The sequence below is a fragment of the Actinomadura oligospora ATCC 43269 genome, from assembly GCF_000518265.1.
In the GTDB taxonomy this organism is placed as follows: domain Bacteria; phylum Actinomycetota; class Actinomycetes; order Streptosporangiales; family Streptosporangiaceae; genus Spirillospora; species Spirillospora oligospora.
This window is the reverse complement of sequence record NZ_KI912410.1, coordinates 629,927-683,027: the sequence shown is the minus strand read 5'-3', so window position 1 is coordinate 683,027 and position 53,101 is coordinate 629,927. Positions and strand designations below refer to the sequence as shown.

At 72.2% G+C, this 53,101-nt stretch carries 67 protein-coding genes and 1 tRNA gene (2 of these 68 cut by a window edge); 28 read left to right on the top strand and 40 right to left on the bottom strand.

Annotated features, from left to right (window positions below):
• Together P696_RS0134850 and P696_RS0134845 are read left to right on the top strand one after the other, a co-directional pair.
• A protein-coding gene (locus P696_RS0134850; protein ID WP_026415953.1) for a serine hydroxymethyltransferase crosses the window boundary here: on the top strand, positions 1–1,199 show its 3' portion. The gene continues 79 nt to the left of window position 1, outside the view; 1,199 of the gene's 1,278 nt are visible here — the last part of the coding sequence; its start codon lies beyond the left edge, outside the window; it ends in the stop codon at positions 1,197–1,199.
• A gap of 76 nt (positions 1,200–1,275) precedes the next feature.
• Positions 1,276–2,649: an L-serine ammonia-lyase gene (locus tag P696_RS0134845; RefSeq protein WP_026415952.1), complete on the top strand. Its 1,374-nt coding sequence runs from the start codon at positions 1,276–1,278 to the stop codon at positions 2,647–2,649.
• A gap of 83 nt (positions 2,650–2,732) precedes the next feature.
• Here the strand turns inward: P696_RS0134845 and P696_RS50100 are convergent, their stop codons facing one another.
• The 14 genes from P696_RS50100 to P696_RS0134775 form a co-directional block, all read right to left on the bottom strand.
• Positions 2,733–3,182 (bottom strand): winged helix-turn-helix transcriptional regulator, encoded by a 450-nt coding sequence (locus P696_RS50100; RefSeq protein WP_157430094.1) that lies wholly within the window; start codon positions 3,180–3,182, stop codon positions 2,733–2,735.
• A 20-nt stretch (positions 3,183–3,202) separates the two neighbouring features.
• Positions 3,203–4,363, bottom strand: coding sequence for a thiolase family protein (locus tag P696_RS0134835; protein WP_026415951.1), 1,161 nt, complete (start codon positions 4,361–4,363; stop codon positions 3,203–3,205).
• A 441-nt stretch (positions 4,364–4,804) separates the two neighbouring features.
• Positions 4,805–5,611, bottom strand: a complete 807-nt coding sequence (locus tag P696_RS0134830) for a maleylpyruvate isomerase family mycothiol-dependent enzyme (RefSeq protein ID WP_064744238.1) — start codon at positions 5,609–5,611, stop codon at positions 4,805–4,807.
• Positions 5,612–5,717: 106 nt separating this feature from the next.
• Positions 5,718–6,296 (bottom strand): hypothetical protein, encoded by a 579-nt coding sequence (locus P696_RS0134825; RefSeq protein WP_026415949.1) that lies wholly within the window; start codon positions 6,294–6,296, stop codon positions 5,718–5,720.
• Between the two features lie 3 nt (positions 6,297–6,299).
• Positions 6,300–6,935 carry a DUF6286 domain-containing protein gene (locus tag P696_RS0134820; RefSeq protein WP_026415948.1) on the bottom strand — a complete coding sequence of 212 codons (636 nt, stop codon included), beginning with the start codon at positions 6,933–6,935 and terminating at the stop codon, positions 6,300–6,302.
• The gene (locus P696_RS50095; RefSeq protein ID WP_034488350.1) at positions 6,932–7,336 is read right to left on the bottom strand and encodes an Asp23/Gls24 family envelope stress response protein; all 405 of its coding nucleotides are present in this window, start codon (positions 7,334–7,336) and stop codon (positions 6,932–6,934) included. The genes P696_RS0134820 and P696_RS50095 overlap by 4 nt, the downstream gene beginning before the upstream one ends.
• Complete coding sequence (locus P696_RS50090) at positions 7,333–7,539, bottom strand: hypothetical protein (RefSeq protein WP_034488347.1); 207 nt, start codon at positions 7,537–7,539, stop codon at positions 7,333–7,335. Before P696_RS50090 ends, P696_RS50095 begins: the two co-directional genes overlap by 4 nt.
• A gap of 128 nt (positions 7,540–7,667) precedes the next feature.
• Entirely contained in the window at positions 7,668–7,928 is a 261-nt protein-coding gene (locus P696_RS0134805) for a hypothetical protein (RefSeq protein WP_157430093.1), read from the bottom strand.
• Positions 7,925–8,497, bottom strand: coding sequence for a hypothetical protein (locus P696_RS57645; RefSeq protein WP_051468513.1), 573 nt, complete (start codon positions 8,495–8,497; stop codon positions 7,925–7,927). The genes P696_RS0134805 and P696_RS57645 overlap by 4 nt, the downstream gene beginning before the upstream one ends.
• Positions 8,494–9,078 carry an Asp23/Gls24 family envelope stress response protein gene (locus P696_RS0134795; RefSeq protein WP_245627930.1) on the bottom strand — a complete coding sequence of 195 codons (585 nt, stop codon included), beginning with the start codon at positions 9,076–9,078 and terminating at the stop codon, positions 8,494–8,496. Before P696_RS0134795 ends, P696_RS57645 begins: the two co-directional genes overlap by 4 nt.
• A 201-nt stretch (positions 9,079–9,279) precedes the next feature.
• Complete coding sequence (locus P696_RS53265; protein WP_051468512.1) at positions 9,280–9,930, bottom strand: hypothetical protein; 651 nt, start codon at positions 9,928–9,930, stop codon at positions 9,280–9,282.
• A gap of 141 nt (positions 9,931–10,071) precedes the next feature.
• Positions 10,072–10,683, bottom strand: coding sequence for a DUF6286 domain-containing protein (locus P696_RS0134785; RefSeq protein ID WP_051468511.1), 612 nt, complete (start codon positions 10,681–10,683; stop codon positions 10,072–10,074).
• A gap of 339 nt (positions 10,684–11,022) precedes the next feature.
• Positions 11,023–11,886, bottom strand: a complete 864-nt coding sequence (purU, locus tag P696_RS0134780; RefSeq protein ID WP_026415944.1) for a formyltetrahydrofolate deformylase — start codon at positions 11,884–11,886, stop codon at positions 11,023–11,025.
• A gap of 97 nt (positions 11,887–11,983) precedes the next feature.
• Positions 11,984–12,208, bottom strand: a complete 225-nt coding sequence (locus P696_RS0134775; protein WP_026415943.1) for a hypothetical protein — start codon at positions 12,206–12,208, stop codon at positions 11,984–11,986.
• Positions 12,209–12,291: 83 nt separating this feature from the next.
• On the opposite strand from P696_RS0134775, the gene P696_RS0134770 reads away from it, so the two are divergent.
• Together P696_RS0134770 and P696_RS0134765 are read left to right on the top strand one after the other, a co-directional pair.
• The gene (locus P696_RS0134770) at positions 12,292–12,471 is read left to right on the top strand and encodes a hypothetical protein (protein WP_026415942.1); all 180 of its coding nucleotides are present in this window, start codon (positions 12,292–12,294) and stop codon (positions 12,469–12,471) included.
• 490 nt (positions 12,472–12,961) lie between these two features.
• On the top strand, positions 12,962–13,429 hold the full coding sequence (locus P696_RS0134765; protein ID WP_026415941.1) for an NUDIX hydrolase: 468 nt from the start codon (positions 12,962–12,964) through the stop codon (positions 13,427–13,429).
• Between the two features lie 285 nt (positions 13,430–13,714).
• Here P696_RS0134765 and P696_RS0134760 read toward each other — a convergent pair whose 3' ends face one another.
• Positions 13,715–14,605: an aldo/keto reductase gene (locus tag P696_RS0134760; protein WP_051468510.1), complete on the bottom strand. Its 891-nt coding sequence runs from the start codon at positions 14,603–14,605 to the stop codon at positions 13,715–13,717.
• An 88-nt stretch (positions 14,606–14,693) separates the two neighbouring features.
• On the opposite strand from P696_RS0134760, the gene P696_RS0134755 reads away from it, so the two are divergent.
• Positions 14,694–15,596: a LysR family transcriptional regulator gene (locus P696_RS0134755; protein WP_026415939.1), complete on the top strand. Its 903-nt coding sequence runs from the start codon at positions 14,694–14,696 to the stop codon at positions 15,594–15,596.
• Between the two features lie 282 nt (positions 15,597–15,878).
• Here the strand turns inward: P696_RS0134755 and P696_RS0134750 are convergent, their stop codons facing one another.
• Positions 15,879–16,475, bottom strand: coding sequence for a TetR/AcrR family transcriptional regulator (locus P696_RS0134750; protein ID WP_034488341.1), 597 nt, complete (start codon positions 16,473–16,475; stop codon positions 15,879–15,881).
• 101 nt (positions 16,476–16,576) lie between these two features.
• On the opposite strand from P696_RS0134750, the gene P696_RS0134745 reads away from it, so the two are divergent.
• Together P696_RS0134745 and P696_RS0134740 are read left to right on the top strand one after the other, a co-directional pair.
• Positions 16,577–17,224 (top strand): FMN-dependent NADH-azoreductase, encoded by a 648-nt coding sequence (locus P696_RS0134745; protein ID WP_026415937.1) that lies wholly within the window; start codon positions 16,577–16,579, stop codon positions 17,222–17,224.
• A gap of 174 nt (positions 17,225–17,398) precedes the next feature.
• Complete coding sequence (locus tag P696_RS0134740; RefSeq protein ID WP_026415936.1) at positions 17,399–17,719, top strand: DMT family transporter; 321 nt, start codon at positions 17,399–17,401, stop codon at positions 17,717–17,719.
• Positions 17,720–17,756: 37 nt separating this feature from the next.
• On the opposite strand, the gene P696_RS0134735 is transcribed toward P696_RS0134740, so the two are convergent.
• Positions 17,757–18,539, bottom strand: coding sequence for an oxidoreductase (locus P696_RS0134735; protein WP_026415935.1), 783 nt, complete (start codon positions 18,537–18,539; stop codon positions 17,757–17,759).
• A 79-nt stretch (positions 18,540–18,618) separates the two neighbouring features.
• The gene (locus P696_RS0134730) at positions 18,619–19,194 is read right to left on the bottom strand and encodes a TetR/AcrR family transcriptional regulator (RefSeq protein ID WP_026415934.1); all 576 of its coding nucleotides are present in this window, start codon (positions 19,192–19,194) and stop codon (positions 18,619–18,621) included.
• A gap of 75 nt (positions 19,195–19,269) precedes the next feature.
• On the opposite strand from P696_RS0134730, the gene P696_RS50075 reads away from it, so the two are divergent.
• Entirely contained in the window at positions 19,270–20,220 is a 951-nt protein-coding gene (locus P696_RS50075; RefSeq protein ID WP_245627929.1) for an MsnO8 family LLM class oxidoreductase, read from the top strand.
• On the opposite strand, the gene P696_RS50070 is transcribed toward P696_RS50075, so the two are convergent.
• A complete protein-coding gene (locus P696_RS50070) occupies positions 20,215–21,399 on the bottom strand; it encodes an MFS transporter (RefSeq protein ID WP_051468509.1) in 1,185 nt (394 codons plus the stop codon). The two genes, P696_RS50075 and P696_RS50070, sit on opposite strands and share 6 nt — an antisense overlap.
• A gap of 107 nt (positions 21,400–21,506) precedes the next feature.
• Between P696_RS50070 and P696_RS0134715 the strand changes: the two genes are divergently transcribed.
• Positions 21,507–21,986: an Lrp/AsnC family transcriptional regulator gene (locus P696_RS0134715; RefSeq protein ID WP_026415933.1), complete on the top strand. Its 480-nt coding sequence runs from the start codon at positions 21,507–21,509 to the stop codon at positions 21,984–21,986.
• Here P696_RS0134715 and P696_RS0134710 read toward each other — a convergent pair.
• A complete protein-coding gene (locus P696_RS0134710; protein WP_026415932.1) occupies positions 21,958–22,560 on the bottom strand; it encodes a TetR/AcrR family transcriptional regulator in 603 nt (200 codons plus the stop codon). The genes P696_RS0134715 and P696_RS0134710 overlap by 29 nt on opposite strands.
• Before the next feature lie 48 nt (positions 22,561–22,608).
• Here P696_RS0134710 and P696_RS58510 point away from each other — a divergent pair, with 48 nt between their 5' ends.
• The 4 genes from P696_RS58510 (at position 22,609) to P696_RS0134695 (ending at position 25,662) form a co-directional block, all read left to right on the top strand.
• The gene (locus P696_RS58510) at positions 22,609–23,517 is read left to right on the top strand and encodes a GNAT family N-acetyltransferase (RefSeq protein WP_026415931.1); all 909 of its coding nucleotides are present in this window, start codon (positions 22,609–22,611) and stop codon (positions 23,515–23,517) included.
• Between the two features lie 131 nt (positions 23,518–23,648).
• On the top strand, positions 23,649–24,677 hold the full coding sequence (locus P696_RS56535; protein WP_026415930.1) for a hypothetical protein: 1,029 nt from the start codon (positions 23,649–23,651) through the stop codon (positions 24,675–24,677).
• Between the two features lie 75 nt (positions 24,678–24,752).
• Positions 24,753–25,061: a hypothetical protein gene (locus tag P696_RS57130; protein ID WP_170026641.1), complete on the top strand. Its 309-nt coding sequence runs from the start codon at positions 24,753–24,755 to the stop codon at positions 25,059–25,061.
• On the top strand, positions 25,036–25,662 hold the full coding sequence (locus P696_RS0134695) for a TetR/AcrR family transcriptional regulator (RefSeq protein ID WP_026415929.1): 627 nt from the start codon (positions 25,036–25,038) through the stop codon (positions 25,660–25,662). The genes P696_RS57130 and P696_RS0134695 overlap by 26 nt, the downstream gene beginning before the upstream one ends.
• Positions 25,663–25,810: 148 nt before the next feature.
• Here the strand turns inward: P696_RS0134695 and P696_RS0134690 are convergent, their stop codons facing one another.
• Positions 25,811–26,386 carry a TetR/AcrR family transcriptional regulator gene (locus tag P696_RS0134690; protein ID WP_026415928.1) on the bottom strand — a complete coding sequence of 192 codons (576 nt, stop codon included), beginning with the start codon at positions 26,384–26,386 and terminating at the stop codon, positions 25,811–25,813.
• A 99-nt stretch (positions 26,387–26,485) separates the two neighbouring features.
• Between P696_RS0134690 and P696_RS0134685 the strand changes: the two genes are divergently transcribed.
• Both P696_RS0134685 and P696_RS0134680 read left to right on the top strand, forming a co-directional pair.
• Positions 26,486–27,376 carry an NmrA/HSCARG family protein gene (locus P696_RS0134685; RefSeq protein ID WP_211245919.1) on the top strand — a complete coding sequence of 297 codons (891 nt, stop codon included), beginning with the start codon at positions 26,486–26,488 and terminating at the stop codon, positions 27,374–27,376.
• A 319-nt stretch (positions 27,377–27,695) separates the two neighbouring features.
• Entirely contained in the window at positions 27,696–28,283 is a 588-nt protein-coding gene (locus tag P696_RS0134680; RefSeq protein ID WP_026415926.1) for an HD domain-containing protein, read from the top strand.
• Between the two features lie 59 nt (positions 28,284–28,342).
• Here P696_RS0134680 and P696_RS0134675 read toward each other — a convergent pair whose 3' ends face one another.
• Positions 28,343–28,798: a hypothetical protein gene (locus tag P696_RS0134675; RefSeq protein WP_026415925.1), complete on the bottom strand. Its 456-nt coding sequence runs from the start codon at positions 28,796–28,798 to the stop codon at positions 28,343–28,345.
• A gap of 152 nt (positions 28,799–28,950) precedes the next feature.
• On the bottom strand, positions 28,951–29,226 hold the full coding sequence (locus P696_RS58505; protein ID WP_245627928.1) for a hypothetical protein: 276 nt from the start codon (positions 29,224–29,226) through the stop codon (positions 28,951–28,953).
• A gap of 84 nt (positions 29,227–29,310) precedes the next feature.
• Between P696_RS58505 and P696_RS50060 the strand changes: the two genes are divergently transcribed.
• From P696_RS50060 to P696_RS50055, 5 genes are all read left to right on the top strand, one after another.
• A complete protein-coding gene (locus P696_RS50060) occupies positions 29,311–30,282 on the top strand; it encodes an ABC transporter ATP-binding protein (RefSeq protein WP_051468507.1) in 972 nt (323 codons plus the stop codon).
• A gap of 66 nt (positions 30,283–30,348) precedes the next feature.
• The gene (locus P696_RS0134665) at positions 30,349–31,317 is read left to right on the top strand and encodes a CE1 family esterase (RefSeq protein ID WP_026415924.1); all 969 of its coding nucleotides are present in this window, start codon (positions 30,349–30,351) and stop codon (positions 31,315–31,317) included.
• Between the two features lie 68 nt (positions 31,318–31,385).
• Complete coding sequence (locus tag P696_RS0134660; protein WP_026415923.1) at positions 31,386–32,570, top strand: amino acid deaminase/aldolase; 1,185 nt, start codon at positions 31,386–31,388, stop codon at positions 32,568–32,570.
• 91 nt (positions 32,571–32,661) lie between these two features.
• Complete coding sequence (locus P696_RS0134655) at positions 32,662–33,336, top strand: SIMPL domain-containing protein (protein WP_051468506.1); 675 nt, start codon at positions 32,662–32,664, stop codon at positions 33,334–33,336.
• Positions 33,333–34,481: a carbohydrate kinase family protein gene (locus tag P696_RS50055; protein ID WP_084338630.1), complete on the top strand. Its 1,149-nt coding sequence runs from the start codon at positions 33,333–33,335 to the stop codon at positions 34,479–34,481. The genes P696_RS0134655 and P696_RS50055 overlap by 4 nt, the downstream gene beginning before the upstream one ends.
• A 67-nt stretch (positions 34,482–34,548) precedes the next feature.
• Here P696_RS50055 and P696_RS0134645 read toward each other — a convergent pair whose 3' ends face one another.
• Complete coding sequence (locus tag P696_RS0134645) at positions 34,549–34,857, bottom strand: DUF3618 domain-containing protein (protein WP_026415921.1); 309 nt, start codon at positions 34,855–34,857, stop codon at positions 34,549–34,551.
• A gap of 129 nt (positions 34,858–34,986) precedes the next feature.
• Here P696_RS0134645 and bcp point away from each other — a divergent pair, with 129 nt between their 5' ends.
• From bcp to P696_RS0134615, 6 genes are all read left to right on the top strand, one after another.
• Positions 34,987–35,454: a thioredoxin-dependent thiol peroxidase gene (gene bcp, locus P696_RS0134640; protein ID WP_026415920.1), complete on the top strand. Its 468-nt coding sequence runs from the start codon at positions 34,987–34,989 to the stop codon at positions 35,452–35,454.
• Positions 35,455–35,587: 133 nt separating this feature from the next.
• Positions 35,588–35,673, top strand: a tRNA-Leu gene (locus tag P696_RS0134635).
• 174 nt (positions 35,674–35,847) lie between these two features.
• Complete coding sequence (locus tag P696_RS0134630; RefSeq protein WP_026415919.1) at positions 35,848–36,813, top strand: sensor histidine kinase; 966 nt, start codon at positions 35,848–35,850, stop codon at positions 36,811–36,813.
• Positions 36,814–36,893: 80 nt separating this feature from the next.
• Positions 36,894–37,790 carry an MEDS domain-containing protein gene (locus P696_RS53260; protein WP_051468505.1) on the top strand — a complete coding sequence of 299 codons (897 nt, stop codon included), beginning with the start codon at positions 36,894–36,896 and terminating at the stop codon, positions 37,788–37,790.
• Positions 37,787–38,746 (top strand): anti-sigma factor RsbA family regulatory protein, encoded by a 960-nt coding sequence (locus P696_RS0134620; protein WP_034488335.1) that lies wholly within the window; start codon positions 37,787–37,789, stop codon positions 38,744–38,746. Before P696_RS53260 ends, P696_RS0134620 begins: the two co-directional genes overlap by 4 nt.
• Before the next feature lie 197 nt (positions 38,747–38,943).
• Positions 38,944–39,804 (top strand): MEDS domain-containing protein, encoded by an 861-nt coding sequence (locus tag P696_RS0134615; RefSeq protein WP_026415916.1) that lies wholly within the window; start codon positions 38,944–38,946, stop codon positions 39,802–39,804.
• A gap of 21 nt (positions 39,805–39,825) precedes the next feature.
• Here P696_RS0134615 and P696_RS0134610 read toward each other — a convergent pair whose 3' ends face one another.
• From P696_RS0134610 to clpS, 16 genes are all read right to left on the bottom strand, one after another.
• Positions 39,826–40,410: a hypothetical protein gene (locus P696_RS0134610; RefSeq protein WP_026415915.1), complete on the bottom strand. Its 585-nt coding sequence runs from the start codon at positions 40,408–40,410 to the stop codon at positions 39,826–39,828.
• Complete coding sequence (locus P696_RS0134605; RefSeq protein WP_026415914.1) at positions 40,403–40,924, bottom strand: SigE family RNA polymerase sigma factor; 522 nt, start codon at positions 40,922–40,924, stop codon at positions 40,403–40,405. Before P696_RS0134605 ends, P696_RS0134610 begins: the two co-directional genes overlap by 8 nt.
• A 19-nt stretch (positions 40,925–40,943) precedes the next feature.
• Complete coding sequence (locus tag P696_RS0134600) at positions 40,944–41,549, bottom strand: hypothetical protein (RefSeq protein WP_026415913.1); 606 nt, start codon at positions 41,547–41,549, stop codon at positions 40,944–40,946.
• A gap of 177 nt (positions 41,550–41,726) precedes the next feature.
• Positions 41,727–42,335 (bottom strand): RdgB/HAM1 family non-canonical purine NTP pyrophosphatase, encoded by a 609-nt coding sequence (gene rdgB / locus P696_RS0134595; protein WP_026415912.1) that lies wholly within the window; start codon positions 42,333–42,335, stop codon positions 41,727–41,729.
• On the bottom strand, positions 42,332–43,051 hold the full coding sequence (gene rph, locus P696_RS0134590; protein ID WP_026415911.1) for a ribonuclease PH: 720 nt from the start codon (positions 43,049–43,051) through the stop codon (positions 42,332–42,334). Before rph ends, rdgB begins: the two co-directional genes overlap by 4 nt.
• A gap of 119 nt (positions 43,052–43,170) precedes the next feature.
• A complete protein-coding gene (locus P696_RS0134585) occupies positions 43,171–43,920 on the bottom strand; it encodes an MBL fold metallo-hydrolase (protein WP_026415910.1) in 750 nt (249 codons plus the stop codon).
• A 50-nt stretch (positions 43,921–43,970) separates the two neighbouring features.
• A complete protein-coding gene (gene murI, locus P696_RS50045) occupies positions 43,971–44,846 on the bottom strand; it encodes a glutamate racemase (protein ID WP_084338756.1) in 876 nt (291 codons plus the stop codon).
• 162 nt (positions 44,847–45,008) lie between these two features.
• Positions 45,009–45,851 carry a thioesterase family protein gene (locus P696_RS0134575; protein WP_026415909.1) on the bottom strand — a complete coding sequence of 281 codons (843 nt, stop codon included), beginning with the start codon at positions 45,849–45,851 and terminating at the stop codon, positions 45,009–45,011.
• Positions 45,852–46,174: 323 nt separating this feature from the next.
• Positions 46,175–47,122: a PLP-dependent cysteine synthase family protein gene (locus tag P696_RS0134570; RefSeq protein ID WP_026415908.1), complete on the bottom strand. Its 948-nt coding sequence runs from the start codon at positions 47,120–47,122 to the stop codon at positions 46,175–46,177.
• Positions 47,123–47,138: 16 nt separating this feature from the next.
• Positions 47,139–47,411: a MoaD/ThiS family protein gene (locus tag P696_RS0134565; protein ID WP_026415907.1), complete on the bottom strand. Its 273-nt coding sequence runs from the start codon at positions 47,409–47,411 to the stop codon at positions 47,139–47,141.
• Between the two features lie 70 nt (positions 47,412–47,481).
• On the bottom strand, positions 47,482–47,607 hold the full coding sequence (locus P696_RS58940; RefSeq protein WP_281175017.1) for a hypothetical protein: 126 nt from the start codon (positions 47,605–47,607) through the stop codon (positions 47,482–47,484).
• A 55-nt stretch (positions 47,608–47,662) separates the two neighbouring features.
• The gene (locus P696_RS0134555) at positions 47,663–48,109 is read right to left on the bottom strand and encodes a M67 family metallopeptidase (RefSeq protein ID WP_026415906.1); all 447 of its coding nucleotides are present in this window, start codon (positions 48,107–48,109) and stop codon (positions 47,663–47,665) included.
• Between the two features lie 38 nt (positions 48,110–48,147).
• Positions 48,148–49,287 carry a sensor histidine kinase gene (locus P696_RS50040; protein WP_051468504.1) on the bottom strand — a complete coding sequence of 380 codons (1,140 nt, stop codon included), beginning with the start codon at positions 49,285–49,287 and terminating at the stop codon, positions 48,148–48,150.
• A complete protein-coding gene (locus tag P696_RS0134545; RefSeq protein WP_026415905.1) occupies positions 49,284–50,303 on the bottom strand; it encodes an MEDS domain-containing protein in 1,020 nt (339 codons plus the stop codon). Before P696_RS0134545 ends, P696_RS50040 begins: the two co-directional genes overlap by 4 nt.
• Positions 50,304–50,390: 87 nt before the next feature.
• Entirely contained in the window at positions 50,391–50,990 is a 600-nt protein-coding gene (locus P696_RS0134540) for a DUF2017 domain-containing protein (protein ID WP_034488332.1), read from the bottom strand.
• Positions 50,990–51,286: an ATP-dependent Clp protease adapter ClpS gene (gene clpS, locus P696_RS0134535; RefSeq protein ID WP_026415903.1), complete on the bottom strand. Its 297-nt coding sequence runs from the start codon at positions 51,284–51,286 to the stop codon at positions 50,990–50,992. The genes P696_RS0134540 and clpS overlap by 1 nt, the downstream gene beginning before the upstream one ends.
• 263 nt (positions 51,287–51,549) lie before the next feature.
• On the opposite strand from clpS, the gene P696_RS0134530 reads away from it, so the two are divergent.
• Together P696_RS0134530 and P696_RS0134525 are read left to right on the top strand one after the other, a co-directional pair.
• Positions 51,550–52,863 carry a nicotinate phosphoribosyltransferase gene (locus P696_RS0134530; RefSeq protein WP_026415902.1) on the top strand — a complete coding sequence of 438 codons (1,314 nt, stop codon included), beginning with the start codon at positions 51,550–51,552 and terminating at the stop codon, positions 52,861–52,863.
• Between the two features lie 44 nt (positions 52,864–52,907).
• Positions 52,908–53,101, top strand: the 5' portion of a protein-coding gene (locus P696_RS0134525; RefSeq protein ID WP_026415901.1) for an isochorismatase family protein. It continues 385 nt past the right edge of the window; the window shows 194 of its 579 coding nt (coding positions 1–194); it begins with the start codon at positions 52,908–52,910; its stop codon lies beyond the right edge, outside the window.

The following is a 53,101-nucleotide window of genomic DNA, read 5'->3' as shown; positions in this document are numbered from 1 at the left end:
ACGAGCTGCACCGCCAGCAGTCGACCCTCGAGATGATCGCCTCGGAGAACTTCACGCCGGTCGCGGTGCTGGAGGCCCAGGGGACGGTCCTCACCAACAAGTACGCCGAGGGCTACCCGGGCCGCCGCTACTACGGCGGCTGCGAGTTCGTGGACGTCACCGAGCAGCTGGCCATCGACCGGGCCAAGGCCCTGTTCGGGGCCGAGTTCGCCAACGTCCAGCCGCACTCGGGCGCGCAGGCCAACACGGCCGTGTACTTCGCGCTGCTGAACCACGGCGACACCATCCTCGGCCTGGACCTGGCGCACGGCGGCCACCTGACCCACGGCATGCGGCTCAACTACTCGGGCAAGGTCCTCAACGTGGTGCCCTACCACGTCCGCGAGGACGACGGCCGGGTGGACATGGACGAGGTCGCGCGCCTCGCCGAGGAGCACCGGCCGAAGATGATCGTGGCGGGCTGGTCGGCCTACCCGCGGCAACTGGACTTCGCCCGGTTCCGCGAGATCGCCGACTCCGTCGACGCGCTGCTCATGGTCGACATGGCCCACTTCGCGGGCCTGGTCGCCGCCGGGCTGCACCCGTCGCCCGTCCCGTTCGCCGACATCGTCACGACGACCACCCACAAGACCCTCGGCGGTCCGCGCGGCGGCCTGATCATGGCGAGGGAGGAGTTCGGCAAGAAGATCAACTCCGCCGTCTTCCCCGGCATGCAGGGCGGTCCGCTGGAGCACGTGATCGCCGCCAAGGCGGTCGCGCTGAAGGTCGCGGCGTCCGAGGAGTTCGCCGACCGGCAGCGCCGCACGCTGGAGGGCTCCCGCATCCTGGCCGAGCGCCTGCTCGCCGAGGACGCGGCGAAGGCCGGCGTGAAGGTGCTGACCGGCGGAACGGACGTCCACCTGGTCCTGGTCGACCTGGTCGACTCCGAGCTGACCGGCCGGGACGCCGAGGACCGGCTGCACGACATCGGCATCACCGTGAACCGGAACGCCGTCCCGAACGACCCGCGTCCGCCGATGGTGACGTCCGGGCTGCGGATCGGCACCCCGGCCCTGGCGACCCGCGGCTTCGGCGCGGACGACTTCCGTGAGGTCGCCGACGTCATCGCGCTGGCGCTCCAGCCGTCGTTCGACCAGGCGGCGCTCGCCGCGCGGGTGAAGGCCCTGGCCGACAAGCACCCGCTCTACCCGAACCTGTGATCACCCGTGCCCCCGTCCGTCGACCCGGCGGCCGGGGGCACGTGTCTTCCCGCCGCTACAATGGAGTAGCAAGCCCATGGCTATCAGCGTTTTCGACCTCTTCAAGATCGGCATCGGGCCGTCGTCCTCGCACACCGGCGGACCGATGGCGGCGGCGCACCGCTTCGCGCGGGGACTCGACCAGGACGGCGTCCTGGAGAAGACGGCGTCCGTCCAGGCGATCCTCTACGGCTCGCTCGGCCTGACCGGCAAGGGGCACGGCAGCGACAAGGCCGTCATCCTCGGCCTGGAGGGCGACAAGCCCGAGCTGGTGGACGTGGACACCGTGGACGAGCGCCTGGCGCGCGTCCGCGAGACCGGATCACTGACCCTCTACGGCTCGCACCCGGTCCCGTTCGTGATCGGCGAGCACCTGGTCTTCGAGCGCAAGATCTCCCTGCCCGGCCACCCGAACGGCATGCGCTTCACCGCCTTCGACGCCGACGGCAACGAGCTGCGCACCCGCGTCTACTACTCGGTCGGCGGCGGCTTCGTCGTCGACGAGCACGCCACCGGCGCGGACCGGATCAAGGCCGACGACACCGTCCTGCCCCACCGCTTCGACACCGCCGCCGAGCTCCTGGAGCGCTGCCACGAGACGGGCCTGTCGATCTCCGCGCTGATGCTGGAGAACGAGAAGGCGTTCGGCCGCTCCGAGGCCGAGATCCGCTCCGGCCTGGTCGAGCTGTGGCAGGTCATGCGCGCCTGCGTGGACCGCGGCTGCTCCCGCGAGGGCCTGCTGCCCGGCGGCCTGAAGGTCCCCCGCCGCGCGCCCCGCCTGCACCGCAAGCTGGTCTCCGAGAAGGCCACCGACCCGCTGCACGCGATGGACTGGGTGACCCTGTTCGCCCTCGCGGTGAACGAGGAGAACGCCGCGGGCGGACGGATCGTCACCGCCCCCACCAACGGCGCGGCGGGCATCATCCCGGCCGTCCTGCACTACTACGACCGGTTCGTCCCGGGCGCGGACGACGACGGCGTGGTCCGCTTCCTGCTGACCGCCGGGGCCATCGGCGTCCTGTTCAAGCAGAACGCCAGCATCTCCGGCGCCGAGGTCGGCTGCCAGGGCGAGGTCGGGTCCGCCTGCTCGATGGCCGCCGCGGGCCTCACCGAGGTCCTCGGCGGCACCCCCGAGCAGGTCGAGAACGCCGCCGAGATCGGCATCGAGCACAACCTCGGCCTCACCTGCGACCCCGTGGGCGGCCTCGTCCAGGTCCCCTGCATCGAGCGCAACGCCGTCGGCGCGATCAAGGCCATCAGCGCGGCCCGCATCTCCCTCCGCGGCGACGGCAAGCACTTCGTCTCCCTGGACCGTGCCATCAAGACCATGAAGGACACCGGCCGGGACATGCTCGACAAGTACAAGGAGACCTCGCGCGGCGGCCTCGCCGTCAACGTCATCGAGTGCTGACCGCCCCGCTCAGGCGGGGCTCGGGGCGGGTCCGAGAGGGCTCAGGGCAGGTCCGAGAGGGGCTCGGGTGGGTCCGAGAGGGCTCAGGCGGGGCGGATACCCCGGCCGCGGGCGGCGGAAGCGCCCTGGCGGGCGGGTTCGCCGCAGGCGGCGCAGACGACCTCGGGGACGAGGTCGACGCCGCAGGAGTGGGTGAAGACGACGGGCGGATCGTCCTGGTTGATGTGGCGGTCGCCCCACTTGAGCAGCATGAGCAGGACGTCGCCCAGCTCCTGTCCGGCCTCGGTGAGGTGGTACTCGTACCGGGCCGGACGGTCGCTGTACTGCTCGCGGTGGATGATCCCCGACCGCTCGAGCTTGCGGAGGCGCGCCGTGAGGATGTCGCGGGACGCGCCGGTGTTGCGGGCGATGCCGTCGAAGCGCCGGACGCCGTGGAACAGCTCGCGGACGACCAGGACCGACCAGCGTTCGCCGATCAGGTCCAGGGTGTCGGCGATCGAGCAGGGCCTCGGGTCGGCGTCCTTCGGCGGCATGGTCATCATCGTATGCGCTGCTAGAGCCGCTCGATGATGGTCGCGTTCGCCAGGCCGCCCGCCTCGCACATCGTCTGGAGGCCGTAGCGTCCGCCGGTGTCCTCCAGGGTGTGCAGGAGGGTGGTCATGATCCGGGCGCCGCTGGCGCCGAGCGGGTGGCCGAGGGCGATCGCGCCGCCGCGGACGTTGGTCTTCGCCGGGTCGGCGCCGGTCTCCCGCAGCCAGGCGAGGACGACGGGCGAGAACGCCTCGTTCACCTCGAACAGGTCGATGTCCTCGACGGCGAGGCCGGAGCGGGTGAGGGCCTTGGCCGTGGCCGGGATGATCGCGGTGAGCATGAGCAGCGGGTCGTCCCCCGCGACGGCGAAGGTGTGGAAGCGGGCGCGGGGGCGCAGGCCGAGGCGCTCGGCGGCCTCGCGGCTCATCACCAGGACGGCGGCGGCCCCGTCGTTGATCGGGGAGGCGTTGCCCGCCGTGATGTCCCAGCCGATCTCCGGGAAGCGGCGGGCGGCCTCCTCGTAGTAGTAGGCGGGCTTCAGCCCGGCGAGGATCTCCGGGGTGGTCGTCGGGCGGACCGACTCGTCCCGTCCGGGCCAGGCCAGCTCGCGGTCGAACTCGTGCTTCTCCCAGGCCTGGGCGGCGCGGCGGTGGGAGTCGGTGGCGAACCCGTCCAGCTCGGCGCGGGAGAGCTTCCAGCGGGCGGCGATCAGCTCGGCGCTGATGCCCTGGCCGACCAGGCCCTCGGGGTAGCGCTCGTTCAGCATCGGGCCGAACGGGTCGCTTCCGGGCAGGACGGCCGATCCCATCGGGACGCGGGACATCGACTCGACGCCGCACGCGATCACGACGTCGTACGCGCCCGCGATCACGCCCTGCGCGGCGAAGTGCAGGGCCTGCTGGGAAGAGCCGCACTGGCGGTCCACGGTCGTCGCGGGGACCGACTCGGGGAAGCCCGCGGCGAGGACGGCGTTGCGCGTGAGGTTGAGGGCCTGCTCCCCCGCCTGGGTGACCACGCCGCCGATCACGTCGTCCACGGCGGACGGGTCGATGCCCGTCCGCTCGACCAGCGCCTTCAGGGTGCGGGCGAGCAGGTCCACCGGGTGGTCCTCGTGCAGGGCGCCGCCCGGCTTGCCCTTGCCGATCGGGGTCCTGACGGCCTCGACGATCACCGCGTCGCGCATGGCTTCCTCCTCAGTTGGATTCTCCAACCCAAGAGTCCCGCTGTCAGTTGGATTTTCCAACCCACTAGCGCCGTGGCACGTGTCACACGAGGCCGGAACACGTCACACGAGGCCGGAACACGTCACACGAGGCCGGAACGCGCGAAGACGTCCGGGACGCGAACGTCCCGGACGCCTGGACAGTGCGAAATACGGGTCGCGCTCCCAGAGGTCGTGGCGGTTGGTCACGGCCTCCGGAGCGCTCGGGCCGCTCTAGTGGAAGGGGCCCGTTGGGAAGTCGTTCAGATCACGCCTCCATCCGTCGAAGGGCTCCCTGAGGGAGCCGTCCGTCCTCTGGTGCTCCAGCAAGCGAACACCTCCAAACGCCCTCGACGTCAGCGGGTACCCCAAACGTTAGGACGCGAATGGGTGATTTTGGGGATAATGCGGACAAAGATGTCGTCAAGGTGCCAGAGCCATGGCCCCGAGGATCCGCGCGGCCAGCCCCTCGTCCCCGCTGACCCCCACCGTGACCTCGGCGGACGTGCAGCGCCCCGTCACCAGGCGGGTGTAGGTCTCCCAGTCCATCCGCAGGACGGTCGCGTCCTCAGGGACGGTCTCGGCGAAGGCGGCGCGCCCGTCCTCACCCACCTGGACGTGCCGGGTGAACTCGAACTCGCCGCTGATCTCGAACGTCACGGCCGTCCCGGCGGGCGCGGCGGCGCGCTTTCCGACGATCATCGGCAGGCCGCGCACGACGATCTGGAACATCCGCCGGCCGCCGGGACCGTCCAGGTTGCCGGGCCGTCCGACCGCGCGCCGGATGTCCTGCTCGTGCACCCAGCAGTCGAACGCGCGGAACACCATCAGCTCGCTGTAGGGGCCCTCGCCGCCGATCGGCAGCCACGTGCGCTCGTCGGGCGAGGTCGTCGCGAGCCGCTCAAGCCGCCGTTCGAGGACGGCGCGCAGCTCCTTCAGCACCTCCGGGCCGGGCGTCCCGCGCCGGTGGTCCACCGCCGCCTCGACCAGCCTGCCGAGATCGTTGCGGACGTGCGGCAGGTCGTCCGGGGTCGTGTGGCCGGGCGCCGGGTCCTCGCCCATCAGCATGACCTCCACACCGGCCAGGTGCGACACGATGTCCTTGACGGTCCATCCGGGGAGCTCGGTCGGACGGTCCCAGTCCGCGTCGTCGAACGTCTCGGCCAGCTCGATCGTCGACCGGACGGTCTGCTCGTACGCCGCCACATGCCCCGCCATCAGTTCGTCCATGGCGGGCATCATCGCGCACGTCCGGCCCGGCGACCAGAGCCGGGTTCGGTCTTGGGCCCGCGGCGGAACGTCACTCGGCATGCTCACCGGGACGATTCCTGGGAGGTCACTCGACGGTGCGGCGCTCGTCCCCGGTGACCAGGCGCAGCCGGACGACCGCGGGCAGCCGCTCCACCTCGAGTGACCCGCGCAGGCGCGCGAGCGCGGGCGCCTGGATGCTGCGGCGCAGCTCCAGCAGGTCGGCGCGACGGTCGTAGGCGACGTTCAGGCACAACCTCGGCGCGGACGGCTTCCCGGTCAGCCTCGCCCGCACCGCCCGGACGCCGGGCAGCCGCTGGACATCGTCCTGGAGCGCGGTCACGAGCGTCCCGGCGGGGACGATCGTCCGGCCCGTGCCGTCGCCGTCGTCCAGGACGACCCCTGTGATGCCGTCGGAGCGTCCCTGCGCGAGCAGCCAGGCGATCCCGACGATCGCGGCCACCACGGCACCGGCCCCGATCGCGGGCCAGTACCAGGAGTGGACCGCCGCGAAGTGCCGCGTCGCCCTGCTGAGGACGGGCTCGTGCGCGCGCGAGGCGCCGAAGGCCCGGAGGCCGAGCGCGAGCCCGATCCCCCCGGCCCCGGCGAGAAGCACCCCGGTCAGGACGAGCAGGACCCGGTTCAGGCGCGCGGCATGCCGGTCCATCGCTCACCCCTGCCTGGTCCGCGCCCGGACGGCGACCCTGTACCGCGTCAGCGGGCGGATCTCGTCCAGCCTCTCCTGGACGGCCGCTCTGACCTGCTCCTTCACCGCGTCCACCTCATGGGACGGGCAGTGCACGGACACCCTCACCCGGTGGCGGCCCAGCGTGACGTGCGCCTGCGACGCGCCCGGCACGCTCTCGGCGACCGAGGCGAGCGTGTTGCACAACCCGCCGCGCGTGAGCGCCATCGCCAGATCCCTGTTGTCACCGCGCAACGGGACGACCCGGGGCCGTCCCGGAAGCAGCCCGGCCAGCAGGAACCACAGCCCGAGCAGCGCCACCGCGGCGCAGATCGCGAGCACCGCCCAGTTCTGCCAGGACGAGCGCTCCGCCCAGCGCACGGCCCGGTCGTACGGGACGAGCCGCGCCGGATGCCCGCCCAGCGCCGAGAACACCTCGATCGCGGCGATCGTCCCTCCCGCGGTCAGCGCCACGGCCGCGACCAGCGACGTCACGATCCGGCGTGGCCGGAACGCCGACCGCGCCACCCGCGCCGCCCGCGTCCCCTTCCCCACCGGGACCCCCGCGTCCACCGCCGCCCGCGACGTCGACTTCGGCAACCGTCCCGCATGCGTGGTCATTCGAGCCGCCTCGGTCCGGAGGCGGCGGCGTCGGCGCGGTCGAAGGAGGCGACCTCGACGTCCACGCGCTCGACGGTCATCCCGGTCATCTCGAAGACGCGCGCGCTCACCAGCTCACGGATGCGCCGCGCGACCTGCCGGACGGGAACCGGATACTCGACCGACGTGGACACGCGCGCGGTCACCCGGTCGCCGTCGACGGCGACGCGGGCACGGGCCTCGCCGCGTCCGCCGACGCGCACACCGAGGACGGACCGGTCCCGCCCCGTCGTCCCGGCGGCCTCCCCGGCCGCCCGGCCGACCACCCGCGTGATCACGCGGTCGGTGACCCGGGTCGTCCCGCGCTGCGACGCGGCCGGAACCGTGTCCCCTGCGGGCCCGGTGCGGACGACGACGGTCATGCCATCGGCCGTTTCCGGTTGCCGAGCGACTCCCACACCCCGGCGACGTCGATCTCTCCGGCGACGGCGCGCCCGGCCAGCAGCCCCACCAGGCCGAGCACCAGGACCAGGAGGAACCCGCCCAGTCCGCCGAACACCCCGGCGAAGCCGAGCGCGGTCCCGTACCCGAGGCCCACCATGGACCAGATCGAGATTCCGTTCATGCTCTCCCCCTCGGGCCGCTGCCGCAGCCGTCCCGACGCGCCGCCCCTGCGGCCCGTCCCGTTGCGCCCGCCAGCGCAGCCCCATCCCGTCCTTCAGGCGGTCACCGCAGTCCCGTCCCTTCAGGCGGTCACCGCAGTCGTCGCGCCCGGCGGCGGCGGTAGCGCCAGCGCTCCACCGCCGCGACCGGGCCGAACCGCCTCTGGACGCCGACGATCGGCGCGTCCGGCGCCGGGTCCCCCCTCGTCCGGGCGCGCCGCCTGCGGCGGAGTTCGGCGGCGAACTCCGCCGGGTCGCCGCCGAGGTCCGGGTGGTGGTCGCGCACCCAGGCGCGGAACGCCTCGCGCTCCGCCCTGTCCTCGCCCCGCGCGCCCATCAGGCCGTGCCTCATGCCGGATCGCCCGCGCCCGCGACGCCCCCGCCCGGCCGGTCGTCCGTGCCCGGCCGCTCGTCCCCGGCCGCGCCACCGTCCCCGCCCACTCGGCGGTCCCCGGCCGCGTCGCGGTTCCCGCCCGCGCGGCCGTTCCCGCGCGGCCGGTCGTTCCCGGCCGCTCGGTCGTCCGCGCTCGCTCGGTCGTCGGTGACCGTTGCGTCGTCCTCGACGATGTCGGCGATCAGGACGTCCACCCGGCGGTCCCCGGCCAGCGCGCGGGCGGCGGCCCGGACGTCGTCGGCGAGGTCGGCCAGCGGACGCCCGAACCGGGCCACCACTCCGATCTCGACGGCGTCGTCCCGGACGGCCACCCCGTTCACCGGCGTCCCGGCACGGTAGGTCGCGAGCAGGGGCGTGACCCCGCTCGCCGGGGGCGCGACCCCGCTGGCCAGCGGCGAGCGCCCGCCCGCGAGGCCCGCCACGTCCGGCAGCGCGGTCACCGCGGCGGCGACGCGCTCGGCCAGCTCGACGGACGGCGGCCCCCCGGCCCCCGCCCGTCCCACCGGACCGGACGTCCCGCCGGTCACTGCACCCGCGGCGACGGCCTGTCGGCCTCGTTCGACGCCTCGTCCTGCCTGTGGTTCTCGTCCCCGGGCAGGTGGACGTCGTCGACGGTGATGTTCACCTCGACCACCTCCAGCCCGGTCATCTGCTCGACCTGGTGGATCACGCTCTCCCGGACGGCCCGCGCGAGGTCGGGGATGGCGACCCCGTACTCGACGACCAGGTCGATGTCCACGGCGGCCTGCCGCTCGCCGACCTGGACCGCGACGCCCCGGGTCACGCTGGTCCCGACGCCCGGGATGCGCTCCCGGACCGAGCCGATCGTGCGGGCCATCCCGGCGCCCATGGCGTGGACGCCGCCGACCTCGCGGGACGCCATGCCGGCGATCTTCGCCACCACGCCGTCCGCGATCCTGGTCCGGCCGGTGTCGCTGACCAGCGCGCCGTTCTGCTTGGGCGCGACCGCGCGGCCGGCGCTCGCGTCGCCGACCGGTCCCGGTTTGCCCGCGGCACCGGACTTGCGGTCCGCGACGGTCCGCACCTGCTGGTTCGGCAGCCCGTCCATGCGTTCCCTGGTGGCCTGCTGCCCGCTCTGTGGACTCACGGCGATTCCCCCTGTGGCCTCGTGATCTGTGGCCTCGTGATTGCCGAGTTCATGCTCACGTTCCGTAACAGGAAAACCGCCCCACAAGGCAAGAGACCACCAAAAAGGACCGGTGGCACGATCACGCCACCGGTCCCCTGTCATCGGGTCGAACGCCACCAAGGCCGGGAGGCGTCAACACTCCCGACCTTCCCGACATCCCTACCCGACATCACGGTCGGTAACCGGCGCGGACCCGTCGTCCCCCGTCGGGGGCCGGGACGGGCGCCGCCTCGCGTGCGGCACCAGTGCGTCCTCGACGTCCTCGTCGCTGGGGATGTCGAGCGGGTCCGACGCGTCCGCCAGCCGGTACCGGACGGCGACCAGCAGCGACTGCATGCCCAGCGCGTCGCGGAACCGCGTGGCGGGCTCGCCGCCGAGCACCGCGTGCACCTCGCCGGGACGCGCGTCCGGCGCGCACTCCACGGTCATCGCCAGCCTCGGCCGCGCCGCCGTCCCGGTCAGCCGCACCCGGACGGCCCGGACGCCCGGCGCCCGCGTCACGTCCCGCACCAGGTCGCCGGACGCGGCGCGGGCGTGCATGCGGGTCGCGCCGTCCACGCTCGCACGGCGGCGGCGCACCGCGGCCCGGACGACACCGCCCACCCCGACCAGCCCGGCCAGCGCAACGACCTCGGCGACCGCCCCGGCCAGCGGCCAGAACCAGTCGTGGCCCACGATGAACCGGTCGGTCGCGGGCGACAGCACCGCCGTGCCCGCCACATCCGGCCCGAACACACCCAAACCGGCGCACAACGCCAGCACCCCGGTCCCGAGCAGCAGCAGCCCGGTCAGTCCCGCCACGATCCGCATGCCCAGCCCTCTCCGTCGCCCGCGCCCCCGCGCGGTGGATCCGTCACCGTGCTCAGTCGTCGTCCGTCGCCCGGTCACCCACCGCCTCAAGGTCCGCCGCTCACGGTGGCGTCCGCCCGCGCTTCGGATCCGTCGCCATGCTCAGTCGTCGCGCCAGCTCAGGCGGACGTCGACGCGGCGTGCGCGCATCAGGTCGAAGTCGTCCAGCCGGGCGCGGACGGCCCGCCGGACCAGGTCGGCGCAGTTGGCGGGGTTCCGGTACCGGGTCGCGGCGCGGACGACGACGCGGCGGCGGAAGCCGTCGCGCAGCCGCACCCGCGCCCTTTCGACACCGGCCACGTCGAGCGCGGCGTCGGCGAGCGCGCGGCGCAGGTCACGCCGGGAGACACCGCCCGCGAGGCGCGGGTCCGTGCCCCGCAGCGGCTCCCGCCGCGGACGGCCGGGAACCAGCGCCAGCAGCAGCAACGCCCCGGTGACGGCCAGCGCGGACGCGACCGCCAGCACCGGACGGTCGTGCCACGCGGCGTGCCTCAGCGCGTGCGCGACCGGCCTCACCTGGACGAACCGGACCGGCGTCCCGACCATCGTGGACAGCGCCTGCACCGCCGTGCCACCGCCGACGACGGCGAGCACCAGGCCCGTCCCGGCGAGCAACGCGACGCGACGCGGCCGGAACTCGGCCAACGCGGTCCGCCGGGCCTGCTGCCGGGCGTGCGCCTCTTCGATGAGGTCGTCGACCAGCGTCTCGCCCATTCACCACCCCCACGCGGGAACCGGACCGCCCCGGAATGCCGTTACCCATGGTGAGGCAGCGGCACGCTCCGTGAAACCCGCCATGCCGAGAAGCCTCTATCTGCAAGGGCTGCAGGCCGAGCCGCCGGAACCCGGGACCGGCGCAAGGCGGTTGGGCGGAGAGGGGGCCAGCGGGAGGCGAGTCGGCGGAAGACGGGACCAGCGGAAGACGGGTCGACGGAGAGAGGGGCTGGCGGAAGGCGGGTCGACGAAAACGGACCAGCGGAAGACGAGTGGACGGAAGGCGGACCAGCGAAAGGCAGGTCGACGGGAAAGGGGCGGAAGGAGGCAGAGGGCGGGTCAGCGGAAGACGACGGTGCGGTCGCCGTTCAGCAGGACGCGGTGCTCGGCGTGCCAGCGGACGGCGCGGGAGAGCGCCAGGCACTCGACGTCGCGTCCGACGGCGACCAGTTCGTCGGCGCTGTGCGCGTGGTCGACGCGCGCGATCTCCTGCTCGATGATCGGCCCCTCGTCCAGGGCGGGCGTCACGTAGTGCGCGGTCGCGCCGATGAGCTTCACCCCGCGCGCGTGCGCCTGGTGGTAGGGCTTGGCGCCCTTGAAGCTCGGCAGGAACGAGTGGTGGATGTTGATGATCTGCCCGGGGAGCTTGGCGCAGAAGTCGTCCGAGAGGATCTGCATGTACCGGGCGAGGACGACCAGGTCGGCGCGGTAGTGCTCGACCAGCGCGAGGATCTCGGTCTCCTGCGCCGCCTTGCCGCCGCGCCCGACCGGCAGGTGGTGGTAGTCGATCCCGTACGACTGGGTGAGCGGGCGCATGTCCGGGTGGTTGGACGCGACGGCGACGATGTCCACGTCCAGCAGCCCGGACCGCTGCCGGTAGAGCAGGTCGTTCAGGCAGTGCCCGAACTTCGACACCATGATCAGCACGCGCGGGCGCTCGGCGGTGTCGTGCAGCCGCCAGTCGAGGCCGAGCTCGGTGCCGAGGGCGGCGAACCCGGCGCGGAGCCCGTCGGCGTCCAGGTCCGCCGAGGCTGTGAACTGGACGCGCATGAAGAACGTGGCGGAGTCGGGGTCGCCGAACTGCTGGCTCTCCAGGATGTTGCAGCCGCGCTCGGCCAGCGCCCCCGAGACGGCGGCCACGATGCCCGGACGGTCCGGGCAGGAGAGCGTCAGGACGAACTCGCGCTGATCTTGCTGGGTCATGACTTCACTTTCGCCGCGGTCGGGACGTCCGGAATGAGGCTACGAGCTTACGCGCGGCCTCCCTCCGGCGCTGACGTTCCCCCACGTCGGAGCGGCATTACCGGCGTTCCGGGGCGAAGTGGGCCGTCCTCAGCGCACGGCGCGGAGCCGCGACCGCGTCCACGCCCGGGTGCTCGGCGAGCGCCGCCCGCACCGCCTCGGGGTCGACCGGCGTCGTCCAGCGGGTGAGGTCGCCGCCGTCCGGGCGGACGGTGTGCGCGGTGATCCCGTTGGCGCGGGCGATCCGCAGCAGCCGGTCACCGTAGACCTCGTTGTCCACCACCAGGATCTCCCGGCCCTCGCGGACTGAGCTGATGACGCCATCTCCATCGCCGAGGTGCCGGATCCGGTCACCAGCAGCGCCTCGTGGGCGGTCAGGTTGAGCGCGCGGGGAAGGTCCGCGCGGATCTTGGCGAGGAGTTCGCCGAACTCCGGTTCGCGGTGGCACAGGTCGCCTCGGAGCAGCGCGTCCTTGACCCGCTGGGAGGTGCGGGCGGGGCCGGGGTTCAGGAGGATCAGTTCGTCGTCCACGGCACCGGACGCTAACCACGCGCCGGACGGGCGACCAGCCCCCGTTTCCCCATACCCGCCATAGCCGTTTGCGTATTGCCCAAATCCGCGGAGCGGATGTGCAATAACGCCATCCTGAACGATCCCACACCGTTCACCACCCGTTCGCTCTCCCTTCCGGAGGCCGCCACGAACCCCGGGACTGTTCGCCGCCGCGCCCCTGTCCCGCCTGGTCACCGGCGCGAACGACGGGCGCACTCCTCGCCTCGGAACTGAAGCTCACCGCGCCCGCCCCTCGCTTTCCTCGCCACCGCACTGCTCGCCGTCCCGTTCGTTTTGGGGACGTCGATCGCCGCGACTTTCACCGGTTCCTTGTCACATTCGACTACGAGATCGCGCGTGTCCCGGACGGCGAGATGACCACCGACACCATGAAGGAACGCGAACTCGTCGGCCGCCACGTGTGCGACTCGGCCGACGCCATCATGGACGGTGCGATGAAACGCTGGCACCGAGGAGGCTTCGCGTGGAGACCTACGAACCCGCCGACTGGTCGGCGCGTCCCGCCGTGCGGATCGTCTGCGTGGACGGCGCGGGCCGCGTCCTGCTGATGAACTGGAACGACCCGCACAACCGTCGCGTGTTCTGGGAGCCGCCGGGCGGCGGAGTGGACCCGGGCGAATCCGACATCGAGGCCGCCCGGCGCGAACTGCACGAGGAGACCGGGCTACCCGGTTCGTCCATCCGGGACGTGTCCGTGCGAGTCGAGCGGGACTTCCTCTGGCTCGGCACCCGGTACGTCAAGACCGAGCCGTTCTTCCTCGCCCGCTTCGACGACACCCCAGACGTCCGCCCGACCGCGTTCACACCGCAAGAGAACGACACCTTCCTCGGAATGGCATGGCTCTCCCCCCGCGAGATCGCCACCTTGTCCGACGCCGTCGAACCATCCAACCTGCTGACCGCGATCATCCCGCTCCTCAACACCCCCTGACCACCACCCCCGAGCACGAGCCGGACGACCTGGTCGGAGGAAGCCTCCAGGGCAGCCCACCCAGTCTGCGCGAGCACCCCAACCGGCGCGGGAAGCGGACAGCCTGGTCGAGGCGAGCAGTCTGGTCAGCGCGAGCCACAAGGCCAGCCGACAGCGCGGCAGCGCGAACAACGCGGGCAGCACAGGCAGAGCGAGGCGGTCAGCCCGGTCAGCGCAGGCATCGAGGCATAGGGCCTGGTGCGGGCGAGTGGCTTCACCGGCGCGGGCATCGATGCGGGGGGCGGTCTAGGCGGCGAGGGTGTTGAGGCGGGTGGTCTGGTCGGCGGTCAGGGCGAGGTCGAGTGCCGCGAGGTTCTCGGCCACGTGCGCGGCCGACGTCGTGCCGGGGATCGGCAGGAGGGCCGGGGAGCGCCGCAGCAGCCAGGCCAGCGCGGTCTGCGCCGGAGTCGCGCCGAGTTCCGCGGCGACCTCGGCGACCGCGCCGCCGGGAGCGGCGTGCGCGCCCATCGCGACGGGGAAGAACGGCAGGAACGTGATGCCGTGGCGCTCGGCGTAGTCCACGACCAGGTCGTGGTCGCGCGCGGCGAGGTTGTAAAGGTTCTGGACGGCCGCGATCGGTGCGACCGCGCGAGCCGCCTCGAGCTGCTCGACGGTCACCTCGGACAGGCCGATGTGCCGCACCTTGCCCTCGTCCTGGAGCTGCTTCAGCGCGCCGATCTGGTCCTCCAGCGGGACGGTCGGGTCGACGCGGTGCAGCTGGAGCAGGTCGATCCGGTCGGTGCGCAGCCGCCGCAGGCTCAGCTCCGCCTGCTGCCGCAGGTAGGCGGGGTGCCCGAGCGGCACCCACTCGCCCGCCGACGGACGCGCGACCCTGACCTTCGTCGCGACCACGACGTCCTCGCGGTACGGGTGCAGCGCCTCGCCGACCAGCTCCTCGCCCCCGCCGAGCGCGTACGCGTCGGCGGTGTCGATGAGCTGGACACCCAGCTCGACGGCCTCCCGAAGGAGCGCGAGAGCGGCGTCACGGTCGGCGGGCGGCGTCCAGACGGGCGCGGCGGTCGGGTCGGCGGGACGCCCCGGACCGTCCGCGAGCCGCATCGTCCCGAGCCCGATCCGCCGGACGCTCAGGTCTCCGCCAAGGTTCAGGGTCTTCGCGTTCACCATCGTGTTCGTCATGCGTCCAGCCTCGTCCCGGCGCCACCCGGGAACAACGCCGACCTGCGAAACGATCTATCATGCGGGCTTATCGACGGAGGTGAGGCCGGTGGAACGGCAGGAGATCGAGGTCTTCCTGACCCTCGCGGACGAGCTGCACTTCGGCCGCACCGCCGAGCGCCTGCGGCTCTCCCAGGCGGCGGTGTCCCAGACCCTGAAGAAGCTGGAACGCCGCATCGGCGCGCCCCTCTTCGAACGGACGAGCCGCCGCGTCCTCCCGACACCCGTCGGCAAGCAGCTGCACGACGACCTCGCCCCGGCCTGGACGGCCGTCGAACGCGCCGAATCCGCCGCGATCGCCATGGCGCGCGGCGTCGCGGGCACCCTCGCCATCGGTTTCCTCGGCGCGTCCCAGGGCGAACTCACCCCACGCATCATCGCCGCCTTCCGCTCCGCCCACCCGGGCACCGAGGTGCGCATGCGCGAGGTCCACCTCGGCGACCCGTTCGGCCCCCTCCGCGACGGCACCGTGGACCTCCTGCTCACCCGCCTCCCGGTCGCCGAACCCGACCTGACCGTCGGCCCCGTCGTCCTGTCCGAGCCGCTGCTCCTGGCCGTCGCCGCCGACCACCCGTTCGCGAGCCGCCCGTCCGTCCGCATGGACGACCTGTCCCGCGACACCACGTTCACCGCCCGCGGCCCCGCCCCGTCCTACTGGTGGGACGCCCAGGTCCCCCCGGTCACTCCGTCCGGCCACCCCGTCCGCCGCGACGAACCCGTGGAAACCCTCCAGGAAATGATGACGCTGGTCGCGTCGGGCGCGGGCATCGCCCCGGTCCCCAGCTCGGTCTGCTGCGCCTACTCCTACTCCGCCGTCACCTACGTCCCCATCGAGGACGCCCCACCCAGCGAAGTGGCCCTCGTCTGGCGCACCGCCACCGAGACCGCCCGAACCCGAGCCTTCCTAGACGCCACCCAAGAAACCCTCCAAACCACCAACACCCCCCTCTAACCACCCCAGCTGCCCACCCACTCGGACACCACGCCCCCTGTCCCCCGGACGCGACGTCCCTGTCCCCGCGCCCCGGACGCCGCGTCCCGTGCGCCCCCAGACGCGACGCCCCCTCCCCCCGGATGCGCCATCTCACCAGCACTCGGGCGCGACCACCATGACGCCGGGCGGACGGAACGCCGGTCGGACGGAACACCAGCCCGACGGAACGCCGGGCGGGCGGAACGCCGGGCGGGCGGCGGACCACTCAGGTGGACGGCTGACCAGCCGGGCGGGTGCTGGTCAGGGGAGGACGCGGTGGGCCAGGTTGGTCAGGGTTGCGGTGATCTCGGTGGTGGTGCGTCCGTCGGCTCGTAGGCGTTCGAACAGTTCGGGGGCTAGTGGCGCCAGCAGGACGTCGGCCAGGGCGTCCACCTCGGCACCTGCGGCGACGGTCGTGGTGTGTTCGGCGGTGAGGGCTCGGACGTGGGCGCGCCAGAAGCCGTAGGCGCCGGTCTCGAAGCGGCGGGGGCCGGTCTCGGCGCCGAGGACGAGGGCGATGTGCGCGTCCAGGAGTTCGACCATGGCGGCGTAGAAGGCCGCCAGGCGTTCGGCCGGGGGCGCGCCGGGGCCGAGCGGCGGCTCGCCGCGCAGGAGTTTCTCCTGGAGAGCGCGCTCGTGTTCGTCGAGGAGGGCGCGGGCGATGGACGCGACGTCGGGGAAGCGCCGGTAGAGGGTGCCGCGGCCGACGCCGGCGGCCTTCGCGACGTCGTCCATGGTCACCGTGCGCGGGTCGCGGGAGGTGAACAGACCGGCGGCGGCCTCGAGAACGCGCGCCCGGTTGCGGGCCGCGTCCGCACGCTCGCGGGGGCGTTCCGGCTGGTCGGCGAGCAGGTTCATGGCCGTGACACTAACCCATGCGAGGAAAAGTGGACAAGCTGTCCGCTTATCGTCTACCTTCTCAAGCGGACAGAGTGTCCACTTGTTGAAGGAGCCCTTCCATGTCCTCGTTGCTGCACCTCACCGCCAGCGCCCGCCGTGACTCGTTCAGCCGCCGCGTCGGCGAAGCCTTCGCCGACGCCTGGCGCGAATCCCACCCGGACGGCGCCTACGTGCTGCGCGACCTCGCGGCCGACCCCGTCCCACACATCACCGAGGCGTGGACGGAGCTGTGCGACTACGCGCTCGCGCACCAGATCTCCGACCCGGCACGCCTGCACGAGGCCGTCCGCACTCCCGCGCAGCGCGAGGCGTGGGCGATCATCGAGCCGCTGCTGGACGAGCTGCTCGCCGCCGACGTCATCCTCATCGCGACGCCGATGTACAACTACTCGGTTCCCTCCTCCCTCAAGGCGTGGCTCGACCAGGTGACCTTCCCTCGCGTCTCCCTCGCGCCGCGCCGCTTCGTCGTGGCGTCCGCGCGCGGCGGCGCCTACGGCCCGGGAGCCCCCAAGGAGCGCTTCGACCACCAGGAGAGCTACCTGCGCGACTTCTTCCAGGGCCACTTCGCCGTGGACGACACCACGTTCGTCCACGCCGAGCTCGTCAACAGCCTCATCGACCCGGCCCTGGCCGACCTGCGTCCCAAGCACGACGAGTCCCTCGCCGCCGCCCTCGACGCCGCCCGAACCCTCGCCAAGGACTACTGACGTGAACCGTATTCCTCACCCGGAGGCCACGGACGTACCCCGCCCACGCCCGCACAAGGAACACGTCCGTGAAGCATCACCCCTTTCGACTCAGAGGCGCCGTCGCGCTCCCACCCTCATGCGGGCCTTGGTCCGCCCGCACGAGCCAACCCCTCTTCCTCGAGGAGCTGTAACGTGAACTGGTTGTTTCTGGGGTTGGCCGGGTTGGTGGAGATCGCGTTCTCGCAGAGCATCCGGCCCACCGAGAACTTCACCCGACCGCTGCCCACGCTCGTCTGTTTCCTGCTGGGCGCGGCGTCGATCTTCCTGTTGTCGCTGGCCATGCGCGGACTGCCGGTCGGCACCGCCTACGCGGTCTTCACCGGCATCGGCGCGGTCGGCGCGATCACGCTCGGCATCGCCGTCCAACGTGACCCGGTCAACGCCGGACGCCTCGCCGCGCTGACCCTGATCATCGGCGGAGTCGTCCTCGCCCGCGTCACCAACCCCGAGTGACACCCCCGGCCATGCCGGAGGATTCGGCGCGGTCGGGTCAGGTCGTCTTGACGACGCCGCCGTCGATGAGGTGGTCGGAGCCGGTGATGCTGGACGCGGCGTCGGAGAGCAGGAAGGTGATGAGGGCGGCGACCTCCTCGGGTTCGATGAGGCGGCCGGTGGTCATGCCCATGACCTCGGGAACCTTGGTGAGGAACTCCTCGTGGGGGACGTCGAAGGACTCGGCGAGGCGGGCGCCGAAGTTGTCCGGGGCCTCCCAGATGGCGGTGCGGACGGGGCCGGGCGAGACGGTGTTCACCCGGACGCCGCGTGGGCCGTACTCCTCGGCGAGGGCCTTGCCGAACGCGGTGAGGCCCGCCTTGGCGACGTTGTAGGCGACCGGGCCCGCGGCGGGAAGCCGCGCGCCGATGGACGAGACGTTGACGATGTTCCCGCGCCTCCCGGCGAGGCCGGGCAGGATCGCGCGGGTCACGCGGACGGCGCTGAGCAGCGTGAGGTCGAGGTTGCCCTGCCACTCGGCCTCGGACACGTCGAGGAACCCGTGCACCTCGACGGTGTCACCGCCGCCGAGGTTGTTGACGAGGAGGTCGACGCCGCCGAGTTCGGCGGCGGCGCGGTCGGCCAGCTCGCGCGCGCCCGCGTCGGTGGACAGGTCGACCTGGATGGGGATCGCGCCGGTCTCCTTGATTTCGGCGCTCGCCGTGCGGGCGGCTCCGGCGACGGTGACGCCCTCGGCGACCAGCGCGCGGACGGTGGCGAGGCCGATGCCGCGGCTGGCTCCGGTGACGACCGCGGTCTTGCCGGACAGTGCGAGGTCCATGACGGACACCTTTCTTGACCTGGAGGTACAGAATATGGGTACAAGAGGGGCCGGCGCGCGAGACGCCGGCCTCTTTTCGCTACAGGGAGTCGAGCAGGCCGTCGACCACCTGGTTCAGCCGTTCTCTGCCCTCGCCCGCGCGAGCGAGGACCTGCAAACCCAGCAAGGTGCTGAGGATCATGCTGGCGAGGGTGCGGGGATCACGCCCCCGATCGATCTCGCCGGAACGCTGCGCCTCCTCGACCGCGCCACGGAACGCGGCCTCGGTGCGCGCGAACTGGCTCCGGACCGTCTCGCCCATCGCCGGATCGCCGCCACCGCCCAGCTCGGCCGCGGTGTTGACCACCAGGCAGCCGCGGGGGTCGAGGACGTTGACCTCGACGAGGAACTCCAGGGCCCGCCGCAGGCGTTCCTTCACCGGACCCGGACTCTCCAGAAGCTCGATCAGCCCGGCCGCCTGGTCGTCGCGGTACCGCTCGAGCGCCTTCTCGAACAGCGCGCGCTTGCTACCGAACGCGTGGTACAGGCTGCCCTTGCCGATGCCGAGCGCGACGACGAGGTCCTGCGGCGTCGTCGCGCCGTACCCCTTACGCCAGAAGACGTCCATCGCCTGCTCGACGGCGGCGTCCGGATCGAACTGCTTCGGTCTGCCCACGAGACCCACCTCACCAGTATTTGACCTCGAAGTCAAATTCCGGAATGCCGCAGCGCGCCGCGCGTTGTCCTGAAGGTGAGCGATCCTCTGCGAAGCATCCGCTGGTCGATCCTGGACCGGTCCCGCACCCGGGACGGCGAGGAGCCGTCCCAGGCCCTCCGCAACACGGTCGCGTTCGCCCAGCAGGCCGATGAGCTTGGCTTTCATCGCTTCTGGGTGGCCGAGCACCACAGCGTTCCGGGCGTGGCCGGGTCCGCGCCGACCGTCCTGGCGGCGGCGGTCGCGGCGGCGACCTCGCACGTGCGCGTGGGGACGGGCGGGGTGATGCTCCCGAACCACCAGCCGCTCATCGTCGCCGAGCAGTTCGGCGTGCTCGCCTCGCTCCACCCGGATCGCATCGACATGGGGCTGGGACGGTCCGTGGGTTTCACCGGCGGCGTGCGGCGTGCGCTCGGGCACGACCGCGAGGACGCCGCCGATTTCGCCACGCAGATACACGAACTCCTCGGCTACTTCAGCGGCGAACAGGACGTCCATCCGGGCGTGCACGCATGGCCCGCCGAAGGGCTGCGCGTCCCCGCGTTCATCCTGGCCACCGGGCAGGGAGCGGATCTCGCCGCGCAGCTCGGCCTGCCGCTCGTCATCGCGCCCGCGCGAGGCGAGGACGCCATGGTCGCCGCGATCGAGCGGTATCGCGAGGCGTTCCGTCCGTCCGCGCAGGAAGACGAGCCCTACGTCATCGTGTCCGGGACGGTCGCCATAGCCGACACCACGGAAGAGGCACGCCGCATGCTCGTCCCCGAAGCGTGGGCCCAATGCCTACTCGCGGACGCATGGCGAGTTCCCGCCGCTCATCCCCGCGTCGCGCATCGAGGCGCTCACCATGACAGACCGGCAGCGCCGCATCTTCGACGACTCCATGCGCGGCCATGTCCACGGCACCGAAGAGCAGGTCGCGGACGAACTGAACCGTCTCCTCACGCGCACGCGCGCAGACGAGTTCCTCGTCCACACGAGCACCTATGACCGAGTCGCGCGATTGGATTCCCACCGGCGGCTCGCCGAACTCGCGGGCCTGCTCACCACCTGCTGACCAGCTAGGACGACCAGTGCCAGCGTGGCTGCGCCGAACGCCAAGGCACGCGCGCCCGCGTGCGCGAGGACGACCGTCGAAAGCAGCGACGCGATAGCGGCCAGCGACCAGACGGCCGCGTCCACAGCACCCTCTAGGCGGGCGCTCTCCGCAGGCGGCAGCCCAACGGCGAGCAGGGCGCTGCCACCGACGAAGCACAGGTTCCAGCCGTATCCGAGCAGGAACAGCGTCAGCATGCGCGCGTCCGGGAACATCCCTGCGAGCGCAGTCGAAACCACCAGAACGACCAGCCCGGCACGTGTGACAGGCCAAGCGCCGAAGCGGTCCACGGCCCGTCCGGTGAGCGGAGACAGTGCGAACATCCCCAGCGTGTGGGCGGCCAGGGTCGTCCCTACCGCGGCGAGCCCGTCCCCATGCATGTGCATGTCGACCGGTGCCGCCGTCATCACTCCGAACATGACGACCTGCGCGGTCACCATCACCGGTAGGGCCGTCCGCGCGGACGGCAGGGCGAACAGTGACCGCAGCGGGACGCTCGGCTCCGAGTCCTCCACCCCGAGCCGCCGTCCGGACATCCCGAACGCGGCGATGGCGGCCGTGACCGCGGCGAACACGAACGGTCCGGCGAGCGTGGTCAGGCCGAACGTCCCCGCGACGCGTCCGGAGGGTTCGAGCAGCAGCGGCCCGCCGACCGCCCCGACCGCCGCCGACCACACCACCAGCCCGATCGCGAACCCGCGCCGCCCCGGCGGGTACAGCTCGGCCGCCGCGTACCGGGAGAGCTGCGCGGCGGCGTTCCCAAGGCCGAGCAGCAGCATCGCCAGGGTCAGCACCGGAACGTTCCCCTGGACGGCCGCCACCGCCCCCAGCGCCCCGCTGAAAGCCGCGATCCCGTAACCGAGGGCCAGGACCGTGCGCCGATCGTGGCGCCGGAACAGCCTGGTCAGCAGGATCGCGCCCGCGCCCGTGCCCACCACGTCCGCCGTGGGCGGGACCGCACCCCAGCCCGTCCCGAGGTGGTCGCCCGCGACCAGCGAACTCGCCGTGCTCGCCACCGCCATCGTCGCGCTCATCAGCGCCACGCCCGCGCACAAACCGATCATCCGCGTCATGGACCAGAACGGTAGAAAAGCGGAGGCGTCGGATGAAGGGGCGTTCGATGGCGTTCGCCCCTCTCCGCCGTTACTTTGAAAGCTCTTCCCGCCGAAGGGCCTTCCACATGGACCAGACCGACCAGCGGATCATCGCCGAGCTCCAGCGGGACGGGCGCCTGTCGTTCAACCGCCTCGCCACACGCGTCAACCTGTCCCCGCCCGCCGTCGCCGAGCGCGTCCGGCGGCTGGAGGAGTCCGGCGTGATCACCGGCTACCGCGCCGACGTGGACCCGGCCGCCGTCGGCCTCCCGCTCACCGCGTTCGTCCAGATGCACTGCACGCCGGGCCGCTGCCTGCTCAAGACGACCAGCGCGGAGGACATCCCGGAGGTCGTCGAGATCCACAAGCTGAGCGGCGCGTGGTGCACGATGCTGAAGGTGCGCGTCGCGTCGTTTCCGCACCTCGAGGGCCTGTTCGAGCGCCTGGGTGAGCATGGCGAGATCAACAGCCACATTGTCCTGTCCACGCCGTACGAGGCCGCGACCGTGAACCCACGCCCCGCCGAGTCGCGTCCCGTCACCCCGTCCCAGGGCTGGACGCGCTGAGGCCGTCCAAGAAGCCGTCCAGTAGGCGAAGCTGCCGTTCGGGCGGAAACGCGTCCGCGTCGAACAACACCTGAACGATGAGGCCCAGCACGAACGAGTTGATGGACGCGGCCACATCGTCTGCATCGGATTCCGGAATCTCGCCGAGCCGCTGGGCCACCTGAACGTGACGTCGAATCCGCTCACGCGCCCGCGCGTACCGGACGCCATGTCCTGCGGCTAGTTCGGGAGCGCCGAGCGCCGCGTCCCACGAACCGACCCAGATCCGGTTGCCCACGGCGGCCTCCGGGGTCAGGGGAAGGATGTCGGTCAGAACGGCCCGCAGCCCCGCCAGTCCCTCAGGCGCGGACAGCCTCGGACGGGCTTCGCGCCGCTCGTCCAGCAGCGCCAGCGCGTGCTCGACGAGTTCCCGCTTGCTCCCGAAATAGTGCGTGACGAGTCCGGTCGTGGCGCCCATTTCGGAGGCGACCGCGCGCATCGTCAACCCGCCGAACCCCTGCGCGGACAGCACTCGCCACACCGCCGCCGACACGTCCCGGCGGCGGGCGTCATGGTCTCCCTTGTGGCGCGGCATGCCGACAGAGTACGTTCACAAAACACCCGTTATGCGAATGGAGCCGTCTTGCTCGTCCACCCACTGCGTCTCGACGCCGACCTCCGCGCGCTCGAACCGCACCACGCCGCCGAGTTCCTGGCCCACCAGGACCGCGCCCGCGCGCACATCAAGCCGTGGGTCGGCGCCGCGTTCATCGCCTCCGACCTGGACGGCGCTCGCGCGGTGCTGCAGCGCTACGCCGACGGCGCCGCGTCCGGCGAGCGTTACCTCTACGGCATCTGGCTGGACGGCGTGCTCGTCGGCGGCACCATGTTCGTGTCCTTCGACGCGGGCGCGGGCGTGTGCGAGATCGGCTGCTGGCTGGAGCCCGCCGCCGAGGGCCGCGGGCTGGTCACCCAGGTCGTCCGGCTGATGATCGACTGGGCCTTCCGCGAGCGCGGCCTGACCCGCGCCGAGTGGCGGACCCTGCCGGACAACGTCCGCAGCATCCGCGTCGCCGAGCGCCTCGGCATGACCCGCCAGGACGAGAAGCTCTGGGCCCTGTCGTCCGAGGACTGGAACCCGCCCGCCCCCGAAACCGCCGAGATCGACCGCGTCATGGACGCCATGCTCGCCGCGTTCGACAACACCGGCGGCCGGACGCCCGACCTCGACGTCCTCCGCGACCTGTTCCTCCCGCAGGCCGTGATCGTCAACAACACCGGTCCGGCACCCGACATCTATGACCTGGACGGCTTCATCACGCCGCGCCACAAGATCCTCACCGACGGGACACTGACCTCTTTCTCCGAATGGGAGGTCGCCCACCGGACCGAGATCACCGGCTCGATCGCGCAGCGGCTCAGCGACTACCGTAAGTCCGGCGTCCGCGACGGCGCGCCCTTCGAGGGCTCGGGACGCAAGACCACCCAGTTCGTCCGCACCCCGGACGGCTGGCGGATCGCGTCCCTCGCCTGGCACGACCACCAGGGCTGACCTGCCGGGACGCGCCTCCGGCATGACTGCGCGCGTTCACGGGACGGCACTGCGTCGGGATTCCTTACGGACTTCGAACGTGATCGCCGAGGTCCTGTCGGCCCGGGCCGCGGAGATCGTTTACTTCGGGCATGACGATCACGCGCACGCGTCGGCTCGGCCTCGCCGCCGCCGCCGCCCTGGCCACCCTCCCGGCCGCCCTCACCGCCCTGCCCGCACACGCCGAGACCACCCCGCAGGTCGTCGCGACCAGCGTCTCGCCGTCCACCATCACGGGCGGGGACGAGGCCGTCCAGACCGTCCGGCTGAGCGCCCCGGCCCCACCGGGCGGCCTCGCGGTCGAGGTGATCAGCGTGGGACGCGGCGACCGGAACTACGCCTACTCGACCAATGACGTGGTCCGGGTCCCCGCCGGGGCCACCAGCGTCAGCTTCCCGATCCGGCTGGAGGCGTACTCGTCCACGACGACCGTCCCCCTGATCGCCAGCTCGAGCGACTCCAGCGCCACCACCGACGTCACCGTCGTCCCGCCCGACTGGCGCGACCAGACGGTGGAGCGGCTCGACCTCGACGTCCCGAACGACGCCAAGGCCGTCGTCGCCGGGACCAAGGCGACCGGCACCGTCCACATCAGCGCCCCGGCCAAGGCCGGCGGGACCGCGGTCGACCTCCGGCTCAACCACCACTCCGGCCTGCCCGACAGCCCCGAACCGAAGATCCCGCCGTACGTGATCGTCCCCGCGGGGAGTACGGAGGGCACCTTCACCGTCGACTACCCGAGCGTCCCGGTCTGGCCGATCGGCATCACCGACATCGACGCCGACCTGGGCCACCCGCCCGCGGGCCTGGCCCCGCTGTTCGTGCCCAAGAACTTCACGGTCGGCGTCACCCGCAAGCTCCAGGCCGGAGCCTTCCCCAACATCGGCTCCATCGGCCTGGGCACCAACTGGCACCCGCTCGGGGCCGTCATCGAACTCACCAGTGACACCCCCGGCGTGACGGTCCCCGCGAAGGTCGAGATCCGCGCCGACTCCGCGGGCGCCAACTTCCCCATCCAGGTGGACGCGTCGGTCCCCGCGGGCACCCAGATCAAGATCTCCGCCAAGTGGGTCCTCTCCCTCGCCGGAACCGTCACCACCACGGCCACCGTCGAGAACTGACCCCCGGCCGACCGCGTCCGGCGGGTCGTCCCAGGGGCGATGACCCGCCGGACCAACCGGTTCAGAAGAAGGACGATGAGCGCAACCAAGGCCGAGGTCTTTGACGATCCCGACGAACTGGACCTCATCGAGACGTCGGCCAGGCTGCGCCTGACCGACATCAGACTCAGCGACATCCGCGAGCACCTCGGCCTCACACCGGCCAAACCCGCCGAACGCGAGCGTCCAGCGTCCTGGGCAAGAGAGCCGCGAAGCCGCGGCCAGACACTCCGCCCCAGGTCTCCCTCGGCAACGTCAGCAGAGGCAAACAATGCGGACGCTCGTATGTCATCGTGTCGAACATGGGACGATGGGAGCGATGAACACCGAGAATTCCGCTCCTGAGCCGGCCGTGACCGATGGACGGCTGCTGCGGGGCGCGCGATCGCGGCGAGCCATCACCCGGCACGCCGTGGACGTCGCGTCGGCCGAGGGCCTCAACGGGCTCAGCCTCGGCCGGCTCGCCACCGACCTCGGCCTGAGCAAGAGCGGCATCCAGACCTTGTTCCGGACGAAGGAGAACCTTCACCTGGCCACGGTCGACGCGGCCCTCGACCTGTTTCTCGACGCCGTCGTCCGCCCGGCCCAGACCGCGCCCCCCGGAGTGACGCGGCTGCGGGCCCTCATCGCGAACTGGATCGCCTACGCGGAGAAGCCGCTGTTCACCGGCGGCTGCTTCTGGTCCGCGAACCTGCCCGACTTCGACAGCCGCCCCGGCCCCGTCCGCGACGCCCTGGCCCGCCAGCGCCAGGACTGGCTGTCGCTCATCGCCGCCGAGCTGCGCAACGCCGTCGATGCCGACGAGATCGCCGCCTTGGACGCCGACCTGACCGCCTTCCAGATCGACGCGATCCTCAACGCGACCAACCTCGCCCTACGCCTGGACGACAAGAACGCCACCACCAAGGCCCACCGCGCAATCGACGCCCTCCTCCCCAGCCCCTGACCAGGCATCCACGCACCGGGCCACGGCCCTCCGATCGCCCTACCCGTCGCCGGCGGGCCTCAGGAAGGCCGGTGGACTCAACCGCGTCGGAGCCGAGTCGACTCAGCCAGGTGGGGCCGTCGGCTCAAACAGGCCCGGGACCGTTGGCTCAGCTGGGGCGGAGGCCGGTGAGGGTCAGGGTGAGGAGTTGCTCGGCCTGGTGGTCGGCGTCGGGTTCGTGTTCGGTGCTGAACGCGATGCCGTTGGCGAGTTTGAGCAGCTGGACGGCTGTGACGTCGGGACGGACGGCACCGGCCTTCTGCGCGCGCGTGAGCAGGTGTTCGGCGGCATCCTGAATCCGGTTCCGGCACCACGCCACGTCGACGCCCTGGGTCTGCAGCGCCGACTTGAGGGTCGCGGTGAACCCGCGCGAGCTGCTTCCGTCGCGGACGACCTCCAGCAGCCACGTGGTGAGCGCCTCGTCCGGTGCGGTGGTCGCGAGCAGTTCGGCCGCGCGAGCCCCGATCTGTTCGACGCGGTCGCGGTAGACCGCCTCCAGTAGGTCCTGGCGAGTCGGGAAACGCCTGTAGAGCGTCGCGTTCCCCACGCCCGCGTGGCGGGCGATGTCGTCGAGCGGCACGTCCACGCCACGCTCGGCGAACACCTCGCGGGCCGCGCCGACCAGTCGCTCGGCGTTGCGGCGCGCGTCGGCGCGCAGCGGACGCTGTCCGGGGGACGACGTCATGACCACCTCCGTTGCAAAGTGGGGAATTCTCCCCATATGCTACCCGGCGAAAACCGGGGAATATTCCCCGCTTATGTCCTGACTTTGATGGAGGCACTCATGTCCGCTGAACCGACCGTGCTGGTCACCGGGGCCACCGGGCTCCAGGGCGGAGCCACCGCCCGGCATCTGCTCCGCGCGGGATGGCGTGTGCGAGCGCTCGTCCGCGACGCCTCCTCCACGGCGGCGCGGGCGCTCGCCGAGGCCGGGGCCGAACTGGCGACCGGCGACATGGACGACCGCGCCTCACTGGACGCGGCGATGCGTGGCGTCCACGGCGTCTTCAGCGTCCAGCCCACCGCCGGATACCCCGGCACCCCGCCCGGCTTCACCGTGGCCGACGAGATCCGGATGGGCCTGAAGGTCGCCGACGCCGCCAAGGACGCCGAGGTCGCCCATCTCGTCTACGCCTCGGTCGGCGGTGTCGACCGCTCCCCGGGAATCCGGCGCTGGGAGAGCAAGGGCCAGATCGAGGATCACATCCGCGCGCTCGACATGCCCTGGACGTTCCTGCGTCCCGTCCGGTTCATGGAGAACCAGGCGAACCCGGTCACCGGGGTGCGCAACGGCGTCCTGACCGATGTCATCAAGCCGGACGTGCCCGTCCAGCTCATAGCGGCGACCGACATCGGCGCCTTCGCGGCACTCGCGTTCACCCACCGCCAGCACCACCTCGGACAAGCCCTCGAGATCGCCGGAGACGAACTCACCTTCCTCCAGATCGTCGACGCCATCACCCGCGCGACCGGCAGCCCGGTCACCTACAACGCCATCCCCCTCGAAGACCTCACGACCGCAGACCCCGACGCCCGGGCCGGATACGAGTTCGCCAACAACCGAGGCGGCTGGCAGGCCGACATCCCGGCCCTGCGGGAACTCCACCCCACACTCATGACCTTCGATACCTGGCTCACCCGCGAAGGCACCACCCTCCTCAAACGAATCCGATAGTTGGCCTCCCCCCGGCCCCCTGTACGGCCGGAATCGTCCTGTCCGTCGGCGGCGGGCTTCAGGAAGACGGTCGCGTCACACCGGCGACGCTCCGCACACCGGCGACGCTCCGCGATGAACCCAGCGACCTCCTCGCCGGTCGACTCCTCGCCGATCGCCTCCTCGGCCTCGCGAAGCGGCGCTTGCCCCTTGGTCACCGCGCGCCATCGTCGCCTGCTCGCCGGTCGCCTGCTCAGGCTCGCGAAGCGGCGCTTGCCGTCGGTCGCCGCGCACCATCTACGTTCTTGATAGGCAAGCAGCACGGCACAAAGGGGTGGGGATGGCGGACGAGACCGAGCGGCTCACGGACTTCCTGTTCGAGGTCGGCCTCATGAAGCGCTACAAGCGGACGGGCTGGCTGGTGGCCGGGGTTTCGAACCCCGAGAGCATCGCCGACCACTCGCACCGGGCGGCCGTCATCGCCAGCGTGCTGGCCGCCATGGAGGGAGCCGACCCGGAGCGTGCCGCGCTGCTCAGCCTCTTCCACGACACCCAGGAGACGCGCCTCACCGACCTCCCGTACCTGGCCAAGCCCCACGTCACCACGGCGTCCAACGAGGACGTCACCGAGCAGCAGACGCACGGCCTCCCGGACACGGTCACCCGACTGATCACCGGAGTCGTCGCCGAGTACGAGGGCAAGGAGAGCGTCGAGGCGCTCTGCGCCCGTGACGCCGACAAGCTCGAATGCCTGATCCAAGCCGTCGAGTACCGCGACCAGGGCAACCGGATCGTCCACCCGTGGATCGAGAGCTCACTCGCCCAACTCCGGACCGAGTCGGCCAGACGCGTGGCCCACCAGGCCATCGAGACCGGCTCCGGCGAGTGGTTCATCCGCGCCCTGAAAGGCGACGACTCCGAATCCTGAACCACCGCGATCCCAGAACCACCTCGAACCCTGAACCACGGTGAACCGAGATCACGCGGCTAACCGGGGCCGTGGTGGGTCTTGAGGTGGTCGCGGGAGTCCTGGTCGAGGCGTTCGAGAAGCCGGGCCATGGGTTGCATCGTCGCCACGAGCTCGTTGCGGAGGCCGTCGAACCTGGCGCCCATCTCGGCACGCAGACCCTCGACACGCGCGTTGGTGCCGTCGATCTTGGCATCGAGTTCCGTGCGAGCACCGCTGATCTCTGTGCGGACACCGTCGATCTGGGCGTTCAGCTCGCTGTGGAACCCGTCCACCTTGGCGTTCAGTTCACTGTGGAAGCCGTCCACCTTGGCGTTGAGTTCGCTGTGGAAGCCGTCGATCTTGGCGTTGAGTTCGCTGTTGACACCGTCGATGCGTGTGGTGAGCCCGGAACGGATGAGGGTGATCTGGCGGAAGTTGACGCCGATGATGGCGACGGCGGCCGCGATGAGCGGCCAGATCTGAGCGAGATGCATGACGTGTTCCCTTCGTCACGGAGTGCTGACATGACGATCATCCGGGAGCACGGCGAGTGATCACAACGTAACGCCGGAACTGTGGACAACTCAGCGTCCAAGGCGCGGCGCGTATGAAACACACGGCACCGCGCCCAGGGACACCGGCAGCGTCAGAGGTGGCGGTCGGCGGGGCCGTCGTAGTGGTCGGGGCCCTGCATCTCGAGGGAGAGCGGCTGGATCATGTCGCTGTTGGCGGACGCGTGCCAGCCCTTCTCCCGCGTGGCCTCCTCGATGGAGTGCGCGCACAGCGACAGCGAGCGGCAGACGATGAACATGGCCTTGAGCTGCAAGGGCTCGTAGCCCAGGTCGAGGCCGACGCAGCCCATGGACCCGGGCCCGTTGAGCCACACGCGCCGGCCGAAGACGTCCTCGGTGGCGTCCTCCATGGCGCGGGCGATGGCGACGTAGCGGCCGGAGATGCCCAGTTCGTCCGAGAGGCCGAGGAGGCGTTCGGTGCGGGGGTCGCGGATGTGCTGGACGCGGTGGACGTGTCGGTCGCCAAGGGCGAGATGCTCGCGCTGCTCGGACCGTCCGGCTGCGGCAAGACCACGCTGCTGCGCTGCATCGCCGGGCTGAACGACGCCGACGCCGGGACGATCTCCATCGGCGGCGGGGACGTCACGCGCATGCCCGCCCGCAAGCGTCCGATCGGGATGGTGTTCCAGTCGTACGCGCTGTTCCCGAACCTGTCGGCGGCGAAGAACGTGGCGTTCCCACTGACCGTCCGGCGGCACGACCGCAAGGACACCACGAAACGCGTCGAGGAACTGCTCGCGCTCGTCGGCCTGGAGGAGCACGGGCACAAGCTGCCGAACCAGCTCTCCGGCGGTCAGCGGCAGCGCGTCGCGCTGGCCCGCGCGCTCGCCCCGGGCCCGGAGGTGCTCCTGCTGGACGAACCCCTCTCCGCCCTGAACGCCCAGGTCAGGACGCGTCTCCGGGACGAGGTCAGGCGCATCCAGCACCAGGTCGGCATCACCACCGTCTTCGTCACCCACGACCAGTCGGAGGCGCTCGCCATCTCCGACCGGGTCGCGGTGATGAACGCGGGCCGGATCGAGCAGTGCGCCACCCCGCCCGAGGTGTACGCCGCGCCGTCCACCCGCTTCGCGGCCGGGTTCGTCGGCAACCGCAACACCCTCGAACTCCCCGTGACGGACGGACGCGTGGCCTGGGGTGCCGCTTTCGACGTCGAGGCGCCCTCCGGGGACCGGGCGCTCTGCCTGTTCCGTCCCGAGGACGTCGAGATCGGCGCGGGCGGCCTCGGCCTCCCCGCGACCGTGGACGTCAAGGTCTTCCTCGGCGCCGTGACCAGGGTGTACGCGACCCACGAGGGGACGACCGTGTTCGCGGACGTCCCGTCCCGCGCCGCCGCGTCCCTCGACGAGGGCCAGAAGGTCCTCGTCCGTGTCGCGCCCGAACACGTCCAGGTCTTCGCCGCCTGACCTCTTCACGCATCGTGCCATCGGGGTGGTGGTTTCGTGGGCGGCGAGGCGGTTAGGTTCGGCCGTATGCGCCGGAATGTGCTGACCGTCCTCGCCGCCCTGCTCGTCGCGGCCACCTCGCTGGCCGGATGCTCGGGTGATCCCGGGCAGGGCGCGGGCTCCGGCAAGCCCCGCGGCAGCGGTGGCAAGGCGAACACGACCGTGCCGCGCGAGGTGGACGGCTTCCCCACCGCGTCCGGCACGACCAAGCACAAACTGGACGTCGGGACGCCCGGCCACCGCGAGTTCCTCCTCCACGTCCCGCCCGGCCTCGCCGACCGCAAGTGGGGGAACGGCAGGCCGTCCGAGCCGTTGCCGCTGGTCATCGCCCTGCACGGCGGGGCCGCGAACATGTCGGCGATGGAGTCGCTGTCCGGCTTCGACCCGATCGCCGACGAGAAGGGGTTCCTCGTCGCCTACCCGGACGGTTTCCTGCTGTCGTGGAACGCGGGCGACTGCTGCGGCCCGGCGAAGATCGGGAACATCGACGACGTCGGGTTCCTGACGAAGCTGATCGACCGGCTGAACTCGTCCGGGCTGAGCGACCCGAGGCGGGTGTTCGTGACCGGGTTCTCCAACGGCGCGGGCATGGCCTACCGGATGGGCTGCGAGGCGGCGGGCAAGGTCGCCGCGATCGGGGTCGTGGAGGGCGCGCTGGTCACCAAGTGCGACCCGTCCCGTCCGGTGTCGGCGATCGTCGTCCACGGGACGGCCGACCGCAACGTCCCGTTCGACGGCGGCGGCAGGCGCGACATCAACGACGACCGGCCGTATCCTCCCGTTTCGTACGCGATGGACTTCTGGCGGAAGCACGACGACGTCCCGAAACCCAGGCCGACGAGGCTCGCCGCGCAGAGCGGGAACCTCGACTGCTCGTCCGCCGCGAAGGACGACGTGTCACTCGCCCTGTGCAGGGTGGTCGGCGGCGGGCACGCCTGGCCGAAGGGCGTCTCCCCGATGTTGTGGGACTTCTTCGCGGCGCACGGACGATCATGAAATACTGATGATGATCATGAATACATGAAGCGGTTTCATATTTGACCGTTTTGTGGCAATGTGGGGTCATGAACCTCCGGGACCGCTACGACGCCGCCACGGCCCATCTCGACGCCCCCTTCGCGATCGTCGACCTGGCCGCGCTGCGCGCCAACGCGGAGGACCTGGTCCGCCGGGCGGCCGGCAAGCCGATCCGCGTCGCCAGCAAGTCGGTGCGCTGCCGGGCGATCCTGGACGAGGTCCTCGCCATGGACGGGTTCGCCGGGATCATGGCGTTCACCCTCCCCGAGGCGCTCTGGCTCGCCCGCGAGGGCGTCAGCGACGACATCCTGGTCGCCTACCCGACCACGGACCGGGCCGCGCTGCGCGAGCTCGCCGCCGACGAGCACGCCGCCTCGGTGATCACGCTCATGGTCGACTGCGCCGAGCACCTCGACCTCATCGAGACCCACTCCGCCGGACGCCGGATCCGCGTCTGCGTCGACGTCGACGCGTCCTACCGGCTGCTGCACGGCATGCTCCAGATCGGCCCGCGCCGCTCCCCGCTGCACACCCCCGACCAGGTCCGCGACTTCGCCGAGACCGTCCTCAAGCGCCCCGGACTGAGCCTGGTCGGACTGATGGCCTACGAGGGCCAGATCGCGGGCGTCGGCGACCAGGTCCCCGGACAGGCAGCCAGGTCCCGCGTGGTCAGGGCGATGCAGAAGCGGTCCCGGCTGGAACTGGCCCGCCGCCGCGCCGCGATCGTCCGGGCCGTCCGCGGGCTGACCGACCTGGAGTTCGTCAACGGCGGCGGGACGGGCAGCGTCGAGGCCACCGTCCGGGAGAAGGCCGTCACCGAGGTCGCCGCGGGATCCGGCCTCTACCAGCCGCACCTGTTCGACTACTACTCCAACTTCCAGGGACGTCCCGCCGCGCTGTTCGCGCTGCCCGTGGTACGCCGCCCCGGACCGGGCGTCGTCACCTGCCTCGGCGGCGGCTACCTCGCCTCCGGAACCGCCGACGACCTGCGGCTCCCCCGCCCCTACCTGCCGACCGGGCTCTCCTACAACTCCCTGGAGGGCGCGGGCGAGGTCCAGACGCCGCTGCACGGCGAGGCCGCCGACCTGCTCTCCATCGGCGACCGGGTCTGGTTCCGCCACACCAAGGCCGGCGAGCTGTGCGAACGCTTCGCCGAACTGCACCTCGTCGACGGCGACCACGTCGTCCGGACCGTCCCGACCTACCGAGGCGAGGGCAAGACCTTCCTCTGACCGCGCACAGGCCGTCACCCCCCGCGACCAGCACGGTCTTGTAACGCGAGACACACGCCCGGACGCTGCTGTACCGGTTAAGTTGGCCGGTATGAGCCACGCTCCGGTGATCAGCGTGCGCGGCGAGGCGGTGCTCGAGGCACCGCCGGAGATCGCCCGCCTGTCCGTCAACGTGCAGGTCCAGGAGCCCGACCGCCGGACGGCGCTGGACAGGCTCACCGCGGCCAACCGGCGCTGCCTCGACCTGCTCGCCTCCTACGGCACGGCGGTCGAACGGGCCGAGACCGGCGACCTCTACATCACGCCCCTGGTGAAGTACCGGCGGCGCGAGGGCGACATCCGCGCCTACCAGGGCACCGTCCGGACGAAGGTGACCGTCGCCGACTTCACCGTCCTCGGCGAGCTCATCACCCGCCTCGCCGACCTGGAACGCACCACCGTGGACGGCCCGAACTGGGCGCTCCGCCATGACTCTCCCGTCCACGCGCGTGCCGCCGAACAGGCCGCGCACGCCGCCGTCGAGCGCGCCCGCCGCTACGCCACCGCCCTCGGCGCCTCCCTCACCGACCTGATCGAGCTCTCCGACGAGGGCCTGAACGGCCGCGACGACCACGCCTGGATGCTCGCCGAAGGGCCCCGCGGCCTCGCCGCCGCGGCCTCCGACTCCGCCGCCGAACCCGAGGCCCTCGACCTGTCCCCGCAGATCCAGCGGGTCACCGCCTCCGTCCTCGCCCGCTTCCACAGCACCGCCCCGGACCTGGCATGACCACCCCCGGAACCCCCGCCGACGCGCCCCTCCGCGCCGCGCTCCGCCACCCTCCGGCGAACGCGGACCGGCGGGTCCCCGCCCCGGCGGCCCCCGACCCCTGCGGCGAACGCGGCCCCGGCGTCGGAACCGGCGGCGGAGACCTGGACGTCTTCCTGACCGGCCGGGTCTTCATGGACATGATCTTCACCGGCCTGCCCGGACTCCCGCCGCCCGGCACCGAACTGGTCACCGACGGCCTCGGATCCGCGCCCGGCGGCATCGCCAACATCGCCGTCGCGATGAGCCGGCTCGGCCTGCGCACCGGCCTGGCCGCCGCGTTCGGCGACGACATGTTCGGCTCCTACCTGTGGCGGACGCTCGCCGACCAGGAGTCCGTCGACCTGTCGTCCTCGCTGCGCGTCCCCGGCTGGCCCACTCCGGTCACCGTGTCGCTCGCCACCGACGACGACCGCAGCATGGTCACCTACACCCGCCCGCTCGACCTGCCCGCCGACTCCCTCGTCGCCGAGCCGCCCGCCGCCCGCACCTGCTTCGTCGACATCGACCGCCCGGTGCCGGGCTGGGCCCTCGACGCCCGCGCGAACGGCTCCCTGGTCTTCGCCGACCTCGGCTGGGACCCCACCGAGACCTGGTCCAGCCACGTCCTCGACCGCCTGGACGACGTGGACGTCTTCCTCCCCAACGCCGTCGAGGCCATGGCCTACACCCGCACGTCCACCCCCGAGGACGCGCTCGACGCCCTCGCCGGACGCGTCGGGACGGTCGTGGTGAAACTCGGTCCGCGAGGCGCGATCGCCGCGTCCGGCGACGAACGCGCCGCCGCGTCCGCGCTGCCCGTCCGCGCCCTCGACCCGACCGGCGCGGGCGACGTGTTCGCCGCCGGATTCGTCTTCGCCACCCTCAAGCGGTGGCCGCTCGAACAGCGCCTCCGCTTCGCCAACCTGGTCGCGGGACTGTCCGTCCGGCACCGGTCCGGCTCGCTCGGCGCGCCCTGCTGGGGCGAGATCGCCGCGTTCGGCGAGTCCGGCGAGGTCCCCGCCGCCGACCTGGAGCAGTACGCCTTCGTCGTCCCCCACATCCCCGAGGCCGAAATCGGCCGCGGCCCCGACTCGGTCACCCGCGCCGAACCCACCCTGAGGTGACCCGGCGACAAAGAAGCCGGGCCGTCCCCTCGGGGACGACCCGGCTTCCACGCGAAAACCGGAGAACTCAGCGTCGGCGCCTGGCCCGCCGCCGCATCATCCCGAGCACCGTCAGCCCGACCACCACACCGACCCCGGCCATGACGATCCTGGGGTTGATCGGCCCGGGCTCCCCGTTCTCGTCCGGCACCCGGATCGCCGTGTCCACCGTCCGGCGGACCTGCTCGGCCTCCTCCTTCAGCCGCTCCACGCCCCGGTGCGCGACGTTGCTCGGGTTGACCCGGTCCGCGAGCTCGTCGATCGTGCGCGCGAGCTCCTGGCGGGACCGCTCGATCTCCCGCTGCAGCGCCTGCGGGTCGCTGGACCTGTCAGCCATGCCCTAGTCCTATCGTGTCTGGCGGCGAAGTCGCATGATCCGTCCAGTCTTGCAGGTCCTCACCTGAAACGCCCGCGCCACCCCAGCCGGTAGGTTGTAGCCGAGCGTCCCCACGGAAAGGCGGAACAGGTGTCCGAGCGGTTGCAGCCAGGCGATGACGCACCGGCCTTCGAGCTTCCCGACGCCGACGGCAAGCCGGTGTCACTGGAATCCCTGCGCGGCAGGCGGGTCGTCCTGTACTTCTACCCTGCGGCGATGACCCCCGGCTGCACCAAGGAGTCCGTCGACTTCCAGGGCAGCCTCGCCGACCTCGAGGCCGCGGGCACCACCGTCGTCGGCATCTCCCCCGACAAGCCGGAGAAGCTCGCCAAGTTCCGCGAGAAGGAGGGCCTCACCTTCCCCCTCCTCTCCGACCCCGGCACCGAGGTCCTCAAGGCCTACGGCGCCTACGGCGAGAAGAAGCTCTACGGCAAGACCGTCGTCGGCGTCATCCGCTCCACCTTCGTGATCTCCCCCGAAGGCAAGATCGACAACGCCTACTACAACGTGAAGGCCACCGGCCACGTCGACCGCCTCCGCCGCGACCTCACCCTGTGACCGTCGCCGGCTGACCGCGACCGTCCCGAGACGACCCGGCGGGAATCGTGATCGCCGGGCGGGTGGTCGGCGTGTCACAATTCTCCAGTCGGTGGCGGTACGCCGGCTTTGGGGGATAATTCCCCCAAACTTCGCGGACGTGGCGAAATGGTATACGCGCCAGATTTAGGTTCTGGTGGTGGAAACACCGTGGGGGTTCGAGTCCCCCCGTCCGCACCACCTTCTCCGACGCTCCATCCGCGCGCACGAACGGCGGACGACCGGCCGGGCCGCCGTTCACAGTTTGAAAACGGGGGCTCGGCTTGGGGGGGTTCGCGGGCCTAGGGTGAGGGGAAGCCGCCCGTGGGAGCGTGTGTGGGGCGGAGGCGGCCGACACTGACCGGGTGGGGCACCGTGAGCCAAGCTTTCAGCCATCGCGTGCTTCCGTACGACCGCGCGGACGACCTGCTGGACGGCGCGCTGCCGTTCCTGCGGGAGGGCATCGAGGGCGGCGACCGGGTGCTCGCGGTCACGACGCTGGCGATGCACATGCTGCTGCGGGACACCCTCGGGGCGGACGCGGCCGGGGTGGAGTTCTTCGAGTCGGACAAGTGGTACGCGCATCCGGCGCGGTACCTCGCCGACACGCTGGCGCTCGCCGAGACGGCGGCGTGGCAGAAGCGGCGGCTGCGGGTGCTCGGGGAGCCCACGTGGGCGCGGCGCGGACGGCTGGAGCTGCTGGAGTGGCAGCGGGTCGAGGCGATCACGAACGCCGCGTTCGCCGACACCGGGGCGGCGATGCTGTGCGCCTACTCGCGGTCGCTGCCCGCCGGGGTGGTCGCGGCGTCCCGGCAGACGCACCCGGAGACGGCGCGGGGGCGGACGACGCTGGCGAACCCCGGGTACCAGGAGCCGTGGGCGTACAACGCGCGGCTCGACGCGGCGCCGCTGCCGCCCGCGCCGGACGACTCGCTCGACCTGGACATCGAGGTCGCCGACCTGTACTGGATCCGCGCGTACGTGACCGACTTCGCGCGTCGCACGCCACTGCCGGAGGACGACCTCCAGCGGCTGCTGGTGGCGGTGACCGAGGTGGTGACCAACGCGCTGCGGCACGGACGTCCGCCGATCACGCTGCGGTTGTGGCTGGAGCCGGGCGAGTTGGTGTGCGAGGTGACCGACCACGGGCACTGGACGGAGCGGACCGGGTTCGGACTGATCCCTCCGAAGCCCGTGGGCGGCGCGGGACGGTTCGGACTGTGGGCGGTGCGGCTGTTGTGCTCGATCGTCCAGATCCGGACGGGCCGGGACGGGACGACGGTGCGGCTGAGGCTGCAGGTCCCGGCCGTGGCGGCGCAACTGCCCGTCAACTCAGCGTAAGGGAGCTTGTGCAAAGGGCTTCTCATTCCGATGGCCCGGCGTACGCTGGACGGGTCCACGACAACCTGGATGGGCAGGCCATGGAGACCACCTGGTTCCACGAACGTCCCGTCAGCGAGGTGCGGCCGGGCGACCACGGGCTGCTCGGCTACGCCGACGCCGAGGAGCGCGACCGGGTCGTCGGGCCCTTCGTGCGGGCCGCGCTGGCGACCGAGGAGAAGGTCGTCTACATCACCGACGAGCCGGCCGAGCGGCTGCCGGGTCTGGAGCACTGCTCGTTCGACCTGGCGCGGCTGAGGTCGTCGCGCCAGCTGCGCGTGCTGCCGCGGCAGGAGGCGTGCCTGGACCGGACGGGCGCGTTCGAGCCGGGCAGGCTCGCCGACACGTTGTTCCGTGAGCGGGAGTCGGCGTTCGACGAGGGGTTCCGGGCCGTTCGGATGACCATGGACTCGACCTGGCTGCTGACCGGGCAGGGCGGGTCCGAGACCGTGCTGAGCTGCGAGGACCGTGTCGACCAGGCGATCTCGCCGAGCACGATGGCGATGGGCATCTGCCAGATCGACGTGCGCCGGTGCGGGACACGGCAGTTCGGCGCGCTGCGCGAGTCGCACGAGGTGCTGATGCGAGTGGACGCCGAGTTCGACGACGGCATTCTGACGATCCGGCGGATCTACGGTCCGTTCGGCCTGCAGTTGCGGGGCGAGCTGGACGCGTCGCGGCACTCGCACCTGTCGGAGCATCTGCTCCGGGCGATGGCGAGCCGCGGCGGTGACATCCACCTGGACGTCGCGGAGCTCGACTTCATCGACATCGGCGGCCTGAACCTGCTGGCCCAGCACGCCACCGAGCTGCCGAAGGGCGGCGAGCTGATCCTCGACCACCTGCGTCCGGACGTGGAGAACGTCATCACGATGGTCGGCTGGAACCGGCTGCCGCGGCTGAGGCCCGGCGCGCGGGTGGGAGGGGCCTCGTCATGACCTCGTTCGCACGGACGGCGGCCCTGGAGCCGAGACCCCTGGAACACCGGGCCTTCCTGTTCGACGGCATGGTCGACTTCCTCGAGACGGCCGTGCCGTTCGTCCGGGAGGGCCTGGAGGACGACGAGCGGTCGGTCGTGGTCGTGGTGAAGGAGGCGCGGCTGGCGGCGCTGCGCGACCACTTCCCGGGTTGCCTGGACGACATGTTCGTCGACGCGGAGTCGTTCTACGAGCATCCGGTGCGGACGCTGCGCAGCTACCTGGAGCTGGTGAAGGCGAAGGCTCCGCGGCATGTGCACGCGCTGGCCGAGCCGGTCTGGCGGGACGGCTGGAGCGACCGCGAGACGCTGGAGTGGGCGCGGTACGAGTCGCTGATCAACGAGGTGTTCCAGGGCACCGGGGCGTCGGCGCTGTGCCCGTACGACACCTCCACGCTGCCGCCGCGGATCCTGGAGCACGCTCGGCGGACGCATCCCCGGCTGGTGCAGGGCGGCGGCGAGTCCGACAGCCGCCGGTTCGCGCCGCCGAAGGAGTTCTCGGCTGGTGTCGACCGGGTCCGGGAGTTCCCGATGCCGCAGGAGTCGGAGTACCTGCCGCTGACCAGTCATGACCTGCACGAGCTGCGGCAGTGGGTGGGCGACCGGGCGGATCGGCACGGCCTGTCCGGGCAGAACGCGCAGAATCTCGTCACGGCGGTGAACGAGGTCGCGGCGAACGCGTTGCGGCACGGTGTCCCGCCGGTCGGCGTCCGCTTGTGGACGCAGGACGTGGATCTGTTCTGCGAGGTCGGCGACAACGGCTACTGGAGCACGTTCAGCCCGCTGGCCGGGTTCGTCCCGCCGAAGACGGCGCTGGAGAGCGGTTTCGGGTTGTGGACCGTCCGGCTGCTGGTCGACCTGGTCGAGGTGCGGGCGGGCTGGGACGGCACGTTCGTCCGGATGCGTGTGAGCCGCTGAGTCTCGGGACGCGCGGGGCGCCGGCCGTTCTGCGGACGGTTCGGCGGCGTCCTCCGTGATTGGTGGACGACGCGGTGGTGGGCCCCGAGTCGTCCGGTTGTCAGATACCGGGAAAACAGGGTGAGGGTTCGGCTACGTGACGTGGCTCCCTGGTCGTAGTCTGGACGCATCCGGAAGTGGCCGCGGTGGAAGGCGTTATGGAGACCCTCAGCTCGGTCCGCAGGCCGGTCCGTGAGCTGCGGCCCGGCGACCACGCGTGGCTGGCGTACTCGGGTGAGGACGAGCAGCGGCATGTGGTCGGCTCCTTCGTCCGGGACGGGCTCGAGGCCGCCCACAAGGTGATCTATCTGGCCGGTTCGGCCGATGTGGACATTCCCGGCATGAACGGCGTCCCGTCGAGTCCGGGCCTGCTGACGGTGATTCCGCTCGCGGGCGCGCGGCGTCCGGACGGAGGGTTCGATCCGGGCAGGGTGCTGGAGGCGCTCGCGGGCGAGATCGCGGGCGCGGAGGACGGCGACTACACGACGATCCGGGTCACCGCCGACATGACCTGGGCGCTGGACCTGCCGAACGGCCTGACCGAGCTGCTGCGCTGCGAGCGGCACATCGAGCGCGCGGTGTGCCCGAGCACCCGGGTGACGGCGATCTGCCAGATCGACCGGCGGCGCCTGAGCGCGGACGCGCGGCACGCCCTCGCCGCGTCCCACTCGACGTTCGTGACGCCGAACCCGGAGTTCTCCGACTCGGTGCTGCAGATCGTCCGCACGTTCGATCCGGTCGGGCTGTCGCTGCTCGGCGAGCTCGACGCGTCCCGGCACGGGGTCCTGGACGAGGCGCTGAACGCCGTCCTCGCCGCGAGCAGCGGCGAGGAGATCCACCTCGACCTCGCCGGGCTCGGCTTCATCGACCTCGGCGCCCTCAACATGCTCGCCGACGTCGCCGCCCGCCGCTCCGGCGCCGGTCCCCTCGTCCTGGACAGCATGCCCGTCCAGCTCCGCACCATCATGGAGACGGTCGGCTGGCACATGCTGCCCGGCCTCCGCCTCGGCACCGTCTGACCCCGCCGTCCTCCGGAGCGGTCAGGGGGTGGGCCGGGGGTGGCTGCTCGGTGTCATGCCGTGCGGAATATCCGGCGCGCTGGATCCGGTGGACGGTCGTCCGCCCGGCTGAGCCGTCGGCGGGCGCATCGACGGCGTTCGGGTGGGTCGCGCCGACGGCGGGCCGTCCGCGCCGGTCGGTGCTCCGGGCGTGGGGTGGAGCGACGGTTTCGGTGTGGACGTGGGCTTCCCGGGCGGTATCGGCTTGGGCACGGGCCCGGGTTGCGTGGGCGTGGACGCCGGAGGGACGACCCGGTTGGCCGGACGCGTCTTCTCCTCCACGCCGGGACGCAGCACGAACACCAGCGCGATGAGCACGACCGCCGCCGCGACGCCGGCGCCGGCCCACCACGCGCGCCGCCGAACGCCGCGTCCGGACGGGTGGGGCGAAGGTGCTGTCGCTGTGGGGTGGCGGAGGAGGGAAAGGGCGCGGCGGGGAGAGGGCGCGCGGTCGCGTGAGGGGGACGCCGTTTCGCGGAGGCGCCGCAGCAGTGCGGCGTCGGGCTGGATGTCGTCCGCGGCGCGGCCGAAGTGGTCGCGCAGGGCGGCGCCGAGCTCGTCATCCATGCGTGCGGCCCTCCCGGACGTGCGCGCGCAGCGCCGTCATGGCGCGCGCGGTGTGGCTCTTGACGGTGCCCCGGCTGATTCCGAGGGCGTCGGCGATCTCGCGTTCGCCGAGGTCGCACCAGTAGCGGAGGACGACCACGGCGCGCTGCTGGGCGGGTAGGGCGCGCAGCGCCTCGTCCAGTTCGCCGTCGCCGGTCGGGGCCTGGTGCGGGTCCCGTCCGGCGATGCGGTCGAGGTCGGCGACGCTCCCGGCGGGCAGGTCGCGGCGGCGGGAGCGGCGTTTGCCCTCGTCGATGGCCAGGTTGACCAGGACGCGCCGGGCGTACGCCTCGGGATCGCCGTCCGCGAGCCGCCGCCAGCGCTTGGCGACCCGTTCGTAGGCGACCTGGAGGAGGTCCTCGGCCAGGTGCCGGTCGTAGACGAGGAACACGGCGGTGCGCAGCAGGCGGCCCGCGGTGGCGTTCACGAACTCCTCGAACGTGTCCGCCGTACCGCGGGCCTCCTGGGTGCTCAACGTGGACAGGGCCGCGCTCCTACTGCCCGCCGGGGGTCGGCCGGTACGACGGCACGCCGCGTCCCGGAGCACCGGGGGTGTCCGACGGCGGGACGGGCGCGGGCTTCCCCGGCTTCCCGGTCTTCGGCGGGACGGGCGCGGGCGTCGGCGTCACGCAGTCCACGGGTCCGCCACCCGGACGTGACGTCGGCGGCGGCACCGGAACCGGGTGCTTGGTCGGCGTCTTGGTCGGCGGGACCGGACGGCTCGTCGGGGTCTTGGTCGGAACCGGTTGGCCCGGGAGTGAGGGGCTCGCCGTGGGCGGCACCGGCCGGGGAGCCGGACGCGTCGGCTTGGGATGCGTCGGCTGGTGGTGTCCGGGACGCGTCGGCTTGGGGTGTGCCGGACGCGACGTGGGCGGAAGGTGCCCGGGCCTCGTGGGCGAGGGGCACGGCCGCGCGGTGGACGTCGGCTTGGGAGCGGGGGCGCCGGTCCGGGCCATCTCGTTCGCGGACACCGTGGCCGTCCGCGACGAGCCGCCGTCCGCGCCGGTGCCCAGCCAGATCCCTGCGGCGAGCACTCCCGCACCGCCCAGCCCGGCGACGATCGCCGCGGTCGCACGCCGTCCGCCAGCTATGTTGATCATGCTGCTCCTCGGGGAAGTCGAACTACATCCCCTACAACCCCCGCTCCCCCGCGCCGGGTTGTCATGAGTCCGGACTTCTTCCGAAATCTGTTGAGCCCGGTATCCAGGGCGAGACAAAACGGGCAGGCCGAGAGGGCCGCGCGCGGGACGGGCGGGTGGGGCTCGCGTGGGAGCGGGTCAGGCGGAGAGGGCGCGCGGGAGGATCTCGGCGAGGGCGCGGAAGGCGCGGCCGCGGTGGCTGATGGCGTCCTTCTCGGCGGGGGTGAGTTCCGCGCTGGAGCGGGTCTCGCCGTCCGGGAGGAAGATGGGGTCGTAGCCGAACCCGCCGGTGCCGCGCGGCTCGCGGAGGATCGTGCCGTGCATGCGGCCGTCCACGACATGCTCGGCGTGGCCGGGGACGACGAGGGCGGCGGCGCAGAAGAAGTGCGCGCCGCGGGCGTCGTCGTGGACGTCGGCGAGCTGGTCGAGGACGAGGTCGAGGTTGGCGCGGTCCTTGTCGCCGGTCTTCTCGCCGAAGCGTCCGGACCAGCGGGCGGACAGGACGCCGGGCATGCCGCTCAGGGCGTCCACGCAGAGGCCGGAGTCGTCGGAGACGGCGGGCAGGCCGGTGTGCGCGGCGATCGCGCGGGCCTTGAGCAGGGCGTTCCCGGCGAAGGTCAGCTCGGTCTCGGGGACGTCGGGGGCGTCCGGGTAGGCGTCGAGGCCGATCACCTCGATCCCGTCGAGGATCCGGCGCAGCTCGCCGATCTTGCCCTGGTTGCGGGTGGCGAGGACGACCCGGCTCATCGGCCGAGCGCCTCGGCCTGGAGGCGGGTCAGCTCGGCGCAGCCGCCCGCGGCGAGGTCGAGCAGCGCGTCCAGCTCGGCGCGGTCGAACGGCGCGCCCTCGGCGGTGCCCTGGACCTCGACGAACCGGCCGTCGCCGGTGCAGACGACGTTCATGTCGGTCTCGGCGCGGACGTCCTCGGTGTACTCGAGGTCGAGCCGCGCCTCGCCGTCGATCACGCCGACGCTGACCGCGGCCACGGACGTGACCAGCGGGTCGCCCTTGAGCAGTCCGCGCTCGCGCATCCACGAGACGGCGTCGGCGAGGGCGACGTACGCGCCGGTGATCGCGGCCGTGCGGGTGCCGCCGTCCGCCTGGAGGACGTCGCAGTCGAGCTGGACGGTGTTCTCGCCGAGCGCCTTGAAGTCGATGCAGGCCCGGATGGACCGTCCGATCAGGCGGGAGATCTCCTGCGTCCGGCCGCCGAGCCGTCCCTTGACCGACTCGCGGTCGCTGCGCGTGTGCGTGGCGCGCGGCAGCATCGCGTACTCGGCGGTCACCCAGCCGAGGCCGCTGTCGCGCCGCCAGCGGGGCACCGAGTCCTGGACTGACGCCGCGCAGAGCACCCGGGTCGCGCCGAACTCGACCAGCACCGAGCCCTCGGCGTGATCGAGCCAGTCGCGCTGGATGCGAACGGTTCGGAGCTGGTCTGCCGCGCGGTCGTCAGGACGTGCCATGCCCACCACCCTAGTGCCCTCGCCCGACCGCGCACGCCCCCGCTCCCGCCGTCCCGGCGACGCCCCGGCCCTCCGAACACGCAGGCAGAGGCCCGTGGGCGGTGTGGGCGCGCGGTGGGTCAGACGTCGTAGGTGGCGCCGACGTGGGCGAGTTCAATGGGGCCGCCGAAGCCGCTGGCCTTGGCCTCGGCCAGGGAGTCGTTGGCGTCGTTCCAGGGGACGAGGTGGGTGAGGACGAGGCGTCCGGCTCCGGCGCGCGTGGCGTGCTCGCCGGCCTCGCGGGCGGTCAGGTGGAGGTCGGGCGGCAGGTTCGGCGCGTCCAGGAACGACGCCTCGCAGAGGAACAGGTCGGCGCCGCGGGCGAGTTCCACCAGGTCGGCGGACTCGCCGGTGTCACCGGAGTAGGCGAGGACGCGTCCGCCCGCCTCGATGCGGAAGGCGTACGCCTCGACCGGGTGCGGGGTCTGGACGGCGGTGACGGTGAACGGGCCGATCTCCCAGGCGCCGCCGGGAAGCGGGCGGAACTCGAACGCCTCGTCCATGCCGTCGTCGGACGGCAGGCCGTAGGCGCGGGACATCTGCCGTCCGGTGTCGGCGGGGCCGTAGACGGGGATGCGGGGCGAGCGGCCGTCGGGGTTGTAGTTGCGGGCCACGTAGAAGCCGCACATGTCCATGCAGTGATCGGGATGCAGATGGGAGAGCAGCACCGCGTCGATCTCGTACGGCGAATGGAACCGCTGCAGGACGCCGAGGGCGCCGCTGCCGAGCTCCAGCAGCATGGCGAACCCGTCCGCCTCCACCAGGTAACAGGACGCCGGGCTCTCCGGCCCCGGAAAGCTGCCCGAGCAGCCGATCACAGTGACCCGCACGCTCACTCCTCCTTGTGTCTTCCCGAGGAATCCGTACCCCTCCAGGGGCTTCAGTAGGTCAGGACGTCCATGTCAGCGTCCATGCCCTCGATCACTTGCGCGGCCACGTCCCGCACCGCCTCGGCGTCGCCGGCGCGGACGGTCTGCACCGCGCCGATCTCCGGCCCGAGGAAGCGGCGGCCCAGAGTGGCGAACACGTCGGGGTCGCCGGTGGCCCGGAAGCGGTGCTCCGGACGTCCGGCCCCTTCCTGGCGGGCCAGTCCCCGATCGTGCAGCACGCGGTACACGTCCTTGGCGGTCTCGTCGGCGCTTGAGACCAGTGTGACCCCGTCCCCGACGACATACGAGACAACTCCGGCCAGGAGCGGGTAATGCGTGCAACCGAGGATGAGGGAGTCGCACCCCGCGTCCATGATGGGCTGAAGGTACTCGCGGGCGAGGGTGAGAACCTCGTCACCCATCGTCACTCCGGCCTCCACCAGCGGGACGAACCGGGGGCACGCGGCGCTGACGAGGTCGATGTGCGGGGCGGCGGCGAACGCGTCCTCGTAGGCGCGGCTCGTCACCGTGGCTCGGGTGGCGATCAGCCCGACGCGTCCGTTGCGGGTGGCCGCCGCGGCGCGCCGCACCGCCGGGCGGATCACCTCGACCACCGGGACGTCGTAGCGCTCACGGGCGTCGGCGAGCACCGACGCGGACGCGCTGTTGCACGCGATCACCAGCACCTTGACGCCCTCGTCCACCAGCCGGTCGAGCATCTCCAGGGAGAACGCCCGGACCTCGGCGATGGACCGCTCGCCGTACGGCTGGCGCGCCGAGTCGCCGAGGTAGAGGACGGGCTCGTTCGGCAACTGGTCCAGGATGGCGCGGGCCACCGTGAGCCCGCCGAAGCCGCTGTCGAAGATCCCGATGGGCGCGTCTGACATGGTCCCCAAGGCTAAGTGCTCGCGGCCGTAACTCGGCCGTCATGCGGCCGACATCACAGCGTCCGACATCACAGCGTTCGCCACGTCACGTCCGGCGTTCCCCGGGCGGGTCGGGGAAGGCTCACCCGGCCGGCACGGCGGAGCCGGGGCCCTTGGGCGGGGTCAGGCCCGGCCGGTACGGGCGAGCTGGCGGGACTGGGCGACCATGCGGCCGGCGGAGTCCCAGATCTCGACCTCCTCGTCGAACCAGCCGCCCGCGGAGAGACGGCCGGAGCCGAGGACGGCCAGCCAGCCCGGGGCCGGGACGGCGCGGAGGTGCCAGGTCAGCTCCACGGTCGGGGACCAGCCCCTGGCGTCCACGTTGAGGGCGACGGGCGGGAGGGCGTCCACGGCGAGGGCCAGGGAGAACGCGTCCGGCTCGTAGCCGCAGCGCAGGCGGAACCAGGCGCGGCCCTCGAGGCGTCCGCTGGGACGTCCGTCCAGCCAGCCCACCGTGGACGGGTCGAAGCGCATGTCCACGCGGTCGGCGAAACCCCGGTCGGCGCGCTCCCCGGATCCGCCGTCCGAGGGCCGGTTCTTCGGGCCGATGCCCTGCGGAGGGTGGTCCATGCTCGAGCACGACTCGACCGGCGGTAGGGCGGGGACCGGGTGGGGGCCCTCCCAGACGGGCTCGGTGGACGGGTCGAGGGTGGCGGTGGTGATCAGGGCGTCCACGATGGGCGCGTCGTCCTGGAGGAGGGTGACGCGGGACATCTCGGTCGTCCGGCCGCCCTTGCGGCGCTCCACGAGGATCTCGGCCGGGCCCGGCTTCGCCACGCGCAGGAAGGACGCGGCGGTGGAGACGGGGTGGGCGTGCGAGGACGCCTCGACGGCGGCGCGGCCGAGCACGGCCATGAGGTAGCCGCCGTTGAGCGCCTGGGCGAAGCCGAAGCCCTCGTCCAGTTCGACCCGGTACCGGTCCGCGGCGAGCCGTTTCACCGCCGTCGCGTCCCCGAACCTGCTCATCCGCGTCCTCCCGGGGGCCTTCTAGAACCACGTTCGAGAACGAGCGTACAGATCCAGGACGCGCGCCGTGCGCCCGCTCCCTGGGAACCACCCGCGCCCGGCCGTCCCGGTCCACTCCGCTTGACCCGGAAGCACCCCGTCCGGACCAGGCCCGATGCCCCGGACGTGCCGGTCGCGACTAGCCCGCCCGCACACACAGAAGTATGGAGTTCGGACGGCGCGTCGGCCGCCCGAACTCCACTTCCGACGTCGGTGAATCCCGCCCCCACCAGGGCGGATCGCCGCCGATGTCCGGCTGTCGGCGGCGATGCGCGGATCGGGGTCTAGGCCCAGAGTTGCCCCTCCAGGCGGGATTCGGCCTCCTCCAGCGTGCCCTCGTAGGCGCCCGTCGACAGGTACTTCCAGCCGCCGTCGGCGACGATGAAGGCGATGTCGGCCCGCTCGCCCGCCCTGACCGCCTTGCGGGCCATTCCCAGGGCGGCGTGCAGGGCGCCGCCGGTGGACAGGCCGGCGAAGATGCCCTCCTGGTCGAGCAGCTCCCGGGTGCGGCGCAGGGCGTCCGCCGAGCCGACCGAGAAGCGGGTGGTCAGGACGGACTCGTCGTACAGCTCGGGCACGAAGCCCTCGTCGATGTTGCGCAGGCCGTAGACCAGTTCGCCGTACCGGGGCTCGGCGGCGACGATCTTGACGTCCGGGACGCGTTCGCGCAGGTAGCGGCCGACGCCCATGAGGGTTCCGGTGGTGCCGAGTCCGGCGACGAAGTGGGTCACCGACGGCAGGTCGGCCAGGATCTCCGGGCCCGTCGTCTCGTAGTGGGCGCGGGCGTTGGCCTCGTTGCCGTACTGGTAGAGCATGACCCAGTCGGGGTGCTCGGCGGCGAGACCCTTCGCCACGCGGACGGCCTCGTTGGACCCCCCGGCGGCCGGGGACGGAATGATCTCCGCGCCCCACATCCGCAGGATCTGGCGGCGCTCCTCGGAGGTGTTCTCCGGCATCACGCAGATCATCCGGTAGCCGCGCAGCCGCGCGGCCATGGCGAGCGAGATGCCGGTGTTGCCGGACGTCGGTTCGAGGACGGTGCAACCCGGGGTGAGCAGGCCGTCCTTCTCCGCCTGGGTGATCATCCAGAGGGCGGGACGGTCCTTCACCGAGCCGGTCGGGTTGCGGTCCTCGAGTTTCGCCCAGAGGCGGACGTCCGGGGACGGCGACAGCCGGGGCAGGCCGACGAGCGGCGTGTGCCCCAGCGAGTCGAGCAGCGAGTCGAAGCGCATGGCACGGACGCTTCGGTCAGCCGCCGGCGACGGCCGGCAGGATGGTGACGTTGTCGCCGTCCGAGACCTCGGTCTCGAGCCCGCCGAGGAAGCGCACGTCCTCGTCGTTCAGGTAGACGTTGACGAACCTGCGCAGCTTTCCGCCCTCGACCAGCCGGGCCCGCAGGCCGGGGTGGCGGGCGTCCAGGTCGCTGAACAGCTCGTCGAGCGTGCCGCCCTTGCCCTCGACGGCCTTCGAGCCGTCGGTGAGGGTGCGGAGGATGGTGGGAATCCGAACCTCGATCGCCATCGCGAAAGTCTCCTTGTGTCGTGCTTGGCGGACCCCGTCGCGCGGCAGGACGGCCGGACGGGGCGCTGGGTCATTCGGGGAGGAGATGCGAGGGCGGACAGTCGTAGACGACCTCGGCGCGCGAGTGCCCGAACAGAAAGCTCTGCACGGGGGGCACCGCGCCGTCCCCGGTCCGGGGGAGGCTCGTCGTCCACATAGCGCTCATTTTACCTGTTGGTAGCTCTCCGGGGCCTGATGGCTCTCGGTGGCCGTCAGTGGCTCTCGGTGGCCTGGCGGCCCTCGGCGGAGTCGCTCTCCACCACGGTGACCTCCTCCTCGGTCACCACGCCGTCCACGATGCGGTACGAGCGGAACTCCACGTCCTCGGCGTCCCGGGTGGACACGAGCACGTAGTGGGCGTTCGGCTCGGAGGCGTAGGACACGTCGGTGCGCGAGGGGTAGGCCTCGGTGGCGGTGTGGGAGTGGTAGATCACGACGGGTTCCTCGTCGCGGTCGTCCATCTCCCGCCAGACCCTGAGCTGCTCCATCGAGTCGAAGCGGTAGAAGGTCGGCGAGCGCTCGGCGTTGGTCATGGCGACGAACCTGGCCGGACGGTCCGACCCGGCGGGGCCGGCGACCACGCCGCACGCCTCGTCCGGGTGGTCCGCGCGCGCGTGCGCGACGATCTTGTCAACCAGGGCGCGCTCGATCGTCAACATGCGCCGAAGGCTACCCGGCGACCGTCCGCCGGACCGTGTCACCCCTGGGTGACCGGGGCGTCCGGGGCGTCCAGGCGGACGTGCAGCCGGATCCGCGTTCCGGACCGGGCGTCGGAGCGGATCTCGACGATGTGGCACAGGCAGCGGACGGCCCACATGGCCGCCTCGGTCGGACGGTCGAGACGCGGCGGGATGTGGCCGAGGAAACGGTCCTCGACGCGGGCGGCGGGGTCGGCGAGCTCGCACACCAGCTCGTCGGCGGTCGCCCAGACCCACAGGTCGCCCCGTCCGCCGCCGTTGCGGATGACGGCGGTCGCGACCTCGTTGGCGGCCAGCAGGAACGGCAGGCGGCGGTCGGGCGGCAGGCCGTGCCGCTCCGCCCGGCCGGACAGGAACCGCCGGACGTCCGGGAGCTGCCCGGTGCAGAACCGGCGGTGCTCGGCGGCCAGGGGCGGCGGGCCGAGCGGGCTCCGGTTGCACTCGGCGTAGAAGGCGGCCGGGTCGGTGTAGGAGGGGCTGGGCCACTCCCCCGCCGCGTCCGTGAAGGCCGGATGGGTGCGGGCGGCCCCGGCCAGGACGTCCCCGGAGACGGCCCGGATGTCGTAGGCGCAGGTCAGCAGGGTCGGAGTGGCCGCGAAGGCGACGTTCAGCAGCGACTCGTGCCGCTGCCACTCGACGATCTCCAGCGGGCTCCGGCCCTCCCAGGGCGGCTCGGTGAGGACGCGCAGCCGCCCGCGGCCCCACCAGCCGGTGCGTCCCCGCTCGTGGAAGGACGCGATGGTCCTGGTCGGGCCGCCGTACCAGTCGGACGCGTCCAGGATCTCGATCTCCCCGAGGCCCTCCGCCGCGTCGCCGGGGGCGGCGAACAGCAGGCGGCGGCGCGCCTCGGGGAGGATCGCGACCAGGACGTCCCCGGCGGCGGCGCCGTCGGCGAGGTAGGCGAGGGCGATCTCGCGGAACTCCTCATCCGAGGCGTAGAGGAGCGCGCGGTGCCGGAGACGGCCACGGGACGGGCGGCGTCCGAAGTCGTCGTCCGCCGGACCGTCGTTCGTGAGGGGCTCGTCATTCGTGAGGGGCTCGTCATTCGTGAGGGGCTCGCCGTTCGTGAGGGGCTCGTCGTTCGTGAGGGGCTCGCCATGCCGCGGGGAGGGAGCCGGGGTGGGCGCGCCGCCCGTCATGTCGCCGCCTCCTCCACGAACACGCCGGGAAGCCGGTCCCAGCCGGCGATGCGGAGCATCAGGGCCAGGTAGCCGGGGACGGACCGGAGGACGACCTGGCGGTCCAGGCCGTCGCCCGACGTGCGGGTCTCGAGCATCGCGCGCAGGCCCTCGGTGTCGCAGAACGCCAGGCCGGACAGGTCCAGGCAGAGGTGGCCGTCGCGGCGGGCGGCGACGGCCAGGGCGGTCCGCAGGGCGGGCAGCGTGGACTCGTCGACCGCGCCGGACAGGGCCAGGCCGGGCGGGGTGAAGGTCGGGGTGATCCGCAGGACGCCGTCGTCGTGCAGGTCGTCCACGCGGACGAGGCCGTCGTGGCAGGCCAGCAGCAGCCTCAGCTGCTCGTCGCCGAACCAGCGGCGGTCGTACTGGCAGATCGCCATCGCGCGGGAGCCGGGCGCGCGGAACGCCCCCTGGCACTTGTGCTCGAACTCGCGGAACCGCTCGGTGCCGGGCCATCCGCGCAGCGAGAACGAGGTCTCGCCGGTGATCCGGACGCCCCGGTACCCCTGGACGAGCGCGAGTTCGATCTCCGCGCCGAGCAGCTCGACCGTCCCGTCCGGGTCGAACCGCCCGGACGCCATGAACGCCTCGATCACCGGACGCGGCGCCAGCCGCCCGTCCGCGGCGGCCTCGCGCACGTCCACGTCCGCCTCGGCGAAGGCGGGGGCGGCGGCGAGCCGGTCCAGGACGGCGTCCGCGTCCTCCTGGTCGGCGAGGTAGATGATCTTGTGGTCGCGGCGCAGGCCGTCCCGGACGTAGGCGGCGAGCACCGCGTACCGTTCCTCGTCACCGGTGAAGGCGAGCGCGAGGTGGTCGCCGAACCGCATCTCGCCGACCGCCACGGCCACGGCCTCGGCATCGGCTGCCGCATCAGCGGTGGCACCGGCCTCGGCAGGTCGGCGCATCGCGCCTGAACCGGACACGGCGTCCGGACCGGCCGCGGGCAGCGGCAGGCCGTCGTCTCCCAGCGTGGACATGGACACGCCTCCCGGGGTCGGGGCGGCGGTGCCGGGAAACGGGAAAAGGATCCGGGTCCGCCGTCGAGCTCGCCCTACCCCGCCAAACTAGCCCTGCCAGACGGCCTGGACGAGGCTTTCCTGAAGCATCGTGAGCCAGTCGTAGGCGGCGTACATCGGCATCCGCGGGTCGGACGGGTCGAGGCGCTCGGCCTCCTCGTACCACTCCTCGGAGATGTCGAGCCGCGTGCCGAGCGCCAGCCGAACATCGTTCAGCGCCCGCAGCCACGCCTGCGCGTGCTCGGTGGTCAGCTCGACCTCCGCGGGCGATCCGCCCTCGATCCCGGCGAGCGGCCCGGACGCGTCGTCGCCGGACGTCCCGGGCGCGCCGAAGGCGTCCGCGAGGGTGGCCAGGACGATCCCGGCGGCCTCGCGCTTGCCGTCCCGTAGTCCCATCTCGGTGTAGCGGCGGAACTCCCCGGCGGCCTCGCCGTCGTCGCGGTAGGCGTCGGGGAACAGCCGGGCCAGGACCGGATCGTCGGGCGTGGTGGCCCGGTCGGTGATCCCGACGGCGGCCAGCTCGTCGTCCGCGCCGGGCGGATCGCCGAGCAGGTCGAGCATCTGCTCCATCAACGTCCGGACGAGCGCGGCCTCCTCCGGTTCGAACCGGATCCGGACGGTTCCGCCCCGTCCCTTGCGCACCTTCATCAGTCGTCCCGTCTCACGGTCGCCCACAGGCCGTAGGAGTGCAGGATCTCCACGTCCCGCTCCATCTCCTCGCGGGTGCCGCTCGCGACCACCGCGCGGCCCTTGTGGTGGACGTCCATCATCAGTTTCTCGGCCTTGACCTTCGGATAACCGAAGACGGCCTGGAACACGTACGTCACGTAGGACATGAGGTTGATCGGGTCGTTCCACACGATCGCCAGCCAGGGCCGGTCCGAGGCCACGTCCTCGGCGATGTCCGGCCGGTCGAGTTCGACCGGTGCGGGTGCACTGCTCATGGCTCGCCGTCTTCCTCTCCCCCGGTCCAGATGGCCGCCCCTCTCCACGAATGCTAGTTCGTGCGGCCTCCGTACGGGGAGCACGCCCCCGTGTCACCTCCGCTCCCTCTGGACCACTCGGACCACATTCGTCACAGACGTCACGTCCGTTTCCCCGTTCCGGTCATCCCGCGGGCCCGCGTGGGACGCCTCCGGCCACCACGGCGTTCCCGCCGCTCAGTAGGGTTTGCGCTGTGAACCAGGGAAGTTTCGGCACGACCGGTATGTCCGGTACGACCGCGTTGCTCACCGACCAGTACGAGCTGACCATGCTCAAGGCCGCGCTGCGGTCGGGCACGGCCGAGCGCCGGGCGGTGTTCGAGGTGTTCGCCCGCAGCCTGCCCGCCGGACGCCGCTACGGCGTGGTCGCGGGCACCGGGCGGCTGCTGGACGCGGTGGAGGCGTTCCGGTTCGACGCCGACGCGATCGCGTTCCTCCGGGAGCGGGACGTGGTGGACGAGCCGACCGCCGAGTGGCTCGCGGGCTTCCGCTTCACCGGCGACATCCGGGGCTACGCCGAGGGCGACTGCTACTTCCCGAACTCCCCGATCCTCACCGTGGAGGGGACGTTCGCGGAGGCGGTGATGCTGGAGACCGTGATCCTGTCGATCCTCAACCACGACTGCGCGATCGCGTCGGCGGCGTCCCGGATGGCGGTCGCCGCCGGGGGCCGTCCGATGATCGAGATGGGCTCGCGGCGGACGCACGAGATCGCCGCCGTCGCCGCCGCGCGCGCCGCCCACATCTGCGGCTTCACGACCACGTCCAACCTGGAGGCGGGCCGCCGCTACGGGGTGCCGACCGCCGGGACCGCCGCGCACGCCTTCACGCTGCTGCACGACAGCGAGCGGCACGGGTTCCGCGCCCAGCTCGACTCGCTCGGCGACGGGACGACCCTGCTCGTGGACACCTACGACGTCGAGCGGGCCGTCCGGACGGCGGTGGAGCTGGCCGGGCCGTCGCTCGGCGCGGTCCGGATCGACAGCGGCGACCTCGGCATGATGGCCCGGCGCGTCCGGGCGCTGCTGGACGACCTCGGCGCGACGGGCACCCGGATCATGGTCACCGGCGACCTGGACGAGTACGGCATCGCCGCCCTCGCCGCCGCTCCCGTGGACGGCTACGGCGTCGGGACGTCCCTGGTCACCGGGTCCGGCGCGCCGACCGCGTCGCTGGTCTACAAGCTGGTCGCGCGGGCCGACGCGCCCGGCGCGGACGCCCCCATGCGCCCGGTCGCCAAGCGTTCCACGGGCAAGCCGAGCCGCGGTGGCCGCAAGTCCGCGCTGCGCCGCCTGGACGGCCACGGCATCGCCTGCGCCGAGGTCGTCACGACCGGCGAGCCGCAGCCCGGCGGCCGTGACCGGCTGCTCCAGATCCCCCTGGTCGCCAAGGGCGAGGTCGTCGGCCGTGAGCCGCTGGCCGCCGCCCGCGACCGGCACGCCGCGGCCGTCGCCGAGCTCCCCGCGACCGCCCTCCAGCTCTCCCGCGGCGAGCCCGCCCTCCCGACCGAGTTCGTCGACGGCGGTCCGCGCCGCTGACTGGGTAGCAACATCCCGAGAGGGACGGACAGCGAGGAGCGATCATGACCAAGGCACTGCTCATCATCGACGTGCAGAACGACTTCTGCGAGGGCGGGTCGGTACCCGTCAAGGGCGGCGCGGACGTCGCCGCGGCGATCTCGGCGCACGTCAAGGCGAACGCCGGCGACTACGCGCACGTCGTCGCGACGCGCGACTTCCACCTGGATCCGGGGGAGCACTTCTCCGAGGAGCCCGA

Bases quoted from the DNA above. Each gene is read 5' to 3' on its own strand.
- P696_RS0134805 (WP_157430093.1), bottom strand. From the start codon at position 7,928: ATGAGGCACGGCCTGATGGGCGCGCGGGGCGAGGACAGGGCGGAGCGC.
- P696_RS0134615 (WP_026415916.1), top strand. From the start codon at position 38,944: ATGGAGACCCTCAGCTCGGTCCGCAGGCCGGTCCGTGAGCTGCGGCCC.
- P696_RS0134570 (WP_026415908.1), bottom strand. From the start codon at position 47,122: ATGCGCTTCGACTCGCTGCTCGACTCGCTGGGGCACACGCCGCTCGTC.
- purU (WP_026415944.1), bottom strand. From the start codon at position 11,886: ATGACCCAGCAAGATCAGCGCGAGTTCGTCCTGACGCTCTCCTGCCCG.
- P696_RS0134665 (WP_026415924.1), top strand. From the start codon at position 30,349: ATGCGCCGGAATGTGCTGACCGTCCTCGCCGCCCTGCTCGTCGCGGCC.
- murI (WP_084338756.1), bottom strand. From the start codon at position 44,846: ATGTCAGACGCGCCCATCGGGATCTTCGACAGCGGCTTCGGCGGGCTC.
- P696_RS53265 (WP_051468512.1), bottom strand. From the start codon at position 9,930: ATGCGGATCGTGGCGGGACTGACCGGGCTGCTGCTGCTCGGGACCGGG.
- P696_RS0134610 (WP_026415915.1), bottom strand. From the start codon at position 40,410: ATGGATGACGAGCTCGGCGCCGCCCTGCGCGACCACTTCGGCCGCGCC.
- P696_RS0134835 (WP_026415951.1), bottom strand. From the start codon at position 4,363: ATGCGCGACGCGGTGATCGTCGAGGCCGTCAGGACCCCGATCGGCAAG.
- P696_RS0134750 (WP_034488341.1), bottom strand. From the start codon at position 16,475: ATGAACCTGCTCGCCGACCAGCCGGAACGCCCCCGCGAGCGTGCGGAC.
- P696_RS58940 (WP_281175017.1), bottom strand. From the start codon at position 47,607: ATGTGGACGACGAGCCTCCCCCGGACCGGGGACGGCGCGGTGCCCCCC.
- P696_RS0134620 (WP_034488335.1), top strand. From the start codon at position 37,787: ATGACCTCGTTCGCACGGACGGCGGCCCTGGAGCCGAGACCCCTGGAA.
- P696_RS0134785 (WP_051468511.1), bottom strand. From the start codon at position 10,683: ATGGGCGAGACGCTGGTCGACGACCTCATCGAAGAGGCGCACGCCCGG.
- P696_RS50095 (WP_034488350.1), bottom strand. From the start codon at position 7,336: ATGACCGTCGTCGTCCGCACCGGGCCCGCAGGGGACACGGTTCCGGCC.
- P696_RS57130 (WP_170026641.1), top strand. From the start codon at position 24,753: ATGAGCGCAACCAAGGCCGAGGTCTTTGACGATCCCGACGAACTGGAC.
- P696_RS0134575 (WP_026415909.1), bottom strand. From the start codon at position 45,851: ATGAGCAGGTTCGGGGACGCGACGGCGGTGAAACGGCTCGCCGCGGAC.
- clpS (WP_026415903.1), bottom strand. From the start codon at position 51,286: ATGAGCAGTGCACCCGCACCGGTCGAACTCGACCGGCCGGACATCGCC.
- P696_RS0134540 (WP_034488332.1), bottom strand. From the start codon at position 50,990: ATGAAGGTGCGCAAGGGACGGGGCGGAACCGTCCGGATCCGGTTCGAA.
- P696_RS0134555 (WP_026415906.1), bottom strand. From the start codon at position 48,109: ATGTTGACGATCGAGCGCGCCCTGGTTGACAAGATCGTCGCGCACGCG.
- P696_RS53260 (WP_051468505.1), top strand. From the start codon at position 36,894: ATGGAGACCACCTGGTTCCACGAACGTCCCGTCAGCGAGGTGCGGCCG.
- P696_RS50070 (WP_051468509.1), bottom strand. From the start codon at position 21,399: ATGACGCGGATGATCGGTTTGTGCGCGGGCGTGGCGCTGATGAGCGCG.
- P696_RS0134830 (WP_064744238.1), bottom strand. From the start codon at position 5,611: ATGGACGAACTGATGGCGGGGCATGTGGCGGCGTACGAGCAGACCGTC.
- P696_RS0134845 (WP_026415952.1), top strand. From the start codon at position 1,276: ATGGCTATCAGCGTTTTCGACCTCTTCAAGATCGGCATCGGGCCGTCG.
- P696_RS0134745 (WP_026415937.1), top strand. From the start codon at position 16,577: ATGTCCTCGTTGCTGCACCTCACCGCCAGCGCCCGCCGTGACTCGTTC.
- P696_RS0134660 (WP_026415923.1), top strand. From the start codon at position 31,386: ATGAACCTCCGGGACCGCTACGACGCCGCCACGGCCCATCTCGACGCC.
- P696_RS0134735 (WP_026415935.1), bottom strand. From the start codon at position 18,539: ATGGACCTCGCACTGTCCGGCAAGACCGCGGTCGTCACCGGAGCCAGC.
- P696_RS0134690 (WP_026415928.1), bottom strand. From the start codon at position 26,386: ATGACGTCGTCCCCCGGACAGCGTCCGCTGCGCGCCGACGCGCGCCGC.
- rph (WP_026415911.1), bottom strand. From the start codon at position 43,051: ATGGCACGTCCTGACGACCGCGCGGCAGACCAGCTCCGAACCGTTCGC.
- P696_RS50040 (WP_051468504.1), bottom strand. From the start codon at position 49,287: ATGACGGGCGGCGCGCCCACCCCGGCTCCCTCCCCGCGGCATGGCGAG.
- P696_RS0134760 (WP_051468510.1), bottom strand. From the start codon at position 14,605: ATGACGAACACGATGGTGAACGCGAAGACCCTGAACCTTGGCGGAGAC.
- P696_RS50055 (WP_084338630.1), top strand. From the start codon at position 33,333: ATGACCACCCCCGGAACCCCCGCCGACGCGCCCCTCCGCGCCGCGCTC.
- P696_RS0134565 (WP_026415907.1), bottom strand. From the start codon at position 47,411: ATGGCGATCGAGGTTCGGATTCCCACCATCCTCCGCACCCTCACCGAC.
- P696_RS0134695 (WP_026415929.1), top strand. From the start codon at position 25,036: ATGAACACCGAGAATTCCGCTCCTGAGCCGGCCGTGACCGATGGACGG.
- P696_RS0134820 (WP_026415948.1), bottom strand. From the start codon at position 6,935: ATGACCACGCATGCGGGACGGTTGCCGAAGTCGACGTCGCGGGCGGCG.
- P696_RS56535 (WP_026415930.1), top strand. From the start codon at position 23,649: ATGACGATCACGCGCACGCGTCGGCTCGGCCTCGCCGCCGCCGCCGCC.
- P696_RS0134710 (WP_026415932.1), bottom strand. From the start codon at position 22,560: ATGCCGCGCCACAAGGGAGACCATGACGCCCGCCGCCGGGACGTGTCG.
- P696_RS58505 (WP_245627928.1), bottom strand. From the start codon at position 29,226: ATGGAGGACGCCACCGAGGACGTCTTCGGCCGGCGCGTGTGGCTCAAC.
- P696_RS0134600 (WP_026415913.1), bottom strand. From the start codon at position 41,549: ATGATCAACATAGCTGGCGGACGGCGTGCGACCGCGGCGATCGTCGCC.
- P696_RS0134675 (WP_026415925.1), bottom strand. From the start codon at position 28,798: ATGCATCTCGCTCAGATCTGGCCGCTCATCGCGGCCGCCGTCGCCATC.
- P696_RS0134715 (WP_026415933.1), top strand. From the start codon at position 21,507: ATGGACCAGACCGACCAGCGGATCATCGCCGAGCTCCAGCGGGACGGG.
- P696_RS50100 (WP_157430094.1), bottom strand. From the start codon at position 3,182: ATGCCGCCGAAGGACGCCGACCCGAGGCCCTGCTCGATCGCCGACACC.
- P696_RS0134825 (WP_026415949.1), bottom strand. From the start codon at position 6,296: ATGGACCGGCATGCCGCGCGCCTGAACCGGGTCCTGCTCGTCCTGACC.
- P696_RS0134655 (WP_051468506.1), top strand. From the start codon at position 32,662: ATGAGCCACGCTCCGGTGATCAGCGTGCGCGGCGAGGCGGTGCTCGAG.
- P696_RS0134685 (WP_211245919.1), top strand. From the start codon at position 26,486: ATGTCCGCTGAACCGACCGTGCTGGTCACCGGGGCCACCGGGCTCCAG.
- P696_RS0134545 (WP_026415905.1), bottom strand. From the start codon at position 50,303: ATGTCCACGCTGGGAGACGACGGCCTGCCGCTGCCCGCGGCCGGTCCG.
- P696_RS0134645 (WP_026415921.1), bottom strand. From the start codon at position 34,857: ATGGCTGACAGGTCCAGCGACCCGCAGGCGCTGCAGCGGGAGATCGAG.
- P696_RS50090 (WP_034488347.1), bottom strand. From the start codon at position 7,539: ATGAACGGAATCTCGATCTGGTCCATGGTGGGCCTCGGGTACGGGACC.
- P696_RS0134680 (WP_026415926.1), top strand. From the start codon at position 27,696: ATGGCGGACGAGACCGAGCGGCTCACGGACTTCCTGTTCGAGGTCGGC.
- P696_RS0134530 (WP_026415902.1), top strand. From the start codon at position 51,550: ATGTCCGGTACGACCGCGTTGCTCACCGACCAGTACGAGCTGACCATG.
- rdgB (WP_026415912.1), bottom strand. From the start codon at position 42,335: ATGAGCCGGGTCGTCCTCGCCACCCGCAACCAGGGCAAGATCGGCGAG.